The organism is Fundicoccus sp. Sow4_D5 (genome assembly GCF_052116365.1).
In the GTDB taxonomy this organism is placed as follows: domain Bacteria; phylum Bacillota; class Bacilli; order Lactobacillales; family Aerococcaceae; genus Fundicoccus.
Window position 1 is genome coordinate 115,343 of the sequence record NZ_JBQKLF010000006.1, and the last position, 47,264, is coordinate 162,606.

General features: G+C 37.2%; 53 protein-coding genes (1 of these 53 cut by a window edge). 9 read left to right on the forward strand and 44 right to left on the reverse strand.

Annotated elements, in window-relative coordinates; translation table 11 throughout:
- From ACTQ45_RS08530 to ACTQ45_RS08580, 11 genes are all read right to left on the reverse strand, one after another.
- Positions 1 to 607, reverse strand: partial view of a polyprenyl synthetase family protein gene (locus ACTQ45_RS08530; protein WP_441752869.1) — the 5' portion only. 290 nt of this gene lie to the left of the window's left edge; 607 of the gene's 897 nt are visible here — the first part of the coding sequence; the start codon lies at positions 605 to 607; the stop codon falls past the left edge of the window.
- Positions 607 to 843: an exodeoxyribonuclease VII small subunit gene (xseB, locus tag ACTQ45_RS08535; RefSeq protein ID WP_441752871.1), complete on the reverse strand. Its 237-nt coding sequence runs from the start codon at positions 841 to 843 to the stop codon at positions 607 to 609. Before xseB ends, ACTQ45_RS08530 begins: the two co-directional genes overlap by 1 nt.
- 35 nt (positions 844 to 878) lie before the next feature.
- Complete coding sequence (xseA, locus tag ACTQ45_RS08540; RefSeq protein WP_441752873.1) at positions 879 to 2,246, reverse strand: exodeoxyribonuclease VII large subunit; 1,368 nt, start codon at positions 2,244 to 2,246, stop codon at positions 879 to 881.
- Complete coding sequence (locus tag ACTQ45_RS08545) at positions 2,247 to 3,125, reverse strand: bifunctional 5,10-methylenetetrahydrofolate dehydrogenase/5,10-methenyltetrahydrofolate cyclohydrolase (RefSeq protein WP_441752875.1); 879 nt, start codon at positions 3,123 to 3,125, stop codon at positions 2,247 to 2,249. It lies immediately after the preceding gene.
- A gap of 172 nt (positions 3,126 to 3,297) precedes the next feature.
- Positions 3,298 to 5,106, reverse strand: coding sequence for a DUF1002 domain-containing protein (locus ACTQ45_RS08550; RefSeq protein WP_441752877.1), 1,809 nt, complete (start codon positions 5,104 to 5,106; stop codon positions 3,298 to 3,300).
- Positions 5,107 to 5,430: 324 nt separating this feature from the next.
- Positions 5,431 to 5,871 carry a transcription antitermination factor NusB gene (nusB, locus tag ACTQ45_RS08555; protein WP_441752879.1) on the reverse strand — a complete coding sequence of 147 codons (441 nt, stop codon included), beginning with the start codon at positions 5,869 to 5,871 and terminating at the stop codon, positions 5,431 to 5,433.
- Entirely contained in the window at positions 5,864 to 6,289 is a 426-nt protein-coding gene (locus ACTQ45_RS08560) for an Asp23/Gls24 family envelope stress response protein (protein ID WP_441752880.1), read from the reverse strand. The genes nusB and ACTQ45_RS08560 overlap by 8 nt, the downstream gene beginning before the upstream one ends.
- Positions 6,290 to 6,354: 65 nt before the next feature.
- Positions 6,355 to 7,416, reverse strand: coding sequence for a M24 family metallopeptidase (locus tag ACTQ45_RS08565; RefSeq protein WP_441752882.1), 1,062 nt, complete (start codon positions 7,414 to 7,416; stop codon positions 6,355 to 6,357).
- 129 nt (positions 7,417 to 7,545) lie between these two features.
- Positions 7,546 to 8,487 carry a 2-keto-3-deoxygluconate permease gene (locus ACTQ45_RS08570; protein WP_441763466.1) on the reverse strand — a complete coding sequence of 314 codons (942 nt, stop codon included), beginning with the start codon at positions 8,485 to 8,487 and terminating at the stop codon, positions 7,546 to 7,548.
- A gap of 250 nt (positions 8,488 to 8,737) precedes the next feature.
- Positions 8,738 to 10,453, reverse strand: coding sequence for a ribonuclease J1 (rnjA, locus tag ACTQ45_RS08575; RefSeq protein ID WP_441752885.1), 1,716 nt, complete (start codon positions 10,451 to 10,453; stop codon positions 8,738 to 8,740).
- Positions 10,454 to 10,455: 2 nt separating this feature from the next.
- Positions 10,456 to 10,671, reverse strand: coding sequence for a DNA-directed RNA polymerase subunit epsilon (locus ACTQ45_RS08580; RefSeq protein ID WP_441752887.1), 216 nt, complete (start codon positions 10,669 to 10,671; stop codon positions 10,456 to 10,458).
- A 299-nt stretch (positions 10,672 to 10,970) separates the two neighbouring features.
- Between ACTQ45_RS08580 and comGA the strand changes: the two genes are divergently transcribed.
- The 7 genes from comGA to ACTQ45_RS08615 are packed head-to-tail and all read left to right on the forward strand — an operon-like array spanning position 10,971 to position 15,361.
- Positions 10,971 to 11,957, forward strand: a complete 987-nt coding sequence (comGA, locus tag ACTQ45_RS08585; RefSeq protein ID WP_441752889.1) for a competence type IV pilus ATPase ComGA — start codon at positions 10,971 to 10,973, stop codon at positions 11,955 to 11,957.
- Positions 11,911 to 12,981, forward strand: coding sequence for a competence type IV pilus assembly protein ComGB (gene comGB / locus ACTQ45_RS08590; protein ID WP_441752891.1), 1,071 nt, complete (start codon positions 11,911 to 11,913; stop codon positions 12,979 to 12,981). Before comGA ends, comGB begins: the two co-directional genes overlap by 47 nt.
- Positions 12,982 to 12,994: 13 nt before the next feature.
- Entirely contained in the window at positions 12,995 to 13,330 is a 336-nt protein-coding gene (gene comGC / locus ACTQ45_RS08595; RefSeq protein ID WP_441752893.1) for a competence type IV pilus major pilin ComGC, read from the forward strand.
- Between the two features lie 10 nt (positions 13,331 to 13,340).
- Positions 13,341 to 13,778: a competence type IV pilus minor pilin ComGD gene (comGD, locus tag ACTQ45_RS08600; protein ID WP_441752895.1), complete on the forward strand. Its 438-nt coding sequence runs from the start codon at positions 13,341 to 13,343 to the stop codon at positions 13,776 to 13,778.
- Entirely contained in the window at positions 13,762 to 14,115 is a 354-nt protein-coding gene (locus ACTQ45_RS08605; RefSeq protein WP_441752897.1) for a prepilin-type N-terminal cleavage/methylation domain-containing protein, read from the forward strand. Before comGD ends, ACTQ45_RS08605 begins: the two co-directional genes overlap by 17 nt.
- Positions 14,075 to 14,527: a competence type IV pilus minor pilin ComGF gene (locus tag ACTQ45_RS08610; RefSeq protein ID WP_441752899.1), complete on the forward strand. Its 453-nt coding sequence runs from the start codon at positions 14,075 to 14,077 to the stop codon at positions 14,525 to 14,527. Before ACTQ45_RS08605 ends, ACTQ45_RS08610 begins: the two co-directional genes overlap by 41 nt.
- 18 nt (positions 14,528 to 14,545) lie before the next feature.
- Positions 14,546 to 15,361, forward strand: coding sequence for a hypothetical protein (locus tag ACTQ45_RS08615; protein WP_441752901.1), 816 nt, complete (start codon positions 14,546 to 14,548; stop codon positions 15,359 to 15,361).
- A gap of 122 nt (positions 15,362 to 15,483) precedes the next feature.
- Here ACTQ45_RS08615 and ACTQ45_RS08620 read toward each other — a convergent pair whose 3' ends face one another.
- The 29 genes from ACTQ45_RS08620 to ACTQ45_RS08760 all read right to left on the reverse strand — a co-directional run bounded on the left by ACTQ45_RS08620 (position 15,484) and on the right by ACTQ45_RS08760 (position 41,454).
- Positions 15,484 to 15,942: a carbohydrate ABC transporter permease gene (locus ACTQ45_RS08620; RefSeq protein ID WP_441752958.1), complete on the reverse strand. Its 459-nt coding sequence runs from the start codon at positions 15,940 to 15,942 to the stop codon at positions 15,484 to 15,486.
- 318 nt (positions 15,943 to 16,260) lie between these two features.
- On the reverse strand, positions 16,261 to 16,425 hold the full coding sequence (locus ACTQ45_RS08625) for a hypothetical protein (protein WP_441752903.1): 165 nt from the start codon (positions 16,423 to 16,425) through the stop codon (positions 16,261 to 16,263).
- A gap of 250 nt (positions 16,426 to 16,675) precedes the next feature.
- The gene (gene smpB / locus ACTQ45_RS08630; RefSeq protein WP_441752905.1) at positions 16,676 to 17,143 is read right to left on the reverse strand and encodes an SsrA-binding protein SmpB; all 468 of its coding nucleotides are present in this window, start codon (positions 17,141 to 17,143) and stop codon (positions 16,676 to 16,678) included.
- Between the two features lie 21 nt (positions 17,144 to 17,164).
- Positions 17,165 to 19,552 (reverse strand): ribonuclease R, encoded by a 2,388-nt coding sequence (gene rnr, locus ACTQ45_RS08635; RefSeq protein ID WP_441752907.1) that lies wholly within the window; start codon positions 19,550 to 19,552, stop codon positions 17,165 to 17,167.
- A 45-nt stretch (positions 19,553 to 19,597) separates the two neighbouring features.
- Positions 19,598 to 20,353 carry an alpha/beta hydrolase gene (locus tag ACTQ45_RS08640; RefSeq protein ID WP_441752909.1) on the reverse strand — a complete coding sequence of 252 codons (756 nt, stop codon included), beginning with the start codon at positions 20,351 to 20,353 and terminating at the stop codon, positions 19,598 to 19,600.
- 143 nt (positions 20,354 to 20,496) lie between these two features.
- The gene (secG, locus tag ACTQ45_RS08645; protein ID WP_441752911.1) at positions 20,497 to 20,730 is read right to left on the reverse strand and encodes a preprotein translocase subunit SecG; all 234 of its coding nucleotides are present in this window, start codon (positions 20,728 to 20,730) and stop codon (positions 20,497 to 20,499) included.
- A gap of 367 nt (positions 20,731 to 21,097) precedes the next feature.
- Positions 21,098 to 21,367 carry a hypothetical protein gene (locus tag ACTQ45_RS08650; RefSeq protein WP_441752912.1) on the reverse strand — a complete coding sequence of 90 codons (270 nt, stop codon included), beginning with the start codon at positions 21,365 to 21,367 and terminating at the stop codon, positions 21,098 to 21,100.
- Between the two features lie 195 nt (positions 21,368 to 21,562).
- Positions 21,563 to 22,864, reverse strand: coding sequence for a phosphopyruvate hydratase (eno, locus tag ACTQ45_RS08655; RefSeq protein WP_441752913.1), 1,302 nt, complete (start codon positions 22,862 to 22,864; stop codon positions 21,563 to 21,565).
- A 130-nt stretch (positions 22,865 to 22,994) separates the two neighbouring features.
- Positions 22,995 to 24,524 carry a 2,3-bisphosphoglycerate-independent phosphoglycerate mutase gene (gene gpmI, locus ACTQ45_RS08660; protein WP_441752915.1) on the reverse strand — a complete coding sequence of 510 codons (1,530 nt, stop codon included), beginning with the start codon at positions 24,522 to 24,524 and terminating at the stop codon, positions 22,995 to 22,997.
- Complete coding sequence (gene tpiA / locus ACTQ45_RS08665) at positions 24,524 to 25,282, reverse strand: triose-phosphate isomerase (RefSeq protein ID WP_441752916.1); 759 nt, start codon at positions 25,280 to 25,282, stop codon at positions 24,524 to 24,526. The genes gpmI and tpiA overlap by 1 nt, the downstream gene beginning before the upstream one ends.
- 22 nt (positions 25,283 to 25,304) lie before the next feature.
- Positions 25,305 to 26,495 (reverse strand): phosphoglycerate kinase, encoded by a 1,191-nt coding sequence (locus ACTQ45_RS08670; protein ID WP_441752917.1) that lies wholly within the window; start codon positions 26,493 to 26,495, stop codon positions 25,305 to 25,307.
- 110 nt (positions 26,496 to 26,605) lie between these two features.
- A complete protein-coding gene (gene gap / locus ACTQ45_RS08675; protein ID WP_441752919.1) occupies positions 26,606 to 27,607 on the reverse strand; it encodes a type I glyceraldehyde-3-phosphate dehydrogenase in 1,002 nt (333 codons plus the stop codon).
- A gap of 30 nt (positions 27,608 to 27,637) precedes the next feature.
- Entirely contained in the window at positions 27,638 to 28,678 is a 1,041-nt protein-coding gene (locus ACTQ45_RS08680) for a sugar-binding transcriptional regulator (RefSeq protein WP_441752920.1), read from the reverse strand.
- 338 nt (positions 28,679 to 29,016) lie between these two features.
- On the reverse strand, positions 29,017 to 29,610 hold the full coding sequence (gene clpP / locus ACTQ45_RS08685) for an ATP-dependent Clp endopeptidase proteolytic subunit ClpP (protein WP_441752922.1): 594 nt from the start codon (positions 29,608 to 29,610) through the stop codon (positions 29,017 to 29,019).
- Positions 29,611 to 29,970: 360 nt separating this feature from the next.
- Positions 29,971 to 30,150: a 50S ribosomal protein L32 gene (rpmF, locus tag ACTQ45_RS08690; RefSeq protein ID WP_441752924.1), complete on the reverse strand. Its 180-nt coding sequence runs from the start codon at positions 30,148 to 30,150 to the stop codon at positions 29,971 to 29,973.
- A 43-nt stretch (positions 30,151 to 30,193) separates the two neighbouring features.
- The gene (locus ACTQ45_RS08695; protein ID WP_441752926.1) at positions 30,194 to 30,739 is read right to left on the reverse strand and encodes a YceD family protein; all 546 of its coding nucleotides are present in this window, start codon (positions 30,737 to 30,739) and stop codon (positions 30,194 to 30,196) included.
- A gap of 102 nt (positions 30,740 to 30,841) precedes the next feature.
- Positions 30,842 to 32,065, reverse strand: a complete 1,224-nt coding sequence (locus ACTQ45_RS08700; protein ID WP_441752928.1) for a tRNA(Met) cytidine acetate ligase — start codon at positions 32,063 to 32,065, stop codon at positions 30,842 to 30,844.
- 30 nt (positions 32,066 to 32,095) lie between these two features.
- A complete protein-coding gene (locus tag ACTQ45_RS08705) occupies positions 32,096 to 32,845 on the reverse strand; it encodes a class I SAM-dependent DNA methyltransferase (protein WP_441752929.1) in 750 nt (249 codons plus the stop codon).
- Positions 32,842 to 33,207 (reverse strand): ribosome silencing factor, encoded by a 366-nt coding sequence (gene rsfS, locus ACTQ45_RS08710; protein ID WP_441752930.1) that lies wholly within the window; start codon positions 33,205 to 33,207, stop codon positions 32,842 to 32,844. Before rsfS ends, ACTQ45_RS08705 begins: the two co-directional genes overlap by 4 nt.
- Positions 33,208 to 33,218: 11 nt before the next feature.
- Positions 33,219 to 33,824, reverse strand: coding sequence for a bis(5'-nucleosyl)-tetraphosphatase (symmetrical) YqeK (gene yqeK / locus ACTQ45_RS08715; RefSeq protein WP_441752932.1), 606 nt, complete (start codon positions 33,822 to 33,824; stop codon positions 33,219 to 33,221).
- Positions 33,825 to 33,839: 15 nt separating this feature from the next.
- Positions 33,840 to 34,514, reverse strand: coding sequence for a nicotinate-nucleotide adenylyltransferase (locus ACTQ45_RS08720; RefSeq protein ID WP_441752934.1), 675 nt, complete (start codon positions 34,512 to 34,514; stop codon positions 33,840 to 33,842).
- A 13-nt stretch (positions 34,515 to 34,527) separates the two neighbouring features.
- Complete coding sequence (yhbY, locus tag ACTQ45_RS08725) at positions 34,528 to 34,845, reverse strand: ribosome assembly RNA-binding protein YhbY (protein ID WP_441763467.1); 318 nt, start codon at positions 34,843 to 34,845, stop codon at positions 34,528 to 34,530.
- 17 nt (positions 34,846 to 34,862) lie between these two features.
- Positions 34,863 to 35,978 (reverse strand): ribosome biogenesis GTPase YqeH, encoded by a 1,116-nt coding sequence (yqeH, locus tag ACTQ45_RS08730; protein ID WP_441763468.1) that lies wholly within the window; start codon positions 35,976 to 35,978, stop codon positions 34,863 to 34,865.
- On the reverse strand, positions 35,971 to 36,495 hold the full coding sequence (locus tag ACTQ45_RS08735) for a YqeG family HAD IIIA-type phosphatase (RefSeq protein ID WP_441752939.1): 525 nt from the start codon (positions 36,493 to 36,495) through the stop codon (positions 35,971 to 35,973). The genes yqeH and ACTQ45_RS08735 overlap by 8 nt, the downstream gene beginning before the upstream one ends.
- Before the next feature lie 233 nt (positions 36,496 to 36,728).
- Complete coding sequence (locus ACTQ45_RS08740) at positions 36,729 to 36,956, reverse strand: YkuJ family protein (RefSeq protein WP_441752941.1); 228 nt, start codon at positions 36,954 to 36,956, stop codon at positions 36,729 to 36,731.
- Positions 36,957 to 37,152: 196 nt separating this feature from the next.
- Complete coding sequence (locus tag ACTQ45_RS08745; RefSeq protein ID WP_441752943.1) at positions 37,153 to 38,022, reverse strand: NAD(P)-dependent oxidoreductase; 870 nt, start codon at positions 38,020 to 38,022, stop codon at positions 37,153 to 37,155.
- Positions 38,015 to 39,235, reverse strand: coding sequence for a glycosyltransferase (locus ACTQ45_RS08750; protein ID WP_441752945.1), 1,221 nt, complete (start codon positions 39,233 to 39,235; stop codon positions 38,015 to 38,017). The genes ACTQ45_RS08745 and ACTQ45_RS08750 overlap by 8 nt, the downstream gene beginning before the upstream one ends.
- Positions 39,236 to 39,448: 213 nt before the next feature.
- On the reverse strand, positions 39,449 to 41,188 hold the full coding sequence (gene ptsP, locus ACTQ45_RS08755) for a phosphoenolpyruvate--protein phosphotransferase (protein WP_441752947.1): 1,740 nt from the start codon (positions 41,186 to 41,188) through the stop codon (positions 39,449 to 39,451).
- Complete coding sequence (locus ACTQ45_RS08760) at positions 41,188 to 41,454, reverse strand: phosphocarrier protein HPr (RefSeq protein ID WP_153833336.1); 267 nt, start codon at positions 41,452 to 41,454, stop codon at positions 41,188 to 41,190. Before ACTQ45_RS08760 ends, ptsP begins: the two co-directional genes overlap by 1 nt.
- Positions 41,455 to 41,743: 289 nt before the next feature.
- On the opposite strand from ACTQ45_RS08760, the gene ACTQ45_RS08765 reads away from it, so the two are divergent.
- Positions 41,744 to 42,019, forward strand: a complete 276-nt coding sequence (locus tag ACTQ45_RS08765) for a DUF1827 family protein (protein WP_441752959.1) — start codon at positions 41,744 to 41,746, stop codon at positions 42,017 to 42,019.
- Positions 42,020 to 42,153: 134 nt separating this feature from the next.
- Here the strand turns inward: ACTQ45_RS08765 and ACTQ45_RS08770 are convergent, their stop codons facing one another.
- From ACTQ45_RS08770 to ACTQ45_RS08780, 3 genes are all read right to left on the reverse strand, one after another.
- The gene (locus tag ACTQ45_RS08770) at positions 42,154 to 43,740 is read right to left on the reverse strand and encodes a peptide chain release factor 3 (RefSeq protein WP_441752949.1); all 1,587 of its coding nucleotides are present in this window, start codon (positions 43,738 to 43,740) and stop codon (positions 42,154 to 42,156) included.
- 99 nt (positions 43,741 to 43,839) lie between these two features.
- Positions 43,840 to 44,538 carry a DivIVA domain-containing protein gene (locus tag ACTQ45_RS08775; protein WP_441752951.1) on the reverse strand — a complete coding sequence of 233 codons (699 nt, stop codon included), beginning with the start codon at positions 44,536 to 44,538 and terminating at the stop codon, positions 43,840 to 43,842.
- A gap of 346 nt (positions 44,539 to 44,884) precedes the next feature.
- Positions 44,885 to 45,946 (reverse strand): M42 family metallopeptidase, encoded by a 1,062-nt coding sequence (locus ACTQ45_RS08780; protein ID WP_441752952.1) that lies wholly within the window; start codon positions 45,944 to 45,946, stop codon positions 44,885 to 44,887.
- Between the two features lie 92 nt (positions 45,947 to 46,038).
- Between ACTQ45_RS08780 and ACTQ45_RS08785 the strand changes: the two genes are divergently transcribed.
- Positions 46,039 to 46,491 carry a GNAT family N-acetyltransferase gene (locus tag ACTQ45_RS08785; RefSeq protein WP_441752954.1) on the forward strand — a complete coding sequence of 151 codons (453 nt, stop codon included), beginning with the start codon at positions 46,039 to 46,041 and terminating at the stop codon, positions 46,489 to 46,491.
- Between the two features lie 148 nt (positions 46,492 to 46,639).
- On the opposite strand, the gene ACTQ45_RS08790 is transcribed toward ACTQ45_RS08785, so the two are convergent.
- On the reverse strand, positions 46,640 to 46,774 hold the full coding sequence (locus ACTQ45_RS08790) for a hypothetical protein (protein ID WP_441763469.1): 135 nt from the start codon (positions 46,772 to 46,774) through the stop codon (positions 46,640 to 46,642).
- Positions 46,775 to 47,264: the final 490 nt, after the last annotated feature.

Here is a 47,264-nt window from a genome sequence, read left to right on the forward strand (position 1 = left end):
AAGCTAAACTACTCTCAGTGTCTAGGTTACTAATAATAGCTGCAGCACGTGCTGCAAAAATAAACAACTGTCCTGTTTTTAAATGATGGACTTGTTGCAATTGCTCCAAAGTGATCTCAGTTTTTTCTGCTTCGATATCTTTTAATTGCCCGGCGACCATCCCTTGTGAGCCTGATGCTAAGCTCAACTGTTGAGTTAAACGTATCTTTTGACTATCTGTTAATAAGTCGTCAGACGCAATCACAGCAAAGGCATCTGTTAGTAAAGCATCCCCCGCTAAAATCGCAGTAGCCTCATCAAATTTAATATGGTTCGTTGGTTGACCACGACGTAAATCATCGTTATCCATTGCCGGTAAATCGTCATGGATTAAAGAATATGTGTGGATGTATTCTAAAGCGATAGCTGACTTTAACCCTTTTTTAACATCATCCATTGAGTTAATTTCTAGAATTGCTAATAATAATAATGGTCTTAGTCTTTTCCCTCCATTTTTCAACGAGTATACCATTGGTTTCAACATTTCAATGGGGGTCATCACATAACGAATTTGTTGATCGAGAGCTGCTTCAAATATCTCTCTAAGTACAGTAGTAGAGTTTTTCATTAGACTTGTGCCTCATCTAGTGGGACCTCACCATTTTCAGTCATCATTTTAGCGACTGTTTGCTCAGCTTCAGTCAACGTTTTTTGGCAATATTGACTTAATTCGACACCATTCTTAAACGCAGTTAGAGCGTCAGCTAATGGTAGTTCTCCTTTTTCTAATTGTTGAACAATTTGTTCTAGCTCTTCAATTGCTACTTCAAAACTCTCAGGTTGTTTTACATTTTTTACCGCCATTTATTTCTTCCTCTCATACTCTTATAAAGTGTGACTTAGTCATCAAATAGCGCTTTTTCATCAATTTGATTAATTTCAGCTGCTACTTGACCATCGCTAAATTGAATGGACAGGTCCATTCCAACTTCTAATTGCTTTACACTACGGACTAATTCACCCTTATGTTCAACTAGAGCATAGCCACGAGACATGCTCTTTAATGGGCTATATGCATCTAGTAAATGCACTTGATGTTTTAGCGATTGATTCTTTGTTTGCATCAATTGTTTAATCTGTTGTTTCAATTGTAATGTTAAATGATCATTGACCTGTTGTAGTTGTTTTAAGCGTTGTTTAGGATGTTGACTATTTAGACCTTGCATCAAATAATTTAAGCGATAATTCAATTGCTCAAAGTATCTTTCTTGATAAGTATCCAAGCGTTGCATACTAATATCCAATTGTTGCATATAAGCTTGATATAAGCGGTCCGGTTGTTTTAACACATAAGACTCACTTGATCGCTCTAATTGCTTTCGCAATAAGTTCATCTTTTGACTAATTGCTAAAATTAATCGTTGTTGTGAGTTTAATATCCGATCTAATAAATCAGTTAAAACAGGTACCGCTAATTCCGCCGCTGCGGTTGGTGTTGCCGCTCGCATATCCGCGACTAAGTCGGCTAATGTTGTGTCTGTCTCATGCCCAACAGATGAAATTACGGGCAATCGACAAGCAATTATCGCTTGAGCTACAGCTTCTTCATTGAAACACCATAAATCTTCAATTGAACCGCCACCTCTTGCTAGAATAACGGTATCAAAGTTCGCTACGTGTTGGTCCACTTTATTAAAGGCAGCTACAATTTCTCCAGCAGCCTCTTTTCCTTGAACGCGCGTTGGAAACACTGTGACATCAACAATAGGGAATCGCCTTTGAATCGTCGTTAGAATATCTCGAATAACTGCCCCTGTCGGACTGGTAATCACCGCTATCTTCTTTGGAAATACAGGCACTGTTTTTTTAGGTAGATCGAATAAGCCGGCTTCTTTGAACTTTCGCTTTAATTGTTCTAGTGCCTGGTACAATGCGCCTACTCCATCTGGCTCCATAGAGTCGATGGTGATTTGGTACTGGCCAGTTGGTTCATAAAGTGTAATCCGTCCAACTGCTAATACCTTCATTCCTTCTTCCATTTTAAAAGGGATTTTATTAAAAGCGCCCTTATACATCACGGCACTAATTCGTGCTTTATCATCTTTTAAATTAAAATACTGATGTCCATTGGGACGAAATCGATAGTTGGAGATTTCTCCTATCACCCAAACGCGTTGGAGATATGGATCCACATCGAACTTTCTCTTTAAGTAACTCGTTAATGCTTGGACACTCAAATATTGCTGCTGAGTGATTGTTTCTGACATTTAATCACGTCCTAAATATTCTGCTGGGTTCAAATTATGTTGGAGACACGCACACAATATTGTTTGTTCCATCAGCATTGCAACCGTCATTGGTCCTACTCCACCAGGAACAGGTGTGATAGCACTAACTTTATCGAATACTTCATCATAATTTACGTCTCCAGATAATTTACCATTGGGTAATCGGTTGATACCCACGTCGATCACGACAGCACCTTCCTTTAAATGGTCGGCAGTTATTGTACCGGCACGTCCAACAGCTGAAATCACAATATCCGCATTTCGCGTATGGGCTTTTAAATCTGCTGTGCGCGTGTGACAGACTGTGACAGTCCCGTTTAAATGGGTTAATAACAAAGATAATGGAAGACCTACAATCTGACTACGCCCTACAATTGTAATGTTCTTTCCTTCTGGATTAATTTGGTAATGCTCTAATAAATTGATAATACCTTTGGGAGTACAAGCCACTACAGTCGCATCGTTGCCAACTAATTTCCCAACATTGTAAGGATGGAAGCCATCGACGTCTTTACTAGGTAAAATTTCTTCTTTAACTTTTTTTTCACTTAGGTGTTTTGGTAATGGAAATTGAACAATCATTCCGGAAACCGCATCATCGTTATTCAACTTTTCTATTTGTTCTGACAGAGTCGCTTGAGTAATATCTTCTGGTAAAGTAATCCAGTCAAATTCCATTCCGATTTGAATCGCTTTACGTTGCTTTTGACCGACATACACTTTGCTTGCTTCATCTTCACCTACGGTTACTACGACAAGTTTAGGCACGACATTAACTTTAGCTAGCTTTGCCACCACTGTTTTATATTCAGTTGTTAACTCTTTTGAACGTAATTTACCATCAATAATTGTTGTCATAAACATCCTCCTTGAAATACACGTTAGTCCTATTTTAACATAGTTTCTATCATGAAACTATTCAACAACTCCCGTATTTATAACTGTTTATTCCATCATTCGCCATCTTATCAAAAGACAAGAAAAAGCCTAGTAATAGACTAGGCTTTTATCAAACATCTAATATAAAGGCTTATTCTGCGCCTTCTTCTGGTGTAGTTTCTTCTAACGTTGTGTTTTCTTCTGGTGTTTCTTCAGAAGGTGTTTCCTCACTTAAACTATCCTCTTCGCTTGATGGTTCTTGTGAAACCTCTGACTCAATCACTTCTTCTAGTGATTCTTCATTTGTTTCTCCAGTCGTTTCTTCGCCTATTTCCTCAGTTACTTCCTCTTCAGGAGCGATATAACCTGGAATCATAAAATCAGCTGGAATCTCTTGTTGGGCGTATTGATTCTCTACTTGAACACCATATACTGATGCAAAGTCAAAAGTAGCAGGTAAAGTTGTTGCTGTACCTAATATTTCATCATATTGAACAATACTGTTGTTTGTTAAATTAAATTCAACATCTGCCATCATTGTCATATGGCTCACAGCATCCCAACGAACAAAGAAGTTAATAAACTCATTCGCTTGAGTCATTTCTGCATAACTAAATACTTCTGGTGCTAAACCAGTTGCGTTTGCAATACGTTGGACAATCTCAGCTAAGATTGGATTTTGAGCACGTAAGCCGTCTGCAGAATTAAGTTGACTTAACCAGTGGTCTTTCAACGTCACATATTCAATACCAGCTGCTGCCGCTGCTGATTCACGTTCGGCATCAGTATTCGCTGCATATTGATAAGCTAAAGTTCTTAACTGGTTTAAGGCATCTAATTCTGTTGGTGTTAAGCTTGGTGTTAAAGCTTCAAAGATAAATGTGTGTGAATACAGAGTATCAATTGTTTCACCCGCTTCAACTAAATCATAGAAATGATTATAAAATGCTTGAATTGCTGGATGGTAGACTGTTTCATCACTAAAGTCTGCTCTTTCAGCTGCTAATAAATCAGTTGCAGCTACAGCTCCTTCTTGATTTGATAAAATTTGAGACCAAGATTGACCGGCAGTGTTCGCTTGTGTGTTTTGAAGTTGTTCAACAACATCCGTATCTTGTGCTTGATCAGTTGTTGCGAACTCTGATGCCCAGTTTGAAATTTGAGCGATTACTTCTGGTGAAACGTTAATTTCTGTATTATTTACAGTTGTAGAATTATCCACATTTGTACTATTATCCACATTGTTTACAGTATTATTGATTGTATTTTGAACAATTTGGATAATTTTTTCTTCAGATAATAGCTCTCCAGAATTTTCAGTGGTTTCAATAATAATCTGTTGTTTAATATCTGAAGAAATTTGATTCGCTTGATCATCCGTTAATTCTGTTTCTTCTTGAACTTGTTGGATGATTTGAATTTCCTTTTCAGCTACTTGAATTGACTGTTGGTTTAGTTTAACACCAGACTGTTCTAGTAATGCATAAACTCCGGCTAAAGCACCTTCACCCGTAACAGGGCTCACGGTACCAATTTTAACAAGTACGTTTTTAGCGCCAGCTGTGATTGCTGCGTTCTGATACGTTGCTGGGGTTACCAAAGTGATATTCTGTGGCGTAACGATTTGGACTTGTACACCATACCCCTCACTTTGAGACTCGATAAAAGCACTTGAATACACAACAGTTCCTGGACCAGATCCATCCTGTAAAAAGCGATTAATGACAGTTCCATCGACATAAACAGTGTTCGTTGGTGTAACATCAGACGCACCTAATAATTGAATCGTTTGTTGTTGTTGTTCGGCTGATAAAGATGCTCCTAAAGATAATAAACGTTGGCTTTCCGTTTGACTAATCGCTTGGACATAATTGCTTGAACCTACTAAACTCGGAACAGTTACGGGAGCAAGGGCTAACGACGCTAGAAGAGCCGCTCCAATCTTAAAACTTTTTTTCATATATTCCACTCCTATTGATAGCTTGATTTGAATTTTACAGTTCTCAAATATCATTATAACAAAATATTGAGAATTATTTATTACGTATTGATTGAAATCGTGTAACTAATTTTTAGATGAGTGCAGTAACACGAACCTCGTCATAGATACGAACTAAGAATTTATTTAGTAGCTTTGGGGTTTATTTAGTCAAACTATGACGACTAAATACATTGTAAGATGTTTACCGAATCTCGACAAGCTACTTTCTAATTCTTCATAATTAAACAAAGAAAAACCCAAAAAAAGAAGAATATTCTTCACATATTTTGGGTTTACTCTTTATTATGCGTGGTTATCTAATACTTTAGCAAGAACACCACTGATGAAATTACGTGATTTATCATCACTAAAGGATTTACTTAATTCAATCGCTTCATTGACCGCCACCGTATTGGGTACACGTGTGTTGTCCACGAATAAAATTTCATAAAATGCAATTCTTAAAATTGTTAAATCAATTTTCGCAATGCGAGAAATTGTCCAATCCGTTAAATAGTTGCTTATTTGTTGATCAAGTGTTTCTTGCTGAGCAAGCACACCTTCCACTATTTCACGTAAATAGGCATCGATTCTTCCTTGATAGCCCTCTTCAGGGTCATTACCTGCCAACAGAGCAAATTCCAACGCACTTTCAGTGGTTGTCTCTTCTTGTGGCTCAATTAATTGGAACAACGTCTGCACAGCTTTTTCACGGACAATATGTCTCGATAATTTATTATTCAAACACTTCACCATCTTCTAATTCAGTTTCTTCATCAAGATGCAAATAGTCGTGATTAGAAGTCGGTTCAGTTTCAATTGAGACTACATGAACGTTAACTTCTTGCACTACTAGATCAGTCATAAATAAGATTTGTTCTTTAACTTTTTCTTGAACTTTAATTGCCACATCTGGCACTGAAAATCCATAATTCAAACGAATCTCAGTATCAATTGCAATGGCATTGTTTTCACGACGTACTTTAACACCGATTCGATCGCGATTGCGCGTCATAAAGCCTCCGATTTCGTTCTGTACACTTGCGTGTAGTTTATGAACACCTTCAACTTCACTTGCAGCTTTAGCAGCAATACTTTCCAATACGCCTGTTGTAATATTGATTTCTCCTAAATTTAAAGAAACACCTGTTTGTTTAGACATGTTCTTCGCCTCCTTTTCATACAATTTAGTATCGTGTATATTTTAGCGGAAAATCCACCCAGTTACTATAGGATAATTAAATGTTTTGGACTTTTGTTCAGACTTTCAACCCCATCCACCTGCACAAGTAAGTCATTTTCGATCCGTACGCCACCTAATCCTGGGATATAAATTCCTGGTTCGTTAGTAATAACATTTCCAACTTGAACAGCTTCTTCGTTTTTAAATGAGATGGCTGGTAATTCATGAACATCTAAGCCAAGACCATGACCAGTACTATGTCCAAAATAGTCACCATAACCTTTTTCTGTAATGTAATCACGTGCTAAGGCATCGATTTCTTTACCCGTCATTCCCGCCTTTGCTCCGCGGTTTACGCGTTCATGTGCTTCTAAAACAATGTGATAAATCTTTTCTAATTCTGGATCCACACTTCCAATCGCAATTGTTCGAGTCATATCTGAACTATAACCCTTGTAATAACAACCCCAGTCTAAAGTAATCATATCACCATCTTCAATGACTTTATCTGACGCCACACCATGAGGCATAGATGAACGAACACCACTGGCAACAATTGTATCGAAAGACATTGCTGAAGCTCCTTTTCCTTTGAGGAAAGCTTCCAATTCATTAGCTACTTCAAGCTCTGTGACACCAGGTTTGATGAATTTAAGGATATGTTCAAAGGATTGATCCGTAATGTCACACGCTTCTTTAATCAATGCAATTTCAGAAGGCTCTTTAATTTCTCGGATTTTTTCTACTAATCCTTTTGTCTCCACAATTTCAGCAGAAAATAATTCTTTAATGTGTAAGTAAGTTGTGACGTTCATTTGATTGGCCTCAATCGCCAGTTTTTTTACATTATTCGCAATCAAAACATCATTCACTTCTGCCATGATTGGCTGCTTATGAATCCTAACGGTATAACCAACTGCTTGCTGCGCTGCTTGTTCGTTATAACGAAAATCAGTGATGAAATAAGCTTCATTTTGAGTGATGACTGCAACGCCTGCACTCCCTGTAAAATTTGCCAAATAACGTAAGTTAACAGTTTCTGTAACTAATAAGGCATCCACATTTAGTTCTGTTAGTTTATTTCTAACTTTATCAATTCTAGACATAATACATCCTTCTTTCTATTCATTCTCGACTAGTATACCAAATTTCAAGCTTTTTACGAAATATTTCAACAGCAAGCTTTGAAATTCATCAAAAAAAACAGCCCTTACTCTCGCTTGGGCTATTATGGATTAAAAGTTAGGTGTTTTTAAATCATGCACATGATTACGAGTGTTCAATTTTTTAGCTAGATAGGGTGTGATAATGCTTGTTAAAACGACACCAAAAGCAATTTGAGCTGTTGCTGATGCAACAAAAGGTTGAATGGATGGATTTGATTGAGCGATTAAAGTTGGTACTGAGACCGACATCCCAGCAATGGAACTAATCGCTAGAGAAGAAATTCCATCTTTTTTTAATAATTTCATTTCAACATAAAGTAGAATAGGTAACATCAATATATAGAAGATAATTGTGATAATGACACCTTGAACCCCAGATTGAACGGCATTAATTAAGTTGATATTTGCACCAAAACTCCAGCCCATGAATGGAGTTAAAACTGAAACACCTGGTGCCAGGAACTTTGCCATATTCTCATCTAAATTCCCAACTAGCATTCCTAGTAAGATTGGAATTAGAGTTGAAAGAATTGGCATCCAATCAATGGCAGTTGCTTGTGATAGTCCAAATATCAGCATCGGATAAGCTGGAACACATAATAAACCAACTAAGCCAAAAGCAGAGACATCATCTGGTGTTCCCATCTCATCCTCTAAAGCTAGATATAAAGATGGGTTGGTACTACAGATAGTTGCGATAAAGGCAACCGCACTGATTCCTAAAAATCCTGATTGACCAAATAATTGGATAAATACAATACTTGCTATCACACAAATAATTATTTTTGTTAATAAGAGAACTCCCTGTTTTTTTAACACTTTACCAATTCGGTGAATGTTTAGCCCGGCTCCTGAACAAAAACACGTCACACCAATAACATAGTTTAAACCATCCGTTGTGAACATCGCTTGAGTCATACCACCGATTCTAAATAAGTTAGGTGCGAAAGTATAAAAAATTGCACTTAACAGCATTGGAACTAGTAATAGTCCACCTGGAAACTTTTTCATAAAATTAAACACGGAACAACCTTCTTTCGTTTTATGGACTCATACTTTCTCATATTTATTTGTCATTGTGTATAGTCATTTCATATTAAATCATTCTTTTGTTTGAGCAATTGAGACAACATACTTTTCAGTCTTTTTGTAAATTAGTTTTGGCTGTATGTCATAAGGTCCCTATTCGGCCTGGAGTGTAACTATCTAGAGGGAAAAAGCACTCATTCTTGTAAGGATACAAAAAGGAGTGCTTCTATAATTAATCTACTTTAGCTGAGCGCTTGCGCACACCTTTGTTTACATCAAGTAAAACTGGTAGAATCATTGGATTTCGTTCTGTTTTTTCATAAATCAATGGTTGAATTTGTTCAAAAATCAAGTCACGAATGAGTCGCTCAGTGACATTATTTCCATTTTCGTTCAAGCCACGGTTAATGATCGAACGTAAATTGTTTTGTAAGTCGTGAATTAAATCACCGGACTCACGCATATAAATGAAGCCACGTGACATTATGTCTGGACCACTGACCAGTTGCTTGTTCTCGTAATCGATTGTCGCTGTTACAATTACTAAGCCTTCTTCTGAAAGACTTTTACGGTCACGTAATACAATGCTACCGATGTCGCCAATTCCGCTTCCGTCAACATAGATATCATTTGCAGGGAATCGTCCGGCTAATCGAGCAGTTTCAGCTGTTAAAGCTAATACTTGACCATTCTCCATGATATAACAGTTATCTCGTGGAATCCCTGTTCTTTGAGCTAATTCGGTATGAATACTTAACATACGGTATTCACCGTGGACTGGAATAAAGAATTTAGGTTTCATTAATCTTAACATTAATAATTGTTCTTGTTGACCACCGTGTCCTGACGTATGGATGTTATTAAATTTACCATGAATAACATTTGCTCCAGCTTCAGTTAATTGATTGATAACACGGTTGACACTAATCGTGTTACCAGGGATTGGTGAACTCGAAAAGATGACAGTATCTTCTGGTTGTAATTGGATTTGACGGTGTGAACCTGCTGCAATTCGGCTAAGGGCGGCCATAGGTTCACCTTGCGATCCAGTACACAGAATAATCATTTGATCTGCAGGATGTTGATTCAGATCGCGATTGTCGATAATAACTTCGTTATTTTCATCTTGAATATAACCTAATTCACGACCAGTTTTTATAGCATTCTCCATACTTCTACCGAATACAGCAACTTTACGCCCAGTATCTTTAGCAGTTTGAATCACTTGTTGGAGACGTGACACGTTTGATGCGAATGTAGCAAAAATTACACGGCCAGAGACCCGTTGGATAATGTTCTTAATTGATTGTCCAACGATTTGTTCTGACTTAGTAAAGGTTGGAATTTCTGAGTTTGTACTATCACTAAGTAAAGCGAGTACGCCCTCTTCACCAATACGAGCCATTCGGTGTAAGTCCGCTGGTTCACCTACTGGTGTAAAATCAAACTTAAAGTCACCTGTGAAGACAATGTTGCCTGGAGGAGTTTTTACAACCACCCCATATGCTTCTGGAATACTGTGAGTGGTACGATAGAAACTCACACTAGTTTTTCTAAAACGAATAACTGAATTTTCATCGATTTCAGTAATGTTCGCATCTCTCAACAAACCACGTTCATGTAATTTATTTCGAATTAAAGCACTAGCTAACTTGCCAGCATAAATCGGAACGTTAAATTGTTGAAGTAAGAATGGGATTCCCCCAATGTGGTCTTCGTGTCCGTGACTAATTATCAAAGCTTTCACTTTATGACGATTTTGTAAGATGTATTGATAATCAGGAATCACATAGTCGATTCCTAACAATTCATCTTCCGGAAACATAACACCACTATCTAATAAGATTATCTCATCTTGAAATTGAACGCCATACATGTTCTTTCCAATTTCATTTAAACCTCCAACAGCGAAGACTCCAGCCTCGTTGTTTTTTATATTAACAGACATGGTTAATACTCCACAACGTTAAAATCCGGATTATTTTCGCGCTCATATTCTAGGTGAGCACCTGAAACTTCTTGGACTAATTCAATATTGTATGGTGTATTGTTAGCCAATTTCTCTCTTGCTTCTATCAGACTATCCGCCTCTAAAAACATCGATTTTGTTTTCTCGCGATTTGGAATTTGTAATTTGCTTTCTTGGTATATAACTTTAAATATCATTTGTATATTTAACTCCTTTTATTTATTTTCAACTGAGTGTTGAGCGTTAGCCACTCTTAGCCTCTTTCATTTTAGCATACTTTATTTTTCAAGTATACCAACTGACACTTTTGAAAAGGTATTCATTAATTTAACGAAAACTTAAACAATTAAAAAGCATAAATTGACTTAAAATACGTATTTATATATGACGAGTCTTTTGTCAATATATTTTTGAAAGGGTGATGTACTAATGATTGAACAAGACGCTCAAGAGTTAATCAAAAGCTGCCGTTAATATTGGGGTTTCAGATATCCATTTGTTGCCCATCAACACTGATGTCTACTGTATCTATTTTCGAATTAATGGAAAGTTAGAAAAGTATCAAACACAGCCAATTGAGTGGGGAAAGCGTTTAATTAGCTATTTTAAATTTCTCGCCAATATGGATGTGGGTGAAAAACGAAAACCACAATCTGGTGCGAGTCATCTACAAGTGGATAGTAGTCCAGTCGAATTAAGATTTTCAACTATTACAAATGTTCTGCTTTTGGAATCGCTTGTTATTCGTGTCATTCGACAACAATTGAAAAGTAGTCATGCAATTCAAACTTACTTTCCACAAGATATCACACTCCTGCGCTCCTTATTAAAAAGAAAAAGTGGTCTCGTTTTATTTTCAGGGCCTGTCGGGTCTGGAAAAACTACTACCATTTATCAATTACTCAGAGAAAGAATGTCTCAAGAAACCGTCCAAATCATTACGATGGAAGATCCGGTTGAAATTTATGAAGCAAACTTCCTTCAAACGGAAGTCAATGAATTAGCGGGAATTTCCTATGATGTCTTAATTAAATCATCTTTACGTCACCACCCCGATATCTTAATGATTGGTGAGATTCGTGATGAAGAGACGGCTCGAATGGCAATTCGCGGTGCTTTAACAGGTCATTTGATGATTGCGACGATTCATGCTAAAGATACTTTAGGAGTCATTGCCCGTTTACAGGAATTACAAGTGACATCTGAACAACTCAAGCAAACTTTAATTGGTGTCGTTTCCCAACGACTTGTCCCGCGCTATTGTTACCAATGCCAAGGTGATTGTCGTCCACAATGTAGCCTGTCGCCCTTAGGTACAAAAAGAGCCGCTCTGTTAGAGATTATGTCTGGTCAAGTATTAAAGGAAGTCTTGACTTTCAACGAGGCGCCTCAACACTTGGTCAATTTAAATCAAAAACTTAGAAAGGCGTGGGCATGTGGCTACATCAACGAAAAAACCTATACTCAGTTCGAAGTTATTTAACCATAAACTCAAACGTCTAAACGCTAAACAACGCGCCTATTTGTTAATCACTTTAGCGGATATGCTTGAGGAAGGTTTTTCAATCAACCAAAGTTTGGTCTTCATGAAATTGTTAATGAAACCTCAAGCAGGCCAGATTGAGTCTATCATTATCCAGCTTCAGCAAGGCCAATCCTTCGAGAGGAGTATTCAAGAACTTGGTTATTCAGTCTCTACTGTTGCTCAATTATTCTACGCACAAAGGCAAGGGCGTTTCATAGAAGCCCTACGGGCCACAGCCATGCAGATGCAACAAGTACAGAATTACCAACAAAAGATTATCAAAGTCATCACATATCCCCTAATAATGGGTAGTTTTTTAATCGCCATGATGTTTGGCATGCGAATTTTATTGCTTCCTCACATCATGAGTTTTATCTCCCAAGAAACGTATGATAGCAATGTTCTAGTGCGTTTATTGGTAATGTTCTTTAATTATCTGCCACAGATTAGTTTGTTTTTACTTTCTAGTAATTTGATTATATATTTATGTATCGATTTCTATTTACTGCGTTTAGATTACTTAGATCGTTACCGATTACTACTCCGTTTTCCCTTTTTAAGTTACTGGGTAAGAAGTTACTGTTCCTATAAATTATCTAAAGAACTCGGATATTTTTTTGAAGGCGGTTATTCCTTATTACAAACAGTTGAAGTCTTAACTTTATATCCAATTGACCCTTTTCTTACAGAAATTGCTGAACGATTAAAATATGGTTTAGTACAAGGGGAGCCATTAGTTGAGATTATCAAAGACATGAATCTCTTTTCTATAGAATTGCCAATGGTTATTTATCAAGGAGAACTGACCAGTCAAACTGCTCAAAAATGTAAAGTTTATTCTGATAAACTCTTTCACGATTTAATGGAAGATGTTGCAAAGAAAATAGGTTACATCCAACCGTTCCTGTTTCTCGTCATTGCGATACTTATTCTAGGCATGTACTTAACGATTATGCTCCCTATGTTAACAATGGAATTTTAATACGGAGGTTCTTATGAAGAAAAATAATGTTCCAAAAAGAAAAAAAGGTTTTACATTAATTGAAATGCTGATTGTGTTAGTCGTGGTAGCATTATTAATGGCGATCATCATACCTAATGTCGCGGGCCAAAGAACAAGGATTGACAAACAAGCTACCCAAAACATCGCAGAGATCCTTGAAACTCAAGCCAACACTTACCTACTTGTTGAAGATGATGCAGAGGTCACTTTAGGTGAATTAATCAGTGAAGGCTACATTACAAGTAAGCAAGCCACAGAAGCTGGAAATTTACTAAATTTTACAGAAGATTCGGTGATCACATTGCCTATCGAAATTCCTAGCGAGTAATTAACTGCTTATGCGTACGCAAGCTAAGATGGGCTTTACTTTAGCAGAAGCTTTAGTAGTCTTGCTTGTTATTTCTTTCTGCATGAGTGTTTTAGCCTACATTCCGTCAAATGAAATGCTTGAAAAAATTGAATCTCGACTCTTTTTTAATCAAGTATTAGCTGGCTTAAACCTCGCACAGGAAGTAAGTATCTTGCAAGAAACCCAAGTCTATGTTCGTTTTTGGCAAACTTTACCTTTCGTTCAATTTCAAATTGTTGGTCATGATACTCCCATTCAAGAAGTCAGTATTCCAGATTGTTGGCGTATTGAACAATCTTTACAATTCACACATTTTCCAGATGGTCGCACCAATCAATTTGGTACCGTCGTTTTCGTCCACCGCGATGGCCACCGTGCCGAGTTGGTCTTTCAGTTAGGAAGTGGAAAGTATGAGTTACGTCAATAAAAAAGGCTTTACTTTTATAGAATCACTCGTTGGTTTGAGCCTCTTTAGCTTAATTCTAATGTTATATTTACCTGCTTTTTATCTAGAATTATCGAGAGTTTCAACTTTACAAAGAGAAACACAACACTGGCAAATATTCCATGAATTAGTCAGTTTAAGATTGGATCCAAAGGTTACTGACGAACAATTTGAACTCGCTAAACATTCCATAGCAACCAAACGTTCTTACATAGTCAACGCTTTCGATTGCCAAGCTCATCAATGCTTTATTCAATTTTCAGATGGAGAAGTCTATGATGTTATTCTCGAAGAAATTAGCCCGTCAGCCGCCTCTTAAGCCAATTTACACCCATAAGAATGCTTTTACTCTTCTCGAGGCATTACTCGCTCTGTTAGTCTTTGCCATCATCATGCATAGTCTATCGATGGCAGTTACTCATTATTATCAGATTGAAGAAACGTTTAGAACAGATAAAGGACTGGAGTTTCAGCTATTCACTAAAATTATTTCTTTAGAAATAGATAATTATCAATTTATTAGTGCATCACCAGAAACCATCATTTTGACTGATAAGACTAAGCAATTCACCATCATCCATTCTAATCAAAAAATATACAAAACACCCGGTCATCAACCTTATCTCTATGATGTGCAGCAATGGCATTTAAATTGGTCTGACCCGATATTAACCATAACAGTTGCTTTCACAAATCAACAACAATATACCACTCAATTAATAATTGACTAAAACTTAAGGGAGCTTCAAATGAGCAAAAGAGCCTTTATCGTCCGAAATTTATCCTCTTTATTTCCGAATCAAAAAGGCATTGTATTGCCCGTAGTTATGGTTTTTATGGTACTCAGTCAAACTGTCTATTGGGGTGTGTTACATTTGAATCAAATAAATAGTCAACAATATAAACAATTTCAGGCTTACTACCAAGCTGAAATTCAAAATAGTATGGTTGATCATTTGTTAATTGATGATGACTCAGTATTTGCTTTGACTTTAGAAAATCAATTGTTTGATCACTTACTAAAGCAACACGACTTAATGGTTAAAAATCTTGCTATCGAAAGCTGGTTGCTTGAAAAGCCGCAAGTTGGCCTTGCTCGCTTATCATCTGCTGTCGATAGAGAACGCCTTTTTCTCTATCGACAGCTAGTATATCTAGATCAAGAACAATTAGATTATTGCTTACTCTTTCAGGATATTGAATGCTTTGGCCAATTGAATTCCAATGGTACGTATGACCCGAAAAGTTTTAACCTGGCCTTTGTGAACACCGATACTTTTGATAGCTTACAGGCCCAATTAGTAGACGATGGCTTTGTTTTAAACCACACCTTAAAACGTAACTTTCTCGACGCTTTGGCCAATAGTGATTTTTCTGAGATAAATTTTAAATTTAATTTAGGGTATGTGTCAATTTTCCAACTAAGTGACTTGACCTATCAATATACAACACAACTTAAACACATTGATTATTCTGTTACTAAAAGAAAACCAATTCGTACCACTCAATACTTACTAATCTGGCAAGGATACATTTATGAGCGCGCCTCCCCCGTGAATAAATAAAAGCTTGTTCAAATAGTAGGGTCAATTTCTATTCTTTATGTTAAATATATTTTTTCATAAAAAAGGTGCGACTGGCTCCTAAGTCGCACCTTCATATTTTTTGATTTTTAATCCTAGTTTTTTTACCCTTTCGTACTGGCTGAAGTATTCATCCCTTCGATAAAATAGCGTTGCAAGTCGAAAAATAGAACTACCACAGGTATTAAGACGATTAAAGAACCAGCCATCATATAATTCCACTGTGTAGCAACTTGATCTTTAAACACTTTCAAACCAATCTGTAACGTGTAGAGTGATTCATCATTTAAGTATAATAGCCGCCCCATAAAATCATTCCATGCGCCATTAAAACTGAATACCGCAATCGTTGCTAATGCTGGTGTTGAAAGAGGCAAAATAATAGTAAACCAGATATAAAGATGTCCGGCACCATCTATTTTAGCAGCTTCATATAAGTCAGGTGAAATCCCTTGAAGACTAGCAAGATAAAGTAACATTGAGCCACCAACTCTCCATATGTTGATAAAGATTAGAGCTGACTTAGTCCAATCAGGATCAAATAGCCAGGCTGGACCAGTGATGCCAGACTAAGAAAGCGCAATATTTATTAACCCCGTTTGCGGACTCAACAATTGCATCCATAAGAAATAGACTCCTACTCCGGAAAGAATCGAAGGAAGGTAATATATCGTTCTAAAAATCGAATGCCTAGTATTTTTTGATTCATTAGTAAAGCTATGCCAACAGCACCAACTATTGTCAATGGAACAGAGATTGCCACATAAAAGAGTGTATTACCTAAGGAAATCCAAAAAAAGTGGCTCATTATTAAACATCCTACGATAATTATCAAAACCAATAAAGTCTATCTGTGATGTCATATCATAATTAGAAAAACTTCAAACAATGAAAATAATAAAGGTCTCAAAGTGAATACAACTAAACCAATTAACAATGGAGCAATAAAAAAGATAACCCTGCAGCCCTTCTCTTCTATAAGCCTTAGACAATTTTTTTCGTTCAGTATTTTTATTTCTTTTTCTAAAGGGTTTCTCATTAGCCATCTCAAAGCCTCCTTTATTTTAATTGAATCGAGTAAATGGTGGTCTCAATTGGATATCATATGGACTGATCAAGCGAAATACTCACCAAATTTAAAACAATTAAGTTTTAAATTAATATTGTGTTAAGAATAGTTACGATGATGTTCTACACTTACGTGTAAATTATTAAAAATTTATTTATAGTATATTTTGACAATTCATAAAGAAGCAGAGACATTGATTGTCTCTGCTTCTTTATTGGTTATTGTATTTAATATCTTCCTCTATCACGCATCGCACGATCAATGTCACGCTTTGCTTGTTGATCTTTGAGTGCATGACGTTTATCATGCTTGTCTTTACCTTTTGCTAAACCAAGTAAAACCTTAGCGCGTCCACGAACTAAATAAACTTTTAACGGAACGATTGTCATTCGGTTCAACTTGACCTGCGATTGAAGGTCTGAGATTTGCTTTTTATGCATCAGTAGCTTGCGGTCTCTCAATGGATCATGATTAAATATATTTCCAAAATCGTATGGACTGATGTGAACATTCTTCAACCAGGCTTCTCCCCTATAAATAGTGATATAACCATCTTGAATGTTAATTTTACCATCTCGAATTGCTTTAATTTCAGTACCTCTAAGCACTAAGCCAGCTTCATAAGTGTCAATGATATGATAGTCGTGTCGAGCTTTACGGTTTTGTGCCAAAGGCTTATCGTGGGTCTTAGCCATCGTTTTCACCTCGTCTACTCTCTATTTACTACGCTTGCGAATGGTGAATTTATTTTTCCCCTTCGACTGATTGCTTTTGGATTTTCCTCTTGAATTCTTACTATTAGAACGCCCTTTACCATCCGCCACATTTTTCAGACCTTGACGGTTAGTGTTTGATTGACGTTTGTTTTTATCTTGAGTTCTAGCATTTTTGGCTTGACGTTTTTGACGATTTAATGCATCAATGTCAAGGCCTTCAACAGGCTCTGCTTCTAGAATATCAAAATCAATTTGACGTTCTTCGATATTCACAGATGTTACTTGTATCTTAACCTTCTGGCCAATTCGGTAAACTTTACCTGTTCTTTCACCAATCAGTAATAAATGTTGTTGGTTAAAGTTATAATAATCATCTGTTAGATTAGATAAGCGAACCAAGCCTTCCACTGTATTGGGTAATTGAATAAAGATACCAAATGATGTAATTGAACTAATCATTCCTTCAAATTCTTCTCCAACTTTATCCAACATGAATTCAGCTTTCTTCAGCGCATCTGTTGCTCTTTCAGCATCAACTGCTCGTCTTTCCATTTGAGAACTATGAATAGCGATTTCAGGCAGTTTTGCTTCTAAACGTTCTGACTCTTTTGGTGTTGGACGGCCTTTTATGTATTGATGAATTAGACGATGAACAATCAAGTCTGGGTATCGACGAATCGGTGACGTAAAGTGTGTATAGTCTTCTGCAGCTAAACCATAATGCCCACGTGGCTCTTCACTATACTTCGCTTGTTGCATACTTCTTAACATCATCGTCGAAACAACTTGTTCAAAGGGCTCTCCTTCAACACTTGATAAAGCTTCTTGTAATTGTTTCGGACTAATTGAAGCAGTGTCGCCTCTTAAAACAATCCCAAATGAAGTCACAAATTCAGCGAACCGATCCATTTTCTCTAAGTTCGGTTGTTCATGAATACGGTAGATAAACGGATAAGCTTTATTTGTAAATTCTTTTGCTACTGTTTCATTAGCGGCTAACATAAAGGATTCAATTAATCGCTCACCAATAAATCGTTCACGTAATTCAATGTCGATTGGGTTTCCATCTGAATCTACAATAATTTTAGCTTCTGGCGCATCAAAGTTTAAAGCCCCTCGTTCAGAACGCATGTCTTCAAGGATATGGTGTAACTCAGACATATCTTCTAACATAGGTACAATTTGCTGGTACTCTTCGCGTAAGTCGCTATTACCATCTAAAATATCATTTACATCAGAGTAAGTCATTCTGTAAGAAGAATTAATCACACTTGGATAAATAGAATGTTTCGTTACTTGTCCAGATGGATCTATCGTCATTACACAACTTAATGTCAAACGATCTTCATTTGGATGTAGGGAACAAATTCCATTTGATAATCTTTGCGGTAACATTGGTACAACACGGTCTGTTAGATAGACTGACGTCGCTCTTTCTAAAGCTTCTACGTCGATTGGGCTTCCTTGTGTAACATAATGAGAGACATCTGCAATATGTACACCAAGTTCGAAGCTACCATCCTCGTTTTTCTTTAAAGAAATCGCATCATCCAAGTCTTTCGCATCAGCGCCGTCAATTGTCATAATTAACTCATTTCGTAAGTCTTTACGCCCTTCAATAGCCGCTTCATCTATGACTTGTGGTACTGATTCTGCTGCTTCCTTTACCTCTTCTGGGAATTCACTTGGAATACCAAATTGATAAAGAATCGCGAGAATATCGACACCTGGAGCGTCTTTATGGCCGATTTCTTTAGCGACTAAACCTGTCATAACGTTTGGTCGCTCGCTTGTTGGGTAATCTTTAATTTTAACAATACAAATTGTATGATCCGCTGGATGGAGTCCATCTCCTAAAACATAAATACGAACTTCATCCGCATAGTCCCCGTTGGGTTTAACATACCCTAAGTAACCTGTTTCTTCTCTTTGAGTTTGATTATAAGCGAAAAACTCCCCTACTAATTGCGTTGCTGCACGTTCAGTTACTTTCTCTACTCTCGCTTCAGAACCTTTACCAGTTAATGGATCGACATGTTTAATAATACTTACTTCAACAGTATCTCCATCCATCGCTTCACCTACGTGTGAAGGTGGGACAAAAAAATCAGGTTGTTCATCATCATAATGAATAAAACCATAACCTTTACCATTCGATCTGAATGTTCCAGTCACTGTGTCCTCTCGAGAAATCACACGAAACTTTCCATTAGGCAATAATTGAATTTCGCTGACACGCTCTAAAAAAGCGAGCGCTTTAACTAATTTTTTATAATTCTTGGTGCCTTCGTAGTTTAATACTGATGATAAATCATTCACACTAAAACTTCGTTCTTCATTTTCTTTTAAAAAGGCTAATATTTTTTGTTCAAATTTAGATAAACTCATATTCAGCCTCCTCTCTATTTTTATTAATATTTTTTTGTAAAGTCATTAAGTATTATCAGCTAAGAAACTGATCACACTGTTTTCAAAATCGACACGATCACGATTAACCGTAATAACGTGTGTATTCTCTGGGAACCAATGAAAATCGATTTTAGCATTAATTAATTCGTCTTGTAATTCGTAGACATCATCCGTGTCAATCAGCTCATCTTTGGCAGACTGAGCGATATAGAAAGGTTGGTCAATAGTTGCTAGCTTCTTTTTAACTGCTTGTTTTACTTGTTCCAACTCATCCATTTGTTCCCAATGGGCTTTATGAATTTTTTCTTCATCCAATTCATATTGTTCCATGGTTTGAGTCGTACGTGCTAAATATTTGGCATACCCCATAAAAGCTTTAGAGACATCGGTTCTTTCTACTGTAACAACCGGTGAGTTAAAGATTCCGCCTCCATCAATCGAGTTTGATGGATTAGCAATTAAAGCTGTCGCCATAATACCACCCATTGATAAACCGAAAACAAAAACTTTTTCAAAGCCTTGTTTTTTCAACCAAGTATAGGATGCTTGAGCCTCTTCTAACCAAATAAAGGCAGATGCATTAAGAATATCAAAAATATCGTCAGACCAATGACCACTAAAATTAGGACATAAAACAGAATACCCTAATTTATGTAAGCGGCGTCCTAACAAATTCATATCTTTAGCTGATCCAGTATATGCGTGTAATAAAAGAACCCCAACTTTGGCTCCTTCACTCGGCAAATAAATAGCTTTCTCAAATGGAATATTAATTGTCAATTTCAACATCCTCTCTACATCATCCATTTTAACGCAATGAAAGATACATTCAAGTATAAGCCCTTTGTGTATTAGGATTTAAACAGTCAATAAGAATTAAAAAATCCCTGATAAAAGAATCAGAGATTGTACAAGTTTAGTTTTTATTTAGTTGATAGAATCGCTAAAACAATGGCAATCCCAAAAAATAAAATCCCTAACACAGTAGTAGCTCTAATTAGAAAAGCTTCAAAACCACGTGCTTTTGTTTTTACAGTACCATCATCGCCACCACCAGTTAAAGAACTTGCAGCATTACTTTTAGATGGTTGCATTACCACTGATATAACTAATAAAATCGAAACTACGATTAACGCAATCATAAGTGCATTGTACAAAGGACATCCTCCTTAAAAAATCTCTACAATTAATCGTAACATAAAAAGCTTACTAATGCTATGCTTTCAGCAAAATATTTACATGCTTTAATTGTAATGGACCTTCTTTTCGTGAAATATTAAAGCCTCATCCCACCGTTCACTCCAAGGACTTGACCATTAATGCAATCAAAATAAGCCAAAATGCCTGCATTAAACGGCGCCTCTACTGGTGAATAAGTCCCTAAAATAGCAGCAGAGTTACCAACTAAAATCGATTCATCTGTAACCCCTTGGTCTGCGAAAGCTGTTAGCGCAACTAAAGCAACGTTAAAGTAGCTGATGCTGCAACTAGAACAAATTTATATTTTTTCATTTAAATTTCCTCCTATTGGATATTAGTTTTTCCTAAATATGAATCAACTAATGACGCGTCTTGCAATAGTTCATTGGCTTTGCCTTCATTACTGATATTACCAACTTCTAAAACATAGGCATAATCCGCAATTTTTAGTGTTTGAACCGCGTTTTGTTCTACAATTAACACTGTTGTACCGTCTTGGCAACTGTGATGGATAATCTCCAGAATATTTTTAATGATAATTGGTGCTAGACCTAACGATGGTTCATCTAGTAACAATAATCTAGGATAACTCATTAACGCACGTCCAATAGCTAAGAACCGAGGAAAACCAGTTAAATTATATAAGATTATATCATCATTTAAAATGAAAAATCTAATCAGACTATCTATTATCAACAAAAAACGCCCCCTTATCTTATTTTTCTCAAAATAAAATAAAGAGAGCGTTTGGTTAAACTACAGCCTGTTTCTATTGAATCATACTGTCAATTATTTATTTTCTAAGTTGTAGAAAGCTTCTAAGCCTTGGTATACTGCTAAGTCGCCTAATTCGTCTTCGATACGTAATAATTGGTTGTATTTCGCCACACGGTCTGTACGTGATAACGAACCAGTCTTAATTTGACCAGCGTTTGTTGCCACGGCAATGTCAGCAATTGTTGAATCTTCTGTTTCACCAGAACGGTGAGAGATTACTGCTGTATAACCAGCACGTTGAGCCATTTCAATTGCATCAAAAGTTTCAGTTAAAGTACCGATTTGGTTAACTTTAATTAAGATTGAGTTACCAATATGGTTTTTGATACCTTTAGATAAAATTTCAGTATTCGTTACGAATAAATCATCACCAACTAATTGAACTTTCTCGCCTAAACGTTCAGTTAATAATTTCCAACCGTCCCAGTCGTTCTCATCCATACCATCTTCAATAGAGATAATTGGGTACTTTTCTACTAATTCAGCTAAGTAATCTACTTGGCCAGCAGCGTCTAATTTAGCGCCGTTTTCGCCTTCGAATTTAGCGTAGTTGTAAATACCATCTTCGTAGAATTCTGAAGCTGCACAGTCAAATCCTAGGTAAACATCTTTACCAGGCTCTAAACCAGCTGCTTTGATAGCTTCTAAGATTGTTTCAACACCGTCTTCAGTGTTTTCGAAACGAGGTGCGAATCCACCTTCGTCACCAACTGATGTTTCTAAACCGCGTCCTTTTAGAATATCTTTAAGAGCGTGGAATACTTCAGTTCCCCAACGAATTGATTCTTTAAATGTTGGTGCACCAACTGGTAAGATCATGAACTCTTGGAATGCGATTGGTGCATCAGAGTGAGATCCACCGTTAATGATGTTCATCATTGGTGTTGGTAATACTTTAGTGTTGAAACCGCCCAAGTATTGGTATAAAGGAATGTTTAAGTAATCAGCTGCTGCACGTGCTGCTGCAATTGAAACGCCAAGAATTGCGTTTGCACCTAATTTACCTTTGTTAGGAGTACCATCTAATTCGATTAATAAAGTATCGATCGCTGCTTGTTGTAATACATCATAACCTAATAATGCTTCTGCAATGATGTTGTTTACGTTATCTACAGCTTTAGTAACACCTTTACCTAAATAACGGTCTTTGTCACCATCACGTAATTCAACAGCTTCGTGCTCACCTGTTGAAGCTCCTGAAGGAACCATTCCGCGACCAAACGCACCGCTTTCTGTATAAACATCAACTTCAATTGTAGGGTTACCACGTGAATCTAGGACTTCTCTTGCATAAACATCTGTAATAAATGGCATATTATTTCTCTCCTTTGAAATAAGTATAATCAGCAGTAAAGCTATGCTTTCTGTGACTATCTATAAGTAATTGTATTCATTCTGACTAATAAAAGCAAAGTATTTCGTGTGTGTAATAAAAATTTCAAGCTTAAGCTTTAATTAAGCTTTCACCTGTCATTTCTTCAGGCTGTTCAACATTTAATAAATCTAATAATGTTGGTGCTAGGTCAGCTAATTTACCACCATCGCGTACTTCAATACCGTGTTTAGTCACAATAACTGGCACAGGATTTGTCGTATGAGCTGTCATTGGTTCACCTTCAGGCGTTGTTACTTCATCTGAGTTACCATGGTCTGCTGTAATAATTGCTTGACCACCTTTAGATAAAATTAGATCAACAATTTCTCCTAAACATTCATCAACCGCTTCAATTGCTTTAATTGTTGGTTCAAGCATTCCACTATGGCCAACCATATCAGGGTTAGCAAAGTTTAAAATAATCGCATCTAATGTGTCTTCGTTAATCGCGTCGATTAATGCATCTTTCACTTCGTATGCTGACATTTCTGGTTTTAAATCATAAGTTGCAACTTTTGGTGATGGGATCAAAATACGGCTTTCTCCTGAGAACTCCTGATGACGTCCACCACTCATAAAGAATGTTACGTGAGGGTATTTTTCAGTTTCAGCAATTCTCAATTGAGTTTTACCAGCTTTGGATAACACTTCACCTACAGTATTTACTAAATCTACTTTTTTGAAAACAACTTTTGCTAACACATCATCACTATAGTGAGTAAAGGTCGTAAAGTTTAAGTTTTTAGGTGTTTTAGTTGAACTAAAGCCATCAAAAAGCGGATTGGTTAATGCTGTTGATAATTGAATCGCACGGTCTGGACGGAAGTTGAATAAAACAACAGAGTCACCATCTTCGATAGTTGCTACAGGATGTCCATCTTCTTCTACAACGAAAGGAAGTACGAACTCATCAAATACTTTTTCATCATAAGATGCTTGCACACCTTCTAATGCAGATGAAAAGGCTGGACCATCTCCTTTAACAAGTACATCATACGCCTTTTCAACCCGTTCCCAACGCTTATCACGGTCCATTGCATAGTAACGTCCAGAAATTGACGCGAATTTTCCAAGTCCAATTTCGGTCAATTCTTCTTCTGTTCGGCGGATATAGCCTAAAGCTGAATCCGGCGCAACATCACGTCCATCTAAGAAGCCATGGATATAGACTTTTGTTAAACCATGTCTTTTAGCTAAACGTACTAGTGCAAATAAATGCTCATAGTGAGAATGAACGCCACCATCTGAAAGTAAGCCCATTAAGTGAAGTGATTTGCCACTTTCTTTCGCGGTTTCAACTGCTTCAATTAACTCTGGAATCTCGTAAAAAGATTCGTCACGAACTGCGATGTTGATACGTGTAAGTGATTGATATACCACACGACCTGCACCAATGTTCATGTGTCCAACTTCTGAATTCCCCATTTGCCCTTCTGGCAAACCAACGAATTCACCATCAGCTCTCAATTGATTATGAGGAAACTCATTCCAATAGCGATCGAAATTAGGTTTCTTAGCTGCTTTAACAGCATTGCCTTTAACTTCATCACGACAAGCGAATCCATCAAGGATAATTAATGCTACTGGTGCTTTACTCATTATTTAACGGCCTCCAATAATGCTAAGAATGAATCCACTTCTAAACTTGCTCCACCAACTAAAGCTCCATCGATGTGCTCTTGAGCCATATATTCAGCTATGTTTTCAGGTTTAACTGAACCACCATATTGAATACGTACTTTTTGAGCGACTTCGTCAGAAGTTACTTCTGCAACAGCTTGACGAACAACACCACAAGTTTCGTTAGCAAGTTCTGCTGAAGAGGATTTACCAGTTCCAATAGCCCAGATTGGCTCGTAAGCAATAACTGATTGAGCAACTTGCTCTTCAGTTAAGCCTTCTAAAGCTGCTTTGACTTGACCAGAAACAAAATCATTAGTCTCGCCTGCTTCACGTTGCTCAAGTGTTTCCCCACAACAGATAATTGGTGTCATACCATTACGGAAGATAGCTTTCGCTTTTTTGTTAATCTCTTCGTCTGTTTCGTGGAAGTACTCGCGACGTTCTGAGTGTCCGATAATTACGTATTCTACACCTAAAGCTGCTAAAGCTTTTGGACTAGTTTCGCCAGTATAGGCACCTTCGTCTTCGAAGTAACTGTTTTGAGCAGCTACTTTTAATTCTGAACCTTCAGAACCTTTTTTGATTGATTCTAAGAATAAAGCTGGAGCACCAACTACTGAATCAACAAGTTCTGCTGAAGGGATTTGATCTTTAACTGCAGCCACAAAATCGCTAGCTTCAGTATGAGTTTTATTCATTTTCCAGTTACCGGCAATGATAGGTTTGCGTGTCATAAAGCCATCTCCTCTAATAAGTTTATTTTTCGTCAATTGCGTCTACACCTGGTAGAACAACACCTTCTAGGTAGTTTAACGAAGCTCCACCACCTGTTGAAATGTGCGTGAATTTATCTTCGTAACCTAATTGTGTAACAGCAGCTGCAGAATCACCACCACCAACAATTGTGATAGCGTCTTTTAAGTTACTTAGAGATTCTGCAACACCGTTTGTACCATGTGCAAATTTCTCCATTTCGAATACGCCCATTGGTCCGTTCCAAATAACTGTTTTAGCATCTTTCAATACTTCGTTAAACAGTTTGATAGATTCTGGTCCACAGTCTAAACCTTCCCAGTCGGCAGGAATGTCATCAACTGATACAGTTTGAGTGTTCGCATCGTTAGAAAAATCATCCGCTACAACTACATCAACTGGTAAGACTAACTTATCGCCAGCTTCTTCTAGTAATCTTTTCGCTAGATCGACTTTATCTAATTCTAGTAACGATTCACCAACTTCTTTACCTTGTGCTTTCAAGAATGTGTACGCCATACCGCCACCGATAATTACTTTATCCGCTTTAGATAATAAGTTTTCAATCACTTTAATCTTATCTGAAACTTTTGCTCCCCCTAAAATCGCCACAAATGGACGTTCTGGTTTATCAACAGCTTCACCTAAGAATTTCAATTCTTTCTCTACTAAGAACCCTACGGCAGATTCTAAGTTAGCAGAAATCCCAACGTTAGATGCGTGAGCACGGTGTGTTGTCCCGAAAGCATCGTTAACGAACACATCACCAAGTGATGCCCAGTATTTACCTAATTCTGGATCGTTACCTGACTCTTTCTTACCATCTAAGTCTTCATAACGAGTATTCTGAACTAATAATACTTCGCCCTCTTCTAAATCTGCGATTGCAGCTTCTAAAGCTTCACCGCGAGTTTCAGTTGAGAATGCAACCTCTTGTTTTAATAAAGCTGCTAAATGCTCAGCAACTGGTGCTAAATCATTTTTCACTTTATCTTCTTCACTTTTAATTTTTCCTAAGTGAGAGAATAAAACTACTTTTGCATTGTTTTGAATTAAATGGGTCACAGTGTCTAATGCTGCCCTAATACGTTTGTCGTCCGTAATCTTGCCATCTTGCATTGGCACGTTAAAGTCAACACGAACAAGAACAACCTTGCCCTTAACATCTAAATCTCTAACTGTTTTTTTAGCCATATTTTTTCCTCCTAATGAGTTAAATTTACACGCAAAATGGCAGGGAAGCGTCTTGCCTCCCCGCCAATAATTGGATAGACGCTTGTTTAAACGCTATGCTCTTCTTTTTATTATAGTTTAGCGAAGTGCTCTAAAGTACGTACTAATTGAGCAGTATATGACATTTCGTTGTCATACCATGCAACAGTTTTAACTAATTGGTGGTCGCCAACTGTCATAACTTTTGTTTGAGTTGCATCGTATAATGAACCGTAAGTGATACCGACGATATCAGAAGAAACGATCGGGTCTTCTGTATAACCATAAGATTCGTTAGCTGCTGCTTTCATAGCTGCATTAACTTCGTCAACAGTAACTTTTTTATCTAAAACAGTTACTAGTTCAGTTAATGAACCTGTTGCAACTGGAACACGTTGAGCTGCTCCGTCTAATTTACCTTTTAATTCAGGAATTACTAAACCAATTGCTTTAGCAGCACCTGTAGTGTTAGGAATAATGTTTTCTGCAGCAGCACGAGCACGACGGAAGTCGCCACCTTTATGCGGTGCATCTAAAGTATTTTGGTCACCTGTATAAGCATGAATAGTTGTCATTAAACCTTCAACAACACCAAATTCTTTATTTAAAGCATCTGCCATTGGAGCTAAACAGTTTGTAGTACATGAAGCACCAGAAATAACTGTTTCGTCACCTGTTAAGATTTCGTGGTTAGTGTTATAAACTACAGTTGGAACATCGTCTCCACCTGGTGCAGTAATAACAACACGTTTTGCTCCACCTTGTAAGTGTAATTCAGCTTTTTCTTTTGAAGTAAAGAATCCAGTAGCTTCTAAAACGATATCTACTCCTAAGTCTCCCCAAGGAATTTCATTAGGGTTTGGATTGCTTAATACTTTAACTTCTGAACCGTTAACTTTGAAAGCACCTTCTAGTACTTCAACTTCACCGTTGAAACGTCCTTGAGTTGTATCATATTTTAATAAGTGAGCTAACATGTTTGCATCTGTTAAGTCATTAATTGCTACAACTTCTAAACCTTCTACCTCTTGAATACGGCGGAATGCTAAACGACCAATACGTCCAAAACCATTAATACCAACTTTTACTGTCATAATCTGACTTCCTCCTTAAGGAATTTTATTTTATAGGGTTTCCCCTTTTAAAACCTGATTAGCTATGCCTTCATCACAAATTAACCATCCGTGAGTTGGGGCAAGTTTGAAAAAGGCACTTGTAGCTTCTGCTTTCGAGGCACCACCGACGACAGTGATTATCAAGGGGATGTGATCGAGATGCTCTAATTGGATGCCCATACGTGGTAGTCGAATGACTGCTTTACCATCGCGATTATAGAACACGCCAAATGCTTCTCCCACAGCTTGACCATCAATGATTTCTTGATGCTGTTGCGGTGTTATGTCTCGTCTGTCTGCCATAACTTCAGCAGCGCCGACGCTAAGCAACAAACAATCTGCTTGCTGACTCATTTCAATTGCCTTTTTGATGGAAGGATCCATCAAGAGTATCTTTGATGTATCTTGAGTAATTTTTTCTGGAATAAACAATGGAATAAAAGTAGAATTCGTACGTTGTGCCATCAAGCCACCTACATTATTAGATTGAATATGAATCGAACCACCTACGCCACCTCTTGTCGGTACGAAGACTAATTCACGTTCTGATGAAAGACTCTCATCGAAGTAACCTCCTATATTTGCAAGAGTCGAACCACCGGTAACTGCGATCACATTACGACCTAATGATAAATGCGTACTTAAGACTTCTTGAACTGCTTGACTCATCACTTCATAAACAAACTCATCTAAATCAGCATCACCTGGAATTACCCAACAGTGTTCTAGATTCAAATGTTTTTTTAACGCTATTTCTAAGCCATATAAACGATTGGCTTTTCTAGCTAACACATCATAGCTTTCAATCTTTTGTCGACCAAATGCAGTTAACTTAATTCCTGCATTATTGACATCGACTAGTGACTGTTCACGTAATACATCGATTGCTGTCCTTAAGACTCGCTCGGTTACTTGAACTTTTTGTGCCAAAGATTTTCTGCCAATCCGATGCGATGTTTGTTCTAATTCATGAAGAATCGAAATTCTAAGCGAAAGTACTTCTTGAATATCTGGCACTATAGCTTGTATAACCGAAAACACGTCTTCCATAGTGTCCCTCCTCGTATGGGCAACTTCCGTCCAATAGTCTAGTGTAACACTAACTATTAATTAACGTAATAATCCCCCACAAACTATATAATAGCATGAATCCTACGCTATGGCAATCAAAATGATTGAATTAGCTTAGTTTTCTATCAAAAATGACAAGCGCTTACGATGGTCTTTTTTTGTCCAATCATGTATATTTTTCACAATACTCCTTGTCATTATTTATGCGCTTTCACTTGTTTTCATCCTCTTCTTGTATCTGATTAGTCAAAATATGTAAACTTGTGCGCAAACAAAAAAACTACGGTGCTTTTAAAAGCACCGTAGTTTCTTTGATTTTATTTTAATTTCTTACTGGATTCCATAATTTCGTCAATCAGACCGTAGGCTTTTGCTTCTTCAGCTGACATATAATTGTCGCGATCTGTATCTTTTTCAACCACTTCGATCGGTTGACCTGTATTATCACTGATAATTTTATTTAAGCGGTCACGCGTTTTTAAGATGTGACGAGCCGCAATTTCAATTTCAGTTGCTTGCCCTTGTGCTCCACCTAAAGGTTGGTGAATCATTACTTCAGCGTTAGGTAAAGCATAACGTTTACCTTTTGTACCAGCTGCTAATAGGAATGACCCCATTGAAGCTGCCATGCCAATCACAATTGTTTGGACATCAGATTTGATAAAGTTCATCGTGTCATAAATCGCCATTCCTGATGTGACGCTTCCTCCTGGAGAGTTTATATATAGGTAGATATCTTTTTCTGGATCTTGTGCATCCAAGAATAATAATTGTGCAATCACACTATTCGAAACGTTATCGTCGATTGGTCCACTTAACATAATAATACGATCTTTTAATAATCGTGAATAAATATCATAAGCACGTTCGCCACGAGACGATTGCTCTATTACCGTAGGTACTAAATTCATTCGATTTCCTCCTTAATTACTAACCTTTAATTAGTTTACTGTTTTAGTATAAACCATAGGTCAAAAAAGGTCAACTTTATTCTTCCATCAAGAAGGTCAAATAAAGTGCCTGTTAGTTCTTCATAAACTTTACACTAAATCTAATCAAAGCGACATGATTTTGATCGGTTTACTCAACTGATTTGATCCATGTTCACTTAATACTTAGTCTTAATGTTCGCATATCTTCAAACTGCTTAGTTACTATTTGGAACGTGAATATGGCATTATTTTCACAGTAGTTTTAGTGGTTGGATGTTTTGGTTTTCTAAAAAAGAGTAAAAAAAAAACCGTGCACTAGGCACCGGTTTATTCTGTAAATTATTTTGCTGTTTCAACAACTTGTTTGCCATCGTAGAAACCACATGATGAACATACACGGTGGCTTAATTTTAATTCACCACATTCAGGACAATTGTTCATGCCTGGTACTTCTAATTTAAAATGCGTACGACGTTTTCTTTTAGTTGCTTTTGATGTTTTTCTTTTTGGAACTGCCATTTTCTTACACCTCCTGGTTTAATTTGGGTTCAAGATAATGCGTTTATTCATCATCTTTAAGTTTTAGCGTTTTTAAGGCTTCAAAGCGTGGATCTACCGATTCAACTTGTTCTTCAACTTTTTGAGCATTGTATGCTTCCTCTGTTACGACTGTCCAATTATTACCTGACGGCATTGCGCCTTCTTCTTCATCAGGAGCAATGACACGCACGGGTATATTTAATAATACCACGTCTACGACAGCCGCGTCGAGGTCGATATAATCGAATTCAAGTTCGATTGCGGTTTCCTCGTAATCTTCAGCATTATACGCTTGACCGGGAAGAATGTAACGTTCACTTATAGGAACGGATAGTTCTACTCGGACTGGTTTCAGACTGCGGCTTGATGGTAAAGTTATCACTGTTGTAAGTTCACAGTGCAAGACAATATCCTGATCATAGGGTACGAAATATCCTACCACACGAACGGGGTCCAAATGAATAACCGAATCATCTCTCAGTTTAACCTGATCAAAGACCGATAATTGAACATCAAAATTGAGTAAATCGCCTTTATGTTCTTGAATCTGTCTAATCGTCCATTTCATAATATCACCTCTAAAACGACAAACTAAATTATACTTAACTTCACTAGTGTTGTCAATCTTTCACTTTAATTTATTTAAACTTTTATATCACTATTAAAATGGCTAGTTTTCACCTTGTATTGGATAGCGACTATAGTTTTGTTCAGCTACCTTTACGCGAGGATTTATCGCGACTATCCGGTCTGCTCTTAGCATCAAATCATACCGTTTTTGATACTTTTGGACATAGTTACTAAATAACTCTATTTTACTATGTTTCTTTAAACGTTTCAGCAAGATTCTGCCTGCTGGTCGATAAGCAAGAATACGTAATAAAGGTCGCTTTTCAATGTTTGAGCGGTAGTTTTCCCACTCTTCAGTTTGAATATCTAAAAGTACGGCTAGCAAGACTCTTTGAATAGATGATTGCGTCCAGCGTTTCGAAATTAATGATTGGCGATAGTCTGAAAAACTAAGCGCGGTATCGATGTTTTTTAACAATAAATGTTCGAGGCCTTCTTTGACGCCAAAAACCTGCCTTAAAGTCTCTGGACGATGACAAGTTAGTTGGTACTTCAATGGCAGCCAGTAGTCTTCCCAGCCTACAGAATGGCCCTTATTTAATTCTTTATAAGTTTCTTCCGGAAGACTATCTGTCGTTAATGCCTTTTGTCGCCAAAGTTGACGAATGTGACTGCCACTGTGTATTTTAGCTTGTTCGCTATCAAATTGAATAAATACTTCTGCCTGCTGGGCTGAAAGGAGTCGTGGAATTGCTAAGATATCCATCGGTTGTTTTAGGGCTTGATTCGCTTTTACATATTGAATCCCTAACATATGATTGGGGCTCGTCGGATTAAAAGTCGTTTCTAATGGAACGCCTTCTGTTTCTTGTGTCTTTAATTCATCTATGCCCATTTGCATTGCAGCAGCATAAGAAAAACCTTGTGCTAAGTATGTCTGAATCGCTGCTTGTAAAGCCACCTCATTCTCCTCTAGCCAAGCGACATGAGCCTTAAGTTCACATTCCGTTGCCGTTTCCGTTCCGAACACCACCGTATCACAGCCAAGCCTCGCCAGGAGTTCAACACCCGTCTTAGCAAAATAGTCCGCTGATTGAAGACTAGCTAATAGAGGTAGTTCCAGAACTAAATCTGCTCCGTAATGAACGGCTAATTGAGCCCTTTGCCATTTATCCAAGACGGCAAATTCACCTCGCTGAACGACATTGCCGCTCATCAAAACGATGAGAACGTCCGCTTGGCTTGTTTGTTTAGCCGCTTGAAGCTGGTAATGGTGCCCATGATGGAAGGGATTATATTCAGTTATAATTCCAACAACTTTCAATACATCACCTCAAAAATAAGAATGTCTACACTATTTAACGCAACGGAAGAACCAACGATCTGTTTGACGATCACGTTTTTTATGCAAATGACTAGTTCCAAAATTAACTAAAACCTCGATGTTTTTATCGCCAAAACCTGCCGCTTTTATAGCACTTAGATAAGTCTCTAATGGATAGGTTCGCTCTGTTAATTCGACGTCTACACGTTTGTATAAAGAAGACTCTGTTTGTTCAAACACGCTTAAATAATGACTCACTTGGTTTCTACTCGGTTCAGATTCACTATCCCAAATAATCGCAGCAGTGTCATCACTATCAAAATAATTAAATCCGTCAAAAACTTGATTGATTTGATAAGGTGTCCACACATCAAACAATAGAGTACCTCCGTCAGATAGTCTTTGATACATTTGACTAATAGCTTGAGCAACCTGTTGTTGGTCTGCTAAGAAGCACAGTGAATCCGCATAACAAGTGACTAAGTCAAAGTTAGTAGGTAAGTTATCTAAGGCCAACATATCAGCCATTTGAAACTCAATGTTTCCTCCGGGCTGTTGTTCTTTCCTAGCGATATCCAGCATCGCTTCATCAATATCAATTGCAGTAATATGATCGACGAATGGCGCTAACAACTGCGGAAACCAGCCGGTCCCGCAAGCTACATCGAGCACTTGCTTTGGCTGTTGAGCAAGCGAATTTAACGTAAAGTCTAACCACGCTTCATAAGCATCAAGTTCATTAAAACGATCATAAACATGTGCTATTTCGGAAAAACTCATTCTCCAGCAATCCAATCTGAAATATCAACGAGTGGTGCATCTCTCCAAACTTTTTCCACATTGTAATGTGTACGTTCTGAATAGTAGAACACATGAACAATAATGTCATATAAATCGATTAGGATCCATTTGCCACCCTCTTTACCTTCGACACTTTTTACTGGAATACTTGCCTTTTCAGCTGCTTCAACAATGGCATCAACAATTGCGCCTAATTGTTTTTCATTTTTAGCATGCATTACCATGAAATAATCTGCTAATGGTGTTAATTGAGCAACATCCATTACCATAATTTCTTGAGCTAAACGGTCATCTGCGGCTTTTACAATTACTTCTAAATTTTCATAATTTTTATTTGTCATAATGTCTCCCTTTAAATTGAACTCTCTTGTGTACTCACCCAAGCATTATAAATATCGATGGTTCCAGTGAAAATGGCTACTCGTTGCTTCAGTAAATAGTTTATTGTACGAATCATTTTATACTCACAGGCTTCTGTGAGGTTCTCACCAGTCAGTCGACGAGCTTTCTTAACGCCTTTAAAATCTCGCCCTGGCTCGATGTAATCAGCCATATAGATAATTTTTGCAAGTTGGTCCATTTCAAACCAACCAGTCGTATGTCCAGCAATAGCCTTTAAAATCGATTCATCCTGACAGTTGAAGTCAGTTCGACAAATTTGCGCTGCTGCAGGACCATGCCAGATATCACCCGTTGCTGTTTTTAACGCTTCATTGGGCCAATAAGCAAAGGCCAAATGAAACATCGCTTGATCATCCATTTCTTTTGCAAAATCATGCATCAAGGCAGCAATACTGACTTTTTCTAGATTTACACCCAAAGGCTCAGCAATTTTTAAAGCTGTCTCTTCAACACGTAAAACGTGAGCAAAACGACTTGGCTTAATTTGTTTGCGTAACTCTCCAAGTAAGTCATCGCGTGAACAATTGATGAATTCATTAGAATACATGATACTCATATTATTGCCCTCTTTCTATTTGCTCGAATAGAGTCTGTGTTTCTCGATATACTCTTCCACTTCACGCGGAACTTGATAACGAATTGATTGCTCTAAATAAACACGTAAACGAATTTCAGTCGAACTTATATCAACAGATGGTGAATCTACCCATAACACTGGATAAGCGCTATTGTAAGGTAATTCTCCAGGTCGCCTAACGCCTACTAACTGAACGAGTTGAACGAGCTCATCAATATTGCGCCAAGTATATAAATCACGTGCACTATCTTGGCCAATGATAAAATAAAAATCAGACTCCGGAAATTCAGAAACGAAATGACGCATCGTGTCGACAGTATAATTTTTCCCACCACGATTGACTTCATAAGGCTGTAATCTAAATAATGGATTACCGGCAATCGCTTTTTGCACCATTTGTAAACGATGCTGTGAAGCGATCGTTTCTTTTCCTGGTGCATGAGGCGGCTTCGCTGTTGGCATAAACCAAACTTCATCAAGTTCTAGCTGATTGCCTACTTGTTCTGCCATCAACAAATGACCAAGGTGAGGTGGATTAAATGTCCCCCCTAATATCCCTATTCGATAACGTCCTGATGGCGTCGGTTGAACGGCTTCTTGTGTAAAGCTAAAGCTATCTAAGGCTTCATCTAACGAAAGAAAACTTCTGCCCACTGTTTCGACTGTCATTTACATCGGCTCCTTATGCAATATTCGATACGTCTAAACTAATCTTTTGAAATTTCTCTCTACTTGATTCACGATATAAAATCGCTGTGTTTCCAACTGTCTGAATAACATACGCATCGATTGCTTCAGCGATTTGTGCTGCAGCTTCCTCAATTGTTTCAGAACTATTCTGCAAAATATTAAATTTAATTAATTCACGTTTTTCAATTGCTTCATCCACTTGTTTAATGAATACATCTGTTAAGCCTAATTTCCCTAATTGGAAAATTGGTTTATGTGAATGTGAAATTTTACGTAAGTATTTTACTTGTGTTTTAGATAATTTTTCCATAAATAACTCCTTTAAATTTAAATAATTGCGTCGCGAATCGATAGTCCCACACCTTTAGGGGTCCAGACCACCACTTCTGCTGGTTCATTTACTGTAAACCAACCTAAACCAGAAATCGCAACATCTTGATCTGGTTTTAATTGAATGGTTCTTGAAACTAACTCTGGAAAGTTTTCTAGAGATTCTTTATAGGGTGGGCTTAATAGTTCACCACGATGTTTTTCATAAAACTCCGCTGCGCCGCTTGTTTTTGTGCGGTGTAATTTAGCATCTTGTGACACATAATAGGTAAAGGCTGCTCTTTTTCCACGTGTAAAATCAACTCGTGCGGCTGCGCCAATAAAAATTGTTTGATCTGAGTTCAATTGGAAAGTCATCGGTTTTAAAGGCTTCGATGGTAACAATTGTTTGATTTCTTCACGATTTAAATAGTGAGCCAACTGAGTGCGGTGAACTATCCCAGGTGTATCAACAATCGAATGCTTATCAGTTAAAGGAATTTGGATCATATCCAATGTTGTCCCTGGATGATTCGACGTTGTAATAATTTCTTTTTCACCACCAAAATAGGCTATCAATTGATTAATCAAAGTAGATTTACCTACGTTGGTCACACCTACAATGTAAATGTTTTGGGTTTGAACTTCTTTTTTGATTAACTCAATCAACGGTTCTAACGTATTCTTTTTAGTGGCACTAATTAGAAAAACCTCTTCTGTTCTTAAACCATTCTGATGAAGTACTTGTTTCAACCAGTGTTTCACACGGTTTTCTTTCGTTACTTTGGGTAGTAAATCGAATTTATTCGCCACAACCACAATTGGTTGATTACCTACGAAACGTGTTAAACCATTAATTAAACTTCCTTCAACATCGAAAATATCGACAACATTAACCACTAAGGCTTCATCATCGTTTGATATTTCGCTTAATTTTTCAAGAAAAACATCATCGTTAATTGTTAAGTCTTGTAATTCATTATAGTGACGTAATCTAAAGCATCGTTGACAATAGAAATTATCACGCTCTAAGCCTTTCGCTAATGCTGATTCTGGTAAATAACCCGCTTCATTTGCTTCTTCAGTTTGTATGACTGCACCACAGCCAATACATTGGTATTCTTCTTTAGTCAAGTTGGTCCCCCCAATTTCCTTTGCGATCAATTCCCACTATTTTTAACGCTATTTTTTCTAAATTTCTGTTAATCCAAGTATAAATATTATCATTTTGTGCAATTGGTTTAACAAGAATCACATCTAAACCGAAACGATTCGCTCCAATGACATCTGTCATCACTTGATCTCCAATCACGACAATTTTATCGTTGGGTGTCACTAGATTGTCGACTGCCAGTTTGAAGTTCTTTTTGAATGGCTTCAAAGCACCCGCTGTGAAAGGTACTTCTAAGGGTTCAGCGACTTTCGCTACTCGATTGTGATTATTATTAGACAGTAAGTAAACTTTAACCCCTGCTTCTCGCAAGTCTTTAATCCACTCTGCCATGTCATGTGTATGTTCCCATTCGTTCCAGGCAATTAATGTATTATCTAAATCAACAATCACTGCATGGTATCCTCGTGTCAATAAATCTAGACCTTTAATCGAATATATTGAATTAATGGTCCAGGTAGGTGTAATAAAACGCTTCATTATATCTCCTTTAATTACTGCATCATTCTTTAACTAGATTTTCACTCAATTCTTGCGCATTGCTATTATACCATATTCCATCCTGCCTTGACGCGTTTGTTGCTGAGCAAAAAAGCATCTTAGACTAATTTTAATAAAACAATGAAAAGCTTCGGGTAAATCAAAGGCTACTGATAAAACCCCAATAAAAAAGACTTCCTCAGATGAAGAAGTCCAACGTGATATTCTGACTATTAACCTAGTAAATCAAAGATTTCAATTGCTACCAAATCAATATCATCAAATCTAAAGACAGTGCCTGTTGCACTCTCCGTCATTTCAAATGCGTCGCTTTCAGTAATATAAGCAACCTGACATTTTTCAACGCCTTCTAATTCGAAACGTCTTACTTCCGTTTCATTATCAGTGTTTGTCATTGCTTCTAGTCTTTGGATAATTCCAGTTAAAACAGATGGTTTCATCTAATTTCCCTCTCTATATTCAAGTATACAGCCCTTAGCGTCTCATGAATCAACAAGCTGTTTGATGCTTTGTCGAAAAAAATATGACAGCCAAACAGTCATTGGACTATAGTATTAACAAGCTCATTTCAAAAATTAATAAGCATACTTTTAATATAGTCTTATCCTATCAAATTCATTTGAAATTGCAAGAAAACTAAGCAAATTTCTCCCATAATTTTATTAATGCTTGAGTTCCCTCATCACCATAGCCTTCATCGCACAGTTTTTGATATAATTTAGCAGCTAATTCGGCACCTGGTAAAGAAATTTCCATCTTTTCTGCTTCATCTAAAGCAATTTTTAAATCTTTTAAAAAGTGTTTCGCAAAAAATCCAGGCGTATAATCACCTTTCAAAATTCTAGGCGCATAGTTGGCAAGTGACCAATTGGCAGCAGCCCCACCACCAACAGTATCTAAAACAGTTTCAAGATCTAAACCAGCCGTTTTGGCATAAACTAACAATTCAATCATACCCGTCATTGTGCCCGCAATCATGATTTGATTAGCCATTTTTGTATGTTGGCCTGCTCCTGCACTTCCTTGTAATGTCACTTTAGCTGAAAAAACATCTAATAAAGGTTTCACTTCATCAAATGTCGCTTTATCTCCTCCAACCATCGTTGTTAGACGCGCTTCACGTGCCCCCAAATCCCCACCAGAAACTGGAGCATCTAGACTTTTTATGCCGTGTCGAGAGGCAGTTTCAGCAATTTTTATTGCTAAGGAAGGCGTACTCGTTGTCAAATCAATAAATAAACTATTGGAATGAACGCCTGCAAATAACCCCTCTTGAGAGAAGTAGACTTCTTCTACATCTTGTGGATAGCCAACTATTGTCATCACAACATCAGCTGCATGGGCGACTTCTTTAGGTGTTGAACACCGTTTAGCGCCTAAGCTAACTAACTCGTCTGCCTTAGCTTGAGTCCTGTTGTAAACAAATAATTCATGTCCAGCAGCTAATAAATGTTTAGCCATACTATTTCCCATTACACCTAAACCAACAAAACCTACTTTAGTCATTAATGATTCCTCCTACCATTATTTCTCGAATTGTGTCTTTCACTTTAGTATATAGTTTATCAAATTTCTTTGAATCAGTTGATGATGTAAATTCATCAATCACCTCTTGATAGTACTTTGACACACGTTCACCGAAATATTCTGATGATAATTCGATCAACTGACTTTGATCAATTTGTTGAATCTCATCTGATACTTTTTTAGATAGGAACTCTAAGGTGACTTCAGATAAATCTTGTTCATCGTCAAAGAGCGCACCAAAATTTTGATTAGGCATTATTGATTCTAAATATGAATTACGACGAGCGATGATCGGCAATCGGTTTGCGAAGGCTTCTAGGTATGTTAAGCCTTGTGATTCAGAATCACTCGCATTAATATACAAATCAGCCATTTGATAATAGCGATCAACTTGATCGTGATCAACGCCACCAACAAAGACGATATCCAGTTGTTTTTCTTGATTCAATTCTTTTAAATCTTCTAGAATCGGACCATCACCTGCAATAACCAAACGAGCATTCGGAATTTTTTCTTTTATCTTTGGATAAGCAGCAACCACTTCATCAATTTTCTTTTCTTTTGAAACACGCGAAAGTGACAATAACACCACATCAGATTCTTGCAGATTCAACTCATTACGTACATCCACCCTGTTTTGTGCTAAATAACGTGGCATTTTAACGCCTGTTGGAATAATTTCAATTTTTTCAGAAATACCATAATCACGTAATTTATCGTGAGTAATCTTACTTGGCGTCACAATGCCGTTTGTCTGATTACAATATAACTTCGATAAGTAACGGACATGACTTGCATGAATCAAATTCCCTTGTAAAATATAATGCGTATAATTTTCGTACATAGTATGGTAAGTATGGACATTTGGAATTTTCATTCGACTCGCCACATATTTGCCTGCCATACCTAAACTGAACTCTGTATGAGTATGTACTATTTCAATATCGTTTTGTCTAGCTATTTTTAAGCAACGATCAAACCCACTGTAGGCAATGCGGCGATCATCGTAATTTACAAAAGGGATACTAGGCAGTCTAACGACCCCAATTTCTGGTTTCGCAGCTGGATCGGTCGTTGTAAATATAATTACATTATGTCCTTGCCTGACAAGTTCATCACGCAATAATTTTACCGAAGTTGATACACCGCTCACTTGTGGAAAGTATGTATCAGTAAAAAATCCTATATTCATTTCTTCACCATCTCATTCTAATCCGTATAATCATCTTTTATATGGCTTACATCATTCTTAAAACTTTAACACACTGCTTATATTATAGGCAATTTTTCTTTAAAATAAAAGTCTTTCCCCTCATCCTAAAGTACTCTTTTTCTCTATATAATGCAAAAACTCCAGGTACGAGACCTGGAGTTTGATGTTAAATATTAATGATGACTGAATAAATTACGCTTCTTCAGTTGCTTTGCGTACTGCTTCTTCAACTAAAGCCACCACTTCTTCAGCTGTTCCACATTCATTGATTGCTTTATCAGCTAAAGCTTCCATTGCTTGTGAATCAAGTTTGCTAATCAAGCTTCTCGTTTGTAGAATACTTGTTGCACTCATCGAGAACTCATCTAAGCCCATACCTAATAATAATGGAACAGCCATTTGATCGCCTGCCATTTCACCACACATACCAGTCCATTTACCTTCTGCATGAGATGCATCAATAACATTTTTTATCAATGTTAAGATTGAAGGGTTGTAAGGTTGGTATAAGTATGAAACGCGTTCGTTCATTCTGTCTGCAGCCATTGTATATTGGATAAGGTCATTTGTTCCGATACTAAAGAAATCAACTTCTTTAGCGAATTGTTTAGCTAAAACTGCTGCTGCAGGAATCTCTACCATGATACCGACTTGAATTGTTTCAGAAACTACAACACCTTCGGAAATTAATTCTGCTTTCATCTCATCGTAAATCTTCTTAGCTGAACGGAATTCTTGCAAAGTAGCAATCATTGGGAACATGATACGTAAATCACCATGAACAGAAGCACGTAATAAAGCGCGTAATTGCGTTTTAAACATATCTGTTTGATCTAATGAAACACGAATCGCACGGTATCCTAAGAATGGGTTCATTTCTTCTGGTAAATCTAAGTAAGGTAATTCTTTATCCCCACCTATGTCCATCGTACGAACGACAACACCTTTACCATCCATTGACTCAAGAACTGTTTTATAAGCTTCGTATTGTTCGTCTTCAGTTGGGAAATCAGCTGAATCCATGTATAAGAATTCTGTACGGTATAGACCAACGCCATCCGCACCGTTTTCTAACACACCTACAACATCTTTTGGCGTACCAATGTTTGCTGCTAATTCAATATGTTTTCCGTCTTTTGTTACTGATTCAGACTCCACAAGTTTAGCCCACTCCGCTTTTTGACCATCATAAGCTGCAAGTTTTTCTTCATATTGCTTGATTTCATCTTCAGTCGGGTTAAGAATAACCTCTCCTTCTAATGCATCAACAATAATCACATCGCCATCTTTTACAGTAGTTGTAATTGATTGCGAACCAACAATTGCAGGAATTTCTAATGAACGAGCCATAATTGCCGAATGTGACGTTCTACCACCAATATTTGTTACAAAAGCCTTTACATACTTTTTGTTTAATTGTGCAGTATCACTTGGAGTTAAATCGTGTGCAATCACGATTACTTCTTCGTTGATTGTTGCTGGACTCGGTAACTTCACACCTAATAAGGCTGCAAGCATACGTTCTGAAACATCTTTAATATCCGCTGCACGTTCTTGCATATATGGATTATCTTCCATTGATGCAAAAATTTGGATAAACATATCAGAGACATTTTTTAATGCAGTTTCGGCATTTACCTTGTCTGATTCAATCTGACCTTTAACCTGATCTGTAAATTCTGGATCAGCCACAACTAATAAATGAGCTTCAAAAACTTGAGCTTCTTCTTCGCCTAATGATTCTTTGGCGATATCTCGAATAGCTGTAATTTCTGTAATCGTTTGAGCAATCGCTTGCTCAAAACGTGTAATTTCCGCTTCTGAATCATCAATCGTAACTGTTTCAAAACTCAAATCTGGTTCAGTAAGTAAGTAAACGGGTGCAATAGCTACACCATCACTTGCTGCAATACCAGTTAATCGTTTGACCATTATTCTGATAATCCTTCGTTCTTCATTGTTTCAGCTACAGCTTCAATTGCTGCTGCTTCATCTGCACCTTCTGCTGTAATAGTAACATCTGCACCTTGACCAACGCCTAATGACATTACACCCATAATAGATTTTAAGTTAACTGACTTACCTTTGTACTCTAAGTTTAAATCTGACGAGAATTTGCTCGCTGTTTGAACTAATAAAGTAGCTGGGCGTGCGTGAATCCCTGTCTCTGCAATTACGTGAAAGTCTTTTTTCTCCATATTAAAAACTCCTTTAGATAATTTTTTTTGAGGGGTTCTTCACTTGGTTTTACACATGAGTGAAACCCTTTCAATGACTAGAATACCATTTTTTTAGGCATCTAACAACAATAAACATCATTTATGATCATTACATTGTTGACTCAAACAGTATAAGACAATTTTACAAGAAATAAAAGGGCTAAATGACAATTAATTTCATTTTCGAAGTAAATTCATCGCTTTAACCTGTTATTTTTCTTGCAAAAGAGTATAATATAGTTACATTAAGGGGGCGTTGCAATTGAAAATGATCGATGTAACGAATAATCATTTCGAACTTGTATCAAAACAGTTAGAAAACACAGACGCATTTAACGTCAAAGTTTATTCATTAGGCTCAACAACTGTCATTTATACTGAAGCAAATACTCACAAGAATGTCATTGTTCTAAACAGGTCACGAACAGTCCGAGACCAAGAGGTTAATTTTGCTATTGCAAAATTATTAGATCAAGAAAATCGTCATAATTTAGAAGTCTTAAAAGGACACAACTTTGTTCAAATCGAAAAAATTATTCGATAATCAATAGCCTGAGTCAGGCTCTAGTTATTTCTTTACAACTTAATTTTTTTGCTTCTTATCACGCTATAAAAATACCAGCCAGACTTGATCAATAGATCGAGCCTGGCTGGTATTTTATTATCTTTGGTTAATGATTATAATAGTTGTTTTAATTCAATCTCTGGATACTTATCTTTGAACCAATTTTCAGCAAAAGTATTCTCGAATAAGAAGACGGGATTGCCAAAACGGTCACGCGTTAATAGGTTACGACTTGAAGACATCTTTGGATTTAAATCTTTAGGATCAATCCAACGTGCTATTTTTGAACCCATTGGCGTCATGACAATCTCTGCATTATATTCATGCAGTAGACGATATTGGAACACTTCAAACTGTAATTGTCCAACCGCTCCAGCAATATACTCTTCCGTATGATAAGTTTTATAAAGCTGAATGGCACCTTCTTGAACCAATTGTTCTATCCCTTTATGGAATGATTTCTGTTTCATAACATTCTTAGGTGTCACACGCATAAATAGCTCTGGCGTAAATTGTGGTAAAGGTTTAAATTGAACGGCTTGATTGCCTGAATAAATAGTATCGCCAATTTGTAAGTTACCCGTATCATAAAGTCCAATAATATCACCAGCAATTGCCGATTGAACTTCTTCACGTGAATCCGCCATAAATTGAGTCGTATGAGCCATACGAATGGATTTCCCTGTACGTTTCAATGTTACGTTCATCCCTTTTTCAAACACACCTGAACAAATACGAACGAAAGCAATTCGATCACGGTGAGCCGGGTTCATATTCGCTTGAATTTTAAAGACGAAGCCAGTGAAACGTTTTTCATCCGGTTCAACCACAACGTCATCCATCGCTTCTGTTTCAGCAGGTGCAGGCGCTAGATCAACGAAAGCATCGAAAAATGTTTGAACACCAAAGCCTGTTAGAGCCGAACCAAAGAAAACAGGTGTTAATTTACCAGCAGCAATCGCTTCACGGTCAAACTCATTTCCAGCTTCATGTAGTAAAGTAGCATCTTCCAAACCTTGTGTATAAATAGAAGATTCTTTAAAAGAATGTTCCCCCACTGCTTCACCATTTTCATCTAGAGGTACGAAAACTTCTGTTTCATCCTCTTCATCCGTATGGCGTAATTCAACCCGTTTATTATATAAATCATATAAACCAAGTAAACTTTTCCCCATTCCCATTGGCCAGTTCATTGGATAAGCCTGGATGCCTAAGACATCTTCCAATTCCGATACCAACTCTAACGGCTCGCGACCATCACGGTCTAACTTGTTAATAAATGTGAAGATTGGAATTCCACGCATACTACATACTTCAAACAATTTCTTTGTTTGTGGCTCGATCCCTTTACCAGAATCGATCACCATAACAGCAGCATCAACCGCCATTAATGTACGATATGTATCTTCTGAGAAATCCTCATGCCCTGGCGTATCTAGAATGTTTACTTGGTAACCATCATAGTCTACTTGCATGACTGAACTTGTTACAGAAATCCCACGTTGTTTTTCAATTTCCATCCAGTCTGATTTAGCAAATTTATTGGATTTCTTGCCTTTTGCCTTTACTGTCCCTGCTTCACGAATCGCCCCACTGAATAGTAATAACTGTTCAGTAATCGTCGTTTTACCCGCATCCGGGTGAGAGATAATCGCAAAAGTACGGCGTTTTTTTACCGCTTTGTCTAGTTGTATACTCATTTTAGTCCACCTAACTCACTCTCTATAAAATCTTCTCTACTCAAAAAAAGTCGAACAACACCTTAACTGGTATTGTTCGCTCTCACTTACCTTCACCGTTTAATTGCCGCCTTTAACGCGTTTAAAATTTACTAATTTATTATTTAAATCTAAATCATCTAAATCAAATTCAACTTCTGTTTGTTTTTCATTGGCGATAACGTCTTGAATTAATTTTTCTAATTCACGTTTTTCTCGCTCACTTAAATTATTCTCTTGTGTCGCTTGACGTTTTTCAGTATCAATTGTCACTTCACTGAAATAACCATCTTCTTCGTAAGCATCTACTTGTAAAAGCAAACGTTCAATTTGGCTTTCAGGATAAATGGCATCAAAGTCAGTTTTCTTAAGCATCTCTTGATAGCTTGAAAGAATATCTAGCATTTCACCCTTCATCTGTTTCAATTGATCTTTTAAGTTACTTCCGTTACCAACTAACTCACGACTATTATACGCAAATTCTTCTTTAAATTGTAGTATTTGTTCTGTCGTACGTTCTTTTACTTTATTTGCTTCATTGCTTGCCGTCTCAATGATGCTATTGCCTGTCAAACGAGCGTCTACAACGCCATCTTTCAAGGCTTGTTCAATCTCTTCATAGTAAGTAATCTTCTTTTCAAAGCTTTCCATTTTGCTTTGGAATTCACTTACTTGGCTTTCAAGTGCTTTGATACGAGCTTCTTTTTCCTCTACCAAATTCAACACTTGTCCCCTATTGTAGCCAAGAAGACTTAATGATATTTCTCCGATTTCAGCCATAAATCCACCTTCTCTAATCACGCTATTCTTTGTATATACAACCACAACGCTAGTCTTATTCTTTAATCATATCAAATAATGTCAGATATAGCATTATTTTTTTTCAAATATCTAATTGTTTCTCTAATCTTTAAACAGACTAGTCGCCTATTCGAGACATAATAAACACACTATCCTTCATCTTCAGATAATTTAAAAACTACGACACCCGCTTTCAACAAAAGATGGTCTTAAAAAAACTGGCGACCTCCCATTTAATCTAATAAGAATAACCCCCGCAAAGTTAGAATTTCAACTCTAACTTACGGGGGTCACATCACTTAGAAATCTTTTATATTGTGATTAGTTAAACCATTGGTGACTCTAAATAGACGAGAATTAAGTTGTAAGTCGCGTCCACTGATTTAGCATGAGTTCTCTCATAAGCATGGCTTGCATCAATCCCAGCACCAATTAAACCATGACGTACATCCACTCCAGCTTTCATCGCTGCTGAAGCATCACTACTATAGTACGGATAAATATCTACTTGGTGAGCAATTGCATGTTTCTCACATAAATCAACCAAATGGTTTCTTAACTGTAAGTTATAAGGACCTGAACCATCTTTGGCACAAATAGATACTGTGTATTCATCTGATGTTTGATCGTCTCCTATCGCACCCATATCGACGGCTAAGTACTCGATCACCTCATCAGCAATGTTAGAGTTGCCACCATAACCAATCTCTTCATTGTTCGAAATGTAAAAATGAGTCGTGTGTGCCAATGTCACTTCGCCAGCTTTAACTTTTTCAATCAGTTCTAATAACAATGCTACACTCACTTTATCATCCAAATGACGAGACTTAATATAACCTGTTTCAGTAATTTCAATATTGGGGTTAAAGCTTATGAAATCTCCCACTGCAATCCCTAAGGCTGCAACCTCTTCTGGACTATTCACTTCATGATCTAAGCGAATTTCCATATTGTCTTGGTTACGTTCGCCGTTACGAGCTTCCTTGTAAACATGGACACTTGTCTGATGCATTAAAATCGTTCCATCGAAAGTCTTATTCGTACGACTTGCGTGTACCTGACAGTAATTGCCATCGATTGAGTTGTAGCTAAAGCCACCAATTAAATCAATCTTCAAACGACCATCTGCTTTAACTGCGCGAACCATTGCTCCTAGAGTATCCACGTGAGCCGTTATGAATCTATGTGCTTGATTATTAGTTCCATCTAAGCTGACTAACAGTCCACCCTTAGGTGTTATTGAGTGCTCAACTGAATGTTGAGCAAGTTGGGAGGATATTTTCTCCATAATGGCCTGTGTAAAGCCAGTTGGTGAGGGAGTACCTGTTAAATCAGCGATACGTTCTAAGCGCGCTTTAGATTCTTTTGTAAGTTGATAAGTAGTCATTAATTAAATTCCTTCTTTCAGATAAATATTTACATTAAACATTAGAAAATGTAAGATAGTTTCATCATACTGATTTACGAGAGGAGTTTCAAATGTTAAATTTTGAATGGTTTGAGGGAACTCAATCTCCCATGTTTCGAGACGCTTTATCAATCCGTCAACAAGTATTTGTGATTGAACAAGGGGTTGACGTTTCCTTAGAGATTGATGGTGAAGATGATCAACGCTGGCATATTGTAGCTTACATGGACGAGCAACCCGTCGCAACAGCACGTGTTTATTTCCCTTACGATGATCAGCGTTTAAAAGTACAAAGAGTCGCCGTAAAACAATCTGTTCGAGGGCAACATATTGGTCATTACTTAATGAAAGCAATCGAAGAATGGGCCCGAACTCGGTCTGCTGAAGGATTAATTCTCTCAGCTCAAGATCAAGTCATCCCTTTTTACGAAAAAAATGGCTATGAAGTGACAAATGAAGAAGGCTACCTAGATGCCAACATACCGCATCATGATATGGAAAAACAATTAGCCAAAGAAATTTAAACTTTCGCTTAATTAGAAGCTTGCTTCTAATTAAGGCACTTATTTGTAACCAATTTATAGAAAAGGTTTATAAGTAGACAGCGCGTTTAGATGCTGTCTACTTTTTTGTGCTTTTACGTCTTTGTAAAAAGATTCCACCAAGCTGCCATTACTTCGACAACTTAGACAGACAGCCAATGGCGCCTTGAAACTCAAACAATCGATTGGCAGCCCCAGTCATTTTCACTAAAGTTTTATAAGCAACACTCGATAGATTCAAGCTATTCCCTTTTAATTGTCCCACTCATTTTCTGAGTGGGCACGTTAGATTTTTAATGTGACCACTCAAATCACGAGTGGAACAATTAGAGTCGAAAGTTAACCTAGAGCGTGTATTATTAAATGGAAAGTTTAATTTTCGGGGCTAATTTAAGCCAATTTCCATTAAATTACCTTTTAATTGTCCCACTCAGAAGATGAGTGGACACGTTATATTTTTAATGAGACCACTCAAATCACGAGTGGAACAATTAGAGTCGAAAGTTAACCTAGAGCGTGTATTATTAAATGGAAAGTTTAATTTCCGGGGATAATTTAAGCCAATTTCCATTAAATTACCTTTTAATTGTCCCACTCAGAAGATGAGTGGGCATGTTAGATTTTTAATGTGACCACTCAAATCGCGAGTGGAACAATTAGAGTCGAAAGTTAACCTAGAGCGTGTATTATTAAATGGAAAGTTTAATTTTCGGGGCTAATTTAAGCCAATTTCCATTAAATTACCTTTTAATTGT

What these genes read in the sequence shown, in the direction of transcription:
- xseB (WP_441752871.1), bottom strand. Translation starts at nt 843, where the DNA reads ATGGCGGTAAAAAATGTAAAACAACCTGAGAGTTTTGAAGTAGCAATT.
- xseA (WP_441752873.1), bottom strand. Translation starts at nt 2,246, where the DNA reads ATGTCAGAAACAATCACTCAGCAGCAATATTTGAGTGTCCAAGCATTA.
- ACTQ45_RS08545 (WP_441752875.1), bottom strand. Translation starts at nt 3,125, where the DNA reads ATGACAACAATTATTGATGGTAAATTACGTTCAAAAGAGTTAACAACT.
- ACTQ45_RS08550 (WP_441752877.1), bottom strand. Translation starts at nt 5,106, where the DNA reads ATGAAAAAAAGTTTTAAGATTGGAGCGGCTCTTCTAGCGTCGTTAGCC.
- ACTQ45_RS08560 (WP_441752880.1), bottom strand. Translation starts at nt 6,289, where the DNA reads ATGTCTAAACAAACAGGTGTTTCTTTAAATTTAGGAGAAATCAATATT.
- ACTQ45_RS08565 (WP_441752882.1), bottom strand. Translation starts at nt 7,416, where the DNA reads ATGTCTAGAATTGATAAAGTTAGAAATAAACTAACAGAACTAAATGTG.
- ACTQ45_RS08570 (WP_441763466.1), bottom strand. Translation starts at nt 8,487, where the DNA reads ATGAAAAAGTTTCCAGGTGGACTATTACTAGTTCCAATGCTGTTAAGT.
- rnjA (WP_441752885.1), bottom strand. Translation starts at nt 10,453, where the DNA reads ATGTCTGTTAATATAAAAAACAACGAGGCTGGAGTCTTCGCTGTTGGA.
- ACTQ45_RS08580 (WP_441752887.1), bottom strand. Translation starts at nt 10,671, where the DNA reads ATGATATTTAAAGTTATATACCAAGAAAGCAAATTACAAATTCCAAAT.
- comGC (WP_441752893.1), top strand. Translation starts at nt 12,995, where the DNA reads ATGAAGAAAAATAATGTTCCAAAAAGAAAAAAAGGTTTTACATTAATT.
- comGD (WP_441752895.1), top strand. Translation starts at nt 13,341, where the DNA reads ATGCGTACGCAAGCTAAGATGGGCTTTACTTTAGCAGAAGCTTTAGTA.
- ACTQ45_RS08605 (WP_441752897.1), top strand. Translation starts at nt 13,762, where the DNA reads ATGAGTTACGTCAATAAAAAAGGCTTTACTTTTATAGAATCACTCGTT.
- ACTQ45_RS08610 (WP_441752899.1), top strand. Translation starts at nt 14,075, where the DNA reads ATGTTATTCTCGAAGAAATTAGCCCGTCAGCCGCCTCTTAAGCCAATT.
- ACTQ45_RS08615 (WP_441752901.1), top strand. Translation starts at nt 14,546, where the DNA reads ATGAGCAAAAGAGCCTTTATCGTCCGAAATTTATCCTCTTTATTTCCG.
- ACTQ45_RS08625 (WP_441752903.1), bottom strand. Translation starts at nt 16,425, where the DNA reads ATGGCTAATGAGAAACCCTTTAGAAAAAGAAATAAAAATACTGAACGA.
- smpB (WP_441752905.1), bottom strand. Translation starts at nt 17,143, where the DNA reads ATGGCTAAGACCCACGATAAGCCTTTGGCACAAAACCGTAAAGCTCGA.
- rnr (WP_441752907.1), bottom strand. Translation starts at nt 19,552, where the DNA reads ATGAGTTTATCTAAATTTGAACAAAAAATATTAGCCTTTTTAAAAGAA.
- ACTQ45_RS08650 (WP_441752912.1), bottom strand. Translation starts at nt 21,367, where the DNA reads ATGAGTTATCCTAGATTATTGTTACTAGATGAACCATCGTTAGGTCTA.
- eno (WP_441752913.1), bottom strand. Translation starts at nt 22,864, where the DNA reads ATGCCATTTATTACAGATGTTTATGCAAGAGAAGTCCTAGATTCACGT.
- gpmI (WP_441752915.1), bottom strand. Translation starts at nt 24,524, where the DNA reads ATGAGTAAAGCACCAGTAGCATTAATTATCCTTGATGGATTCGCTTGT.
- tpiA (WP_441752916.1), bottom strand. Translation starts at nt 25,282, where the DNA reads ATGACACGCAAACCTATCATTGCCGGTAACTGGAAAATGAATAAAACT.
- ACTQ45_RS08670 (WP_441752917.1), bottom strand. Translation starts at nt 26,495, where the DNA reads ATGGCTAAAAAAACAGTTAGAGATTTAGATGTTAAGGGCAAGGTTGTT.
- gap (WP_441752919.1), bottom strand. Translation starts at nt 27,607, where the DNA reads ATGACAGTAAAAGTTGGTATTAATGGTTTTGGACGTATTGGTCGTTTA.
- ACTQ45_RS08680 (WP_441752920.1), bottom strand. Translation starts at nt 28,678, where the DNA reads ATGGAAGACGTGTTTTCGGTTATACAAGCTATAGTGCCAGATATTCAA.
- clpP (WP_441752922.1), bottom strand. Translation starts at nt 29,610, where the DNA reads ATGAATTTAGTACCTACGGTAATAGAGCAATCGTCTCGTGGCGAACGT.
- rpmF (WP_441752924.1), bottom strand. Translation starts at nt 30,150, where the DNA reads ATGGCAGTTCCAAAAAGAAAAACATCAAAAGCAACTAAAAGAAAACGT.
- ACTQ45_RS08695 (WP_441752926.1), bottom strand. Translation starts at nt 30,739, where the DNA reads ATGAAATGGACGATTAGACAGATTCAAGAACATAAAGGCGATTTACTC.
- ACTQ45_RS08705 (WP_441752929.1), bottom strand. Translation starts at nt 32,845, where the DNA reads ATGAGTTTTTCCGAAATAGCACATGTTTATGATCGTTTTAATGAACTT.
- rsfS (WP_441752930.1), bottom strand. Translation starts at nt 33,207, where the DNA reads ATGACAAATAAAAATTATGAAAATTTAGAAGTAATTGTAAAAGCCGCA.
- yqeK (WP_441752932.1), bottom strand. Translation starts at nt 33,824, where the DNA reads ATGAGTATCATGTATTCTAATGAATTCATCAATTGTTCACGCGATGAC.
- ACTQ45_RS08720 (WP_441752934.1), bottom strand. Translation starts at nt 34,514, where the DNA reads ATGACAGTCGAAACAGTGGGCAGAAGTTTTCTTTCGTTAGATGAAGCC.
- yhbY (WP_441763467.1), bottom strand. Translation starts at nt 34,845, where the DNA reads ATGGAAAAATTATCTAAAACACAAGTAAAATACTTACGTAAAATTTCA.
- ACTQ45_RS08735 (WP_441752939.1), bottom strand. Translation starts at nt 36,495, where the DNA reads ATGAAGCGTTTTATTACACCTACCTGGACCATTAATTCAATATATTCG.
- ACTQ45_RS08740 (WP_441752941.1), bottom strand. Translation starts at nt 36,956, where the DNA reads ATGAAACCATCTGTTTTAACTGGAATTATCCAAAGACTAGAAGCAATG.
- ACTQ45_RS08745 (WP_441752943.1), bottom strand. Translation starts at nt 38,022, where the DNA reads ATGACTAAAGTAGGTTTTGTTGGTTTAGGTGTAATGGGAAATAGTATG.
- ACTQ45_RS08750 (WP_441752945.1), bottom strand. Translation starts at nt 39,235, where the DNA reads ATGAATATAGGATTTTTTACTGATACATACTTTCCACAAGTGAGCGGT.
- ptsP (WP_441752947.1), bottom strand. Translation starts at nt 41,188, where the DNA reads ATGGTCAAACGATTAACTGGTATTGCAGCAAGTGATGGTGTAGCTATT.
- ACTQ45_RS08760 (WP_153833336.1), bottom strand. Translation starts at nt 41,454, where the DNA reads ATGGAGAAAAAAGACTTTCACGTAATTGCAGAGACAGGGATTCACGCA.
- ACTQ45_RS08765 (WP_441752959.1), top strand. Translation starts at nt 41,744, where the DNA reads ATGATCGATGTAACGAATAATCATTTCGAACTTGTATCAAAACAGTTA.
- ACTQ45_RS08770 (WP_441752949.1), bottom strand. Translation starts at nt 43,740, where the DNA reads ATGAGTATACAACTAGACAAAGCGGTAAAAAAACGCCGTACTTTTGCG.
- ACTQ45_RS08775 (WP_441752951.1), bottom strand. Translation starts at nt 44,538, where the DNA reads ATGGCTGAAATCGGAGAAATATCATTAAGTCTTCTTGGCTACAATAGG.
- ACTQ45_RS08780 (WP_441752952.1), bottom strand. Translation starts at nt 45,946, where the DNA reads ATGACTACTTATCAACTTACAAAAGAATCTAAAGCGCGCTTAGAACGT.
- ACTQ45_RS08785 (WP_441752954.1), top strand. Translation starts at nt 46,039, where the DNA reads ATGTTAAATTTTGAATGGTTTGAGGGAACTCAATCTCCCATGTTTCGA.